Source organism: Streptomyces sp. NPDC041124 (assembly GCF_055592385.1).
The window spans coordinates 170,526-224,225 of the sequence record NZ_JBVIYR010000011.1; the positions used below are offsets into that span (position 1 = coordinate 170,526).

Genomic DNA, 53,700 nt, shown 5'->3' on the forward strand with positions numbered 1-53,700 from the left:
TGAAATCGGCACTGCCGCGGAGTGGATGGAAGATCGTCGAGTACGGGGCCGACAACAGCAGGAACGAGAACACCACTCTGATTGCTGACCACGGCGAGAAAAAGACCGGTGTGAAGATCACACAGAGGGTCAAGAACGATCCGCCGAAGCTGAGCATCGAAGTCGTGTCCGGATGCTACAAGGTTCCGGAAGGTCAGACGGTCGAACGGTTCTGACGGATTGGCGGCTGCCGCATCCGACCGGCAGCACAGGATCAGAAGGCCGAAGGCCCGGAGCCTGAACGGGGCCGGGCCCAGCGGGGAGGCGTAACGGACCACCCTTGCCGCGCACGTGATGCACACCACATGCGCCACAGGCCGACGCAAGGAAGCCCCCGCCGATGTCTCGGCGGGGGCTTCCAACTGTGCAGTGGACCTGAGGGGATTTGAACCCCTGGCCCCCTCGATGCGAACGAGGTGCGCTACCGGACTGCGCCACAGGCCCTTGCAACGAGTGAAACTTTAGCATCCCGATCGGGCTGCCCGGAAATCCGTTGGCCGGGCGCTACTCGTTGGCGGCCTTCGGGCGGTCGCCGTCCTCGTACTGGTCGAAGAGGGGGGTGCGCCCGCGTTCGCGGGAGCGGCGGGCGGAGGCGGCGCGGCGGGCGTCGCTGCGGTCGTCGGCGTCGGGGTCGGGGTCGGCCTCTTCCGGCTGTGACGCCGGGACGGACGCCGGGGCCGTCTCCTCGGCCGGTACCGCGCTGGAGCGGGCCGAGCTCCAGGTGTCCGGTGCGCCGAGGTCCACGTCGCCGGCGGCGCGCGGCGCGACCGGCGCTGTGACGTAGGTGGGGAGCGGTACGGGAACGGGGTCCCAGCTGTCGCCGCCCTGGCCGGGACGCCGCTGCCGTTCGCGCTGCTGGTCGACCCACTCGGCGTGGTCGGTCTGCTCGACGAGCGCGCGCCGGTCCGCGGCCAGCGCGGTGAGGCCCGGGTCGGTGTCGGCTCCCGCTTCCGGCCCCTCCGGTTCGTCGGGGTCGGTGTCGGCGGCGAACGGGCGGCGGCGCGGCTGGCGCTCGCGCAGCCGCTGCGCCGCGACCTCGGCCTGGCGGCGGTCCATCTGGTAGGCGAAGCGGCGGCGTTCCTGGGAGCGGAGGTAGACGATGTAGGAGCTCAGCAGGACGGCCGGCACGCCGGGTGCCCAGAGGAAGGCGAGTCCGCCGACGGCCGCGACGACCGCGCCGAGTGTGAAGGCCACGAAGAGGAGCGTGGTGGTGCGCCGGCGGCGGGCGAGTGCCTTGGTGCGCCGGGCGCGGGCCGCCGCGGCCTGCGCCGCACGCTCGCGCCGGATGTCCGCTGTGCGGCGGGCGGCCGGGACGCCTCCCGGCACGGGGGCGGGGTCGGCCGCGGGCCGTTCCGCGTGCTCGCGCGGGGGGCGTGCCGGGCGGTCGGCGGTCGCCGGTTCCGGCTGCTCCTCGGGGAGCGACGGTACGGGTGCCTGGGTCTGCGGACGGGTCTGGGACACGGCGAAGGCCCGGACGTCCACCGAGTCGGTGATCGCATCCGGGTCGTGGACGCCCTGCTCCCCCTCGTCGGAGGTGCGCGCCCGCAGGTCCTTGGCGTACCGGCGCTCCATGCCCGCCCGTCCTGACAGCAATCGGATGGCGGTGCTGAAGCGTTCCGTCGGACGGGCCTCGTTCAGCTCGTCCTGCCTACGGAGCCACATCGGCACCAAGTAGGCGGCCCAGGCCCCGACAATGACTGCGTAGATGAGGCCGCTGCTGCTCACGCCTCACACGGTAGAGGGGTTTGGAGGGGGCCATCCGCCAATTGGGCCGGTGTGTCGCACGATCTGGCTGATATTTCGAACTTTTCTTGTGACCGGCTCGATCAGACGGCGACCAGATGGCCGCTCGAACCAGGAAATTCCGTACCCCTGGCCGGTCACCCGGCGATCAAATTCGAACGTTTATTCAATTACCCGGTCCGTGCGGGATTCCCCGGTGGCGCCGGTCGTGTCCGGGCAGCTCGTGGCCGGAGCGCTCCTGGGAGCGGGTCCGGCGCCATCGGGCGAGAAGACCGTCGGGGACTTCCTCAGCCGTGAGCGCGTAGACGAGATGGTCGCGCCAGGCCCCGTCAATGTGGAGATAGCGCGGGCGCAGACCCTCCGCGCGGAATCCGAGTTTCTCCACGACCCTGCGGCTCGGCCCGTTCTCCGGGCGAATGCAGACCTCGATACGGTGCAGTCCGACCGTGCGGAAACAGTGGTCCACGACCATCGCCACGGCCGTCGGCACCACCCCGCGTCCGGCCACCGACTCGTCCACCCAGTAGCCGACGTGGCCCGAGCACATCGAGCCCCAGGTGATCCCGGCGACCGTCAGCTGCCCGACGAGACGCCCCTGGTACTCGATGACGAACGGGAGCATCCGGCCGGCGTTCGCCTCCGCGCGCAGGTAACGCACCATCTGACGGTAGGTGGGACGGTGGGTGATCGGGCCGCCGGGGGCGGGCGGCGGGATGGTCGCCTCCCAGGGCCGCAGCCAGTCGCGGTTGCGCCGGTTGACCTCGCGCCAGGCCTTCTGGTCGCGCAGCTTTATCGGCCGGAGGACGATGTCGCCGTCCACCAGCTCGGCCGGCCAGTGTGGGCTGTTCAGCTCGCACCCCCGCCACTGGCGTCCGGCCGGGGGTGGTCCCCGCCGCGCAGCTGGTCCACGGCGTGCCGCAGCAGCGGTTCCAGGACGGCGAGCCCGTCCTTCACCCCGCCGCTGGACCCGGGCAGGTTGACGATCAGGGTGCCGCCCGCGACTCCGGCGAGGCCCCGGGAGAGGGCGGCCGTGGGCACCTTGTCCCGGCCGTGCGCGCGGATGGCCTCCGCGATGCCGGGGACCTCGTGGTCGATCACCCGGCGGGTCGCCTCGGGGGTGCGGTCGGTGGGCGAGACGCCGGTGCCGCCGGTGGTGACGATGACGTCGTACCCCGCCTCGGCGCCCGCGCGCAGGGCGGCCTCCACGGGATCGCCGTCCGGCACGACCTGGGGGCCGTCGACGGTGAAGCCGAAGCGGCGCAGGCCCTCCGCGATCAGCGGGCCGCCCTTGTCCTCGTAGACCCCGGCGGCGGCCCGGTTGGAGGCCGTGACCACCAGCGCGCTGTAGGGAGCGGGCAGCGCGCCGCCCGCCGTCGCGTCGAGTGTCATGCCCGGCTCCAGTCGCCCGACTTGCCGCCCGTCTTCTCCTCCACCCGCACGTCCGTGATGACCGCCTCCTTGTCGACCGCCTTGACCATGTCGATCACGGTGAGGGCGGCGACCGAGACCGCGGTGAGCGCCTCCATCTCCACGCCCGTGCGGTCCGTCGTCTTGACGGTCGCCGCGATCTCCACGGCGTCGTCCGCGACCGACAGGTCCAGTTTCACACCGGACACCGACAAGGGGTGGCACAGCGGGATCAGGTCGGGGGTGCGTTTGGCTCCCATGATGCCCGCGATGCGGGCGGTGGCGAGCGCGTCGCCCTTGGGGACGCCCTCGCCGCGCAGCAGTTCGATCACGCGCGGGGCGACGAGGACCCGGCCGGTGGCCCGCGCGGTGCGGGCGGTGACGTCCTTGGCGGACACGTCCACCATGCGGGCGTCGCCCGCCGCGTCGATGTGGGTCAGACGGGACTGCTCTGAGGGTCCCGAGGTGTCGGCGGATGCGGAGGATCCGGGGGTCGCCCCCCGGGATGGCACGGTCATGATCGTGTGGCGCTCCCGGTCCTGGCCCGGCGGTGCGGCGCTCGGGCCTGCTGTGCGCGACACGGTACCGCCAACCGTCCGTGCTCAGCCGAGCAGGACCACGTCGGCCTCGGCGCCGGGGGCGAGGGACTCGACGTCCTCGGGGACGACGATCAGGGCGTTGGCCTGCGCGAGGGCGGCGACGAGGTGGGAGCCGGCGCCGCCCACGGGCGTGACCGTGCCGTCGGCGTACCGGCCGCGCAGGAACTGGCGGCGGCCCCTGGGCGAGGTGAGTGCCCGCTCCGCGGTGAGCTTCGCGCGGGTCCTGGGCCGGTGGATGTCGGTGAGGCCCATCAGGGTGCGGATGGCGGGGCGGACGAACAGCTCGAAGGAGACGTACGCGGAGACCGGGTTGCCGGGCAGGGCGAGCAGGGGGGTGTGGTCGGGGCCGATGGAGCCGAAGCCCTGCGGTTTGCCCGGCTGCATGGCGAGCCGGCGGAAGTCGACTCCGCTGCCGGGCTCGTCCTCGTCCGCCGCGTACGACAGCGCCTCCTTGACGACGTCGTACGCGCCGACGCTCACGCCGCCGGTGGTGACCATCAGGTCGGCGCGGACCAGCTGGTCCTCGATGGTGTCGCGCAGGCCGGCGGCGTCGTCGGCGACGGCGCCCACGCGGTAGGCGATCGCGCCGGCGTCCCGCGCGGCGGCGGTGAGGGCGAAGCTGTTGGAGTCGTAGATCTGGCCGGCGCGCAGTCGCTCGTCGGGCTGGACGAGTTCGCTGCCGGTGGAGAGCACCACCACGCGCGGGCGCGGGCGGACCCGGACCGTGCCGCGGCCGATGGCGGCCAGGAGGGAGATCTGCGGGGGGCCGAGGACGGTGCCGGCGTTCAGGGCGCGGTCGCCGGCTCTGACGTCGCTGCCCTTGGCGCGCACGTGCGCGCGTGCCGGGGCGGGGCGGTGGACGCTCACCTGGCCGACGGCGCCTTCGGGCGCCAGGCTGCGGGCGCGCATGCCGGTCACCGGGCCCTCGCCGAGGCCGCCGTCGGTCCACTCGACGGGGACGACCGTCTCCGCGCCGGGCGGGAGGGGGGCGCCGGTCATGATGCGGGCGGCCTGGCCGGGACCGACGTGGAGGAGGTCGGCCTGGCCGGCGGCGACGTCCCCGATCACCTCGAGGGCCGCGGGGTACTGCTCGCTCGCGCCCGCAATGTCCGCGACCCGCACCGCGTACCCGTCCATGGAGCTGTTGTCGAACGGGGGCAGGGACACCGGCACCGTGATGTCCTCGACCAGGACGCAGCCCTGGGCGTCGAGGAGCTGCAGCTCGATCGGTTCGAGGGGCCGGACGGTCGCGAGGATGTCGTCCAGGTGCTCGTCCACCGACCAGAGGTGGTCCGGTCCTGCGGTGCGGGGCGCGGCGGTGCTCAACGTTGCTGCATCTCCTCGGTGACGTAACGGTGGAGCCAGGTCCGGAAGTCCGGTCCCAGGTCCTCACGTTCGCACGCGAGCCGGACAATGGCACGGAGGTAGTCGCCGCGGTCGCCGGTGTCATAGCGGCGGCCCTTGAAGACGACGCCGTGCACCGGACCGCCGATCTTCTCGTCCTGCGCGAGCTGCTGGAGGGCGTCGGTGAGCTGGATCTCCCCGCCGCGGCCGGGCTCGGTCTTGCGCAGTATGCCGAAGACGGCCGGGTCGAGGACGTAGCGGCCGATGATGGCGTAGTTGGAGGGCGCGTCCTCGGGGGCGGGCTTCTCGACCAGGCCGCTGACCTTGACGACGTCGGAGTCCGTGGTGGCCTCGACGGCGGCGGAGCCGTAGAGGTGGATCTGCTCGGGGGCCACCTCCATGAGCGCGATGACGCTGCCGCCGTACTGCTGCTGGACGTCGATCATGCGCTGGAGCAGGAGGTCGCGCGGGTCGATCAGGTCGTCGCCGAGGAGGACGGCGAAGGGCTCGTTGCCGACGTGCGGGGCGGCGCACAGGACGGCGTGGCCGAGGCCCTTGGGGTCGCCCTGGCGGACGTAGTGCATGGTGGCCAGGTCACTGGACTCCTGGACCTTGGCAAGGCGGTCGGCGTCGCCCTTCTTCTGAAGGGCGGATTCCAGTTCGTAGTTGCGGTCGAAGTGGTCCTCCAGGGGGCGCTTGTTGCGGCCCGTGACCATGAGGACGTCGTCGAGACCGGCGGAGACGGCCTCTTCGACCACGTACTGGATCGCCGGCTTGTCGACGACCGGCAGCATCTCCTTGGGAGTGGCCTTGGTGGCCGGAAGGAACCGCGTGCCGAGACCCGCCGCGGGGATGACAGCCTTGCTGATCCGAGGGTGTGACTGTGACATGGCGGACACCATATCCGGTGTGTTGGCAGGGAATCTGCGACTCCGGTTAATTACCGCTCATATGAGCATATTAGAACGGTACGGGTACAGACTTGAGACACAACGATCGCGGGGACGAGTCTGACAAGCGGACGCTGCGGCGCGAAATCCTCCGGGCCAGGGACGGGTTGACGGCGGATGACGTGCGGGAGAACGCGGCCGGGCTGGCCCGGCAGGCACTCGCGCTGCCCGAACTGGCCCGGGCGCGCACGGTCGCGGCGTACGTCTCCGTGGGGAGCGAACCCGGCACGCTCGCGCTGCTGGACGCGCTGCGCGCCCGGGGCGTACGCGTACTGCTGCCCGTGCTGCTGCCGGACAACGACCTCGACTGGGGGACGTACACGGGCGAGGGCTCACTCGCGCGGGTGCGGCGCGGCGGACGCATGACCCTGCTGGAGCCGGCCGGGGAACGCCTCGGGCCGGACGCCGTGGCGGAGGCGGACGCCGTCCTGCTGCCCGGACTGGCCGTCGACACCCGCGGGATGCGGCTGGGACGCGGCGGCGGCTCGTACGACCGTGTCCTCGCGCGGCTGCACCGTGCGGGCGCGCGTCCGGCGCTGGTGGTGCTGCTGTACGGATCCGAGGTCGTCGGGCGGGTCCCGGTGGAGCCGCACGACCGGCCCGTGCACGCGGTGGTGACGCCGTCCGGGGTGCGGAGGTTCGGCCGGCCGCCCGGGGTGCGACGCTTCGAGCCGTCCGACGAGCGACCCGCCGACGGAAGGTCCTGAGACGCGCATCGGCCTCCACGCGCGCGTGGAGGCCGATGCCGGCGGCGGGACCGCCCGGGTCAGGGCTTGAGCAGCAGCGTGTCCTGCGTGCTCTTGTCGACCGCCTCCTTGGAGAACGGCCACTCCAGCAGCTCGCCGTTCGCCCACATGTCCGTCTGGTCGACGTAGTGCGAGCTGTAGGCGTGTCCGGAGGCGCCGGTGAGGTTGATGTACCGCGACTTGTCGAGGTCACCGAGGTTGACCACCATCCGCATGGACGGCACCCACACGACCTCGTAGCCGCCGGCCGCGTTCCAGCCGGTCGCGTTGACCGTGGCCTCTCCGCCGCCGAGCGCCCACGGGCCGCGGTTGAGGGCGTACCGCAGGAAGCCGGGCCCCTCGGTGCCGAGCGTCTGGTTCTTCAGGAACAGGCGGTGCAGCCGGCCCCAGCTCCAGGAGTCGATGTCCTTGCCGAGCTTGGCGGTCAGCTCCCAGCGGGCGTCGATCAGGGCCCGCTTGAACAGGTCGTCACGGTTGTCGGCGGCGGGCCGGGTGCCCCTCTTGGGGGTCGTCCACCACTCGCTGTCCTCGTCCTCCATCAGCGTGCGGACCACCTCGAACCAGCGGTCGCCGCCGTCCGGCTGCGCCTGGTCGGGGGCGCGCTGCCCGCACTCGCGGACCTTGCTCACCTCGTCGGCGGGCCCGGTGGGGTTGACCGGGTCGACCCACAGGCACTGGCCCTCGACGCGCAGCTCCTTGGGCAGCTTGTGACCGAAGGCGAGCTTGAGGATGTTGCGCCACACGGCGTTGAAGTACGCGGCGGCCGCCGAGTCGGCGTCCTGGGTGTAGTCCCAGCCCTCCAGCAGCTTCTGCGCCTCGCGCACGTCCGGGTCACCGGTGTCGATCTTGAGCAGCTCGGGCACCAGCAGCTTGGCGATGGAGCTGGAGTTGTCCAGCTGCATCTGCCGCATGTCGTCGGTGGAGAGCTTGCCGCCGCCCTTGATCTTCGCCTGGATCAGGTCGGTGATCTGCCGGCTGCGGGCGCCGTAACCCCAGTCCGTGGTCAGCGTGTACGGGTAGTCCTCGCCGACGACGGCCTGGTTGGCGGTGACGATGTAGCCGCGGTCGGGGTCGAACTCGTAGGGCAGCTCGTCCTGCTCGACCCAGCCGGTCCACTCGTAGTCGGGGTCCCAGCCGGGAGCGGGGACGGCACCGTCGTGCTTCTCCGCGCGGGTGGGGATCTTCCCGGGCAGCGTGTAGCCGATGTGGCCCTCGGTGTCCGCGTAGACGAGGTTCTGCGAGGGCACCTCGAACAGCGTGGCCGCCTCGCGGAAGTCGTCCCAGTCCTTCGCGCGGTTGATGGCGAAGACGGAGTCCATGGTGCGGCCCGCATCCAGCGCGGTCCAGCGCAGTGCGACGCCGTAGCCGTCGCCCCGGTCGGGGGCCTCGCTGTTCACGGCGGCCTTCTTGCCGGTCTTCACCAGCTCGTCGGAACGGTCCGAGAGCAGCGGGCCGTTGTCGGTCGTACGGACCACGATCTTGCGCGAGGCGCCGCCGGCGACCTTGATGGTCTCCTCGCGGGTCTCGAACGGCACCACCTTGTCGCCGTACTGGTAGCCGTCGCCGGTGATCTTCTCCAGGTAGAGGTCGGTGACGTCCACGCCGGAGTTGGTCAGGCCCCAGGCGATGTCCTGGTTGTGGCCGATTATCACGCCGGGCATGCCCGCGAAGGTGTAGCCGGTGACGTCGTACTGGCACTTCTCCGAGACGCTGCGGCAGTGCAGGCCCATCTGGTACCAGACGGACGGCAGCGAGGCCGACAGGTGCGGGTCGTTGGCGAGCAGCGGCTCACCGGTGATGGTGTGGTCACCGGCGACGACCCAGGAGTTGGAGCCGATGCCGTCACCGTTGACGCCGACGGCGGTGGGGAGGTCCTGGAGGACCTGCTGGAGGCCCGCCAGCTGGCTCTCGACGGCCGAGCCCTCGGTGCCGGTGCCGGTCCCGGTCCCGTCGCCGTCGCCGGTTCCGGTCCCGTCGCCGTTCCCCGCGCCCGTCCCGGTCCCGTCGCCGTCGCCGGAGCCGCTCGCCTCGTAGGCCTCGGTGAGCTCGTCGTACTGGCCCTCCTGGACCACCGGCTTGTTCCGGTCGTACGGGTACGCCGGGTACAGGTCGGCGATCTGCTTCGGGCCGAGACGGCTGGTCATCAGCGCCCGGTCGATCTCGTCCTGCATGTTGCCGCGCAGGTCCCAGGCCATCGCCTTCAGCCAGGCCACGGAGTCGACCGGGGTCCACTCCCCGGGCGCGTAGTCGTTCTCGAAGCCCAGCGCCGCGTACTCCAGCGAGATCTCCTTGCCCTCCTTGCCCTCCAGGTAGGCGTTGACGCCCTTGGCGTACGCCTGGAGGTACTTCTTCGTCGCGGGGGAGAGCTTCTTGTCGTACTCCTCCTGGGCGACGCGCTCCCAGCCGAGGGTCCGCAGGAACGCGTCGTTGTCGACCTGCCCCTTGCCGAACATCTCCGACAGGCGCCCGGCGGTCATGTGCCGGCGCACGTCCATCTCGTAGAACCGGTCCTGCGCCTGGACGTAGCCCTGCGCCATGAACAGGTCCTCGTCGGAGGAGGCGTAGATCTGCGGGATGCCGTGGCCGTCGCGTTTGACGTCGACGGTCCCCGAGAGTCCCTGGAGCGTGATCGAGCCCTTGGTCTGCGGGAAGGAGGCACGCACGGTGCTGACCGACCAGTATCCCCCGTAGGCGACACCGCCGATCAGGGCCAGCACCAGGACGAGCACGAACAGACGCGCTTTGCGCCCTCTTTTCCTGCCGGACTTGCCGGGTTGCTGACCCGTGGAGACGGTGGTGTCGGTGGGCATCGCTGTCCTTGCTGTCCTAACGCGAGCGGCAGGTCGGGGCTGTGCTTTTAACTGAGCGCTGGAGCAACGATAGGCGCAGGGCCCCGCGCGTCTTGACGCGGAGTCGGGAACCAGCCCGGACGGACGTTCGATCATGCCGTGAACAGCGTCAAGAAAGCGTCAAGAGTTAGGTAAGGTAACGAAGTAGTTTGCCGCCGTGGCGGTGGATCACACGCGATGTACGTGAGCTCACGCGCGGACGCGCCTGAGTGAGGGAAGGGAACGGCCGCTGACTGTCCACCACCTCAACCAGCTGCTGCTCGTCTGCTCGGTCGTGCTGCTCGTGGCCGTCGTCGCGGTCCGGATCTCCTCGCGCAGCGGGCTGCCCAGCCTGCTCGTCTACCTGGGCATAGGCGTCGCCATCGGCCAGGACGGCATCGGCCACGTCGCCTACGACAACGCCGAGCTGACACAGGTCATCGGGTACGCGGCCCTCGTCGTGATCCTGGCCGAGGGCGGCCTCGGCACCAAGTGGAGCGAGGCGAAACCGGCCCTGCCCGCCGCCACCGCGCTCTCCCTGGCCGGCGTCGCCGTGAGCGTCGGGGTCACGGCGTCGGCGGCGCACTACCTGGTGGGGCTGGAGTGGCGGCAGGCGCTCATCATCGGCGCGGTGGTCTCCTCGACCGACGCGGCGGCCGTCTTCTCGGTGCTGCGCAGAATCCCGCTGCCCTCCCGGGTGACGGGCACCCTGGAGGCGGAGTCCGGCTTCAACGACGCCCCCGTCGTCATCCTGGTCGTCGCCTTCTCGGCGGCCGGACCGGTCGAGCACTGGTACGTGCTGATCGGCGAGATCGCGCTGGAGCTGGCCATCGGCGCCGCCATCGGACTCGCGGTGGGCTGGCTCGGCGCCCTGGGGCTGCGGCACGTGGCACTGCCCGCCTCCGGCCTCTACCCGATCGCCGTCATGGCCATCGCCGTCGCCGCCTACGCGGTGGGCGCCACCGCACACGGCAGCGGCTTCCTCGCCGTCTACCTCGCCTCGATGGTGCTGGGCAACGCCGGACTGCCGCACTGGCCCGCCACCCGCGGGTTCGCCGAAGGACTCGGCTGGATCGCCCAGATCGGCATGTTCGTCCTGCTCGGCCTGCTGGTCACCCCGCACGAACTCGGCGACGACATCGTGCCCGCGCTGCTCATCGGGCTCGCGCTCACCCTGGTGGCCCGCCCGCTGAGCGTCGTGGTGTGCCTGCTGCCGTTCCGGGTGCCCTGGCAGGAACAGACGCTGATGTCATGGGCGGGGCTGCGCGGCGCCGTGCCCATCATCCTGGCGACGATCCCGATGGTGCAGGACATCGACGGGAGCGAGCGGATCTTCAACATCGTCTTCGTCCTGGTCGTCGTCTACACCCTGGTCCAGGGCCCGACGCTGCCCTGGCTGGCCCGGAAGCTGCGGCTGGGCGAGGACTCCGGCGCCGCCGACCTCGGCATCGAGTCGGCGCCCCTGGAACGGCTGCGCGGGCACCTGCTGTCGGTCGCCATCCCCGCGGAATCGCGGATGCACGGAGTGGAGGTCGGCGAACTGCGGCTGCCGGCGGGCGCCGCCGTCACCCTCGTCGTGCGCGAGGAGACGTCCTTCGTCCCGGCGCCCTCGACGGTGCTGCGACGCGGGGACGAACTGCTCGTCGTCGCCACGGACCCGGTGCGCGACGCCGCCGAACGGCGCCTGCGCGCGGTGGGCCGGGGCGGCAAGCTCGCCGGCTGGCTGGGCACGGACGGTTCGCGGGCGGAACGCTGACCGGGCGGCTCCCTCCGCCGCCGGGGACACCCGTTCCCCCGCGCAGGGTGTCCGTCCCCCAGGCAGCGTGCCCGTTCCCCCAGGCAGCGTGCCCGTTCCCCCAGGCAGCGTGCCCGTTCCCCCAGGCAGCGTGCCCCTTTTCACAGCCGGACGGGCCCGCGGCCCCCTGTACTATGCAAGCGACCCCAGATCGAACCAACTCTGCCTGACGCAGAGCTGGCGCGACCGTATGGCGGCCGGAACGCCCTGAGCTGTGGCGCCGGTATCTACCGCAGTCAGCGCAAGAGGACAGCTCTCGGCGCTCCCGCACGCCCCGCGCGCGGGGCGCTACCAGGTGGCAGAAAGGCACGGGCCGTGGCATCCACGGTCACCACGTCTCCGGACCCGGCCGCCTCCCGCCCGGGATACGGCCGGCTGCTGCGTACGCGCGGCGCGTGGACGTTCCTGCTCCCCGGCTTCGCGGCACGCCAGCCGTTCGCCATGCTCACCCTCTCCATCGTGCTGCTGGTGCAGCACACCACCGGCTCCTACGGGGCGGCCGGTGCCGTCGCCGCCGTCACCGGTGTCGCCATGGCCCTCTTCGCGCCCTACAGCGGCCGCCTCGCCGACCGCTACGGGCAGCGGGCCGTCCTGGTGCCCGGTGTCCTCGTGCACACCGTGTCCGGCGTCGCCCTCACCACGCTGGCCCTGACCGGCGCACCCCTGTGGGCCCTGTTCGCCGCCGCCGTGCCCACGGGCGCCTCGGTGCCGCAGGTCGGGCCCATGGTGCGCGCCCGCTGGGGGGTCAAGCTCAAGGGTTCCCCCCTGATGGCCACCGCGGCGGCCTTCGAGTCCGTCACCGACGAGTTCACCTTCGTCGTCGGCCCGCTGCTGGCCACGGCCCTGTGCACGGCCGTCGACCCGGCCGCCGGCCTGGTCACCGAGGCCGCGCTCACCCTGGTCGGCGGTCTGCTGTTCGCCGCGCAGAAGGGCACCCAGCCCCAGGTCGCCGCACGCACGGGGCACACCCGTGTGGAGCACGCCTCCGCGCTGCGCGTCCCCGGGGTGCGGGTGCTGATCGTGACCTTCCTCGGCATCGGGTCCGTCTTCGGCGGCATGCAGGTCTCCCTGGCCGCGTACACCGAGTCGATCGGCAACCCCGGGCTGAACGGCGTCCTGTACGGCGTCTTCGCGGCGGGCAACATGATCGCCGGCATCGCCTGCGGCGCCATCGCCTGGAAGATGGCCCTGCAGCGCCGTCTGCTCCTCGCCTACGCGGCACTGGCGCTCACCGCCTCGGCCCTGTGGACCGCCCACTCGTCGCTGCTGCTGGCCGGGCTGGGCCTGCTGGTCGGCATGTGCATCGCACCCGCCCTGATCACCGGCTACACCCTGGTGGAGGACCTGGTCCCGGCCGGGGCCCGCACCGAGGCGTTCACCTGGCTGACCGGAGCGGTCGCGCTCGGTCAGGCGGCGGCCGTCACGGTCGCCGGCCAGCTGGAGGACCGCCTGTGGGACGGAGCCGGATTCCTGGTCCCGATGGGCGGTACGGTGCTGGCCCTGGCGACGCTGCTGGCGCTGCGGTCGCGGCTGGCGGCGGCCCCGCGCGGGCGTACCGTCGCGCGTGGCGTGGGTCACCGCGAGCCCGTCGCAGTGGACTGAACCCACGGAATACGTCACTATGGACCGTCGTTAGCACTCATCGAGTGAGAGTGCCAGGAGGAAGACAGTGCCGACCTACCAGTACCAGTGCACCGAGTGCGGCGAAGGCCTCGAGGCGGTGCAGAAGTTCACCGACGACGCGCTGACCGAGTGCCCCAACTGCCAGGGCCGCCTCAAGAAGGTGTTCTCGGCCGTCGGCATCGTCTTCAAGGGCTCCGGTTTCTACCGCAACGACAGCCGCGGCTCCTCGTCGAGCAGCTCGCCGGCGTCGAAGTCCTCCGGTGCGAGCGCGTCGTCGTCCTCCTCGGACTCGGGTTCGGGTTCGAGCGCGTCGTCCGGCTCGTCGAGCTCCTCCGGTTCCGCCGGCTCCACGAGCACGACCGCCGCGTAAGCCCGACAGGCGTGCAGTCACGATCGGCGCGTCAGCACGACCGCCGCGTGGACATGACCGCCGTGTAGGGGTGTATTCCCGCGGGACCCTGTCGTCGCCCGACGACGGGGTCTTCGGCGTTTTCCGGTCCCGCTAGGGTGCGGGCATGGCGAACATGGCGAAGGCCGAGATCGGCGTGATCGGCGGCTCCGGCTTCTACTCCTTCCTCAACGACGTGACCGAGGTCCGGGTGGACACCCCGTACGGGGCCCCCAGTGACACCCTGTTCCTCGGCGAGGTGGCGGGCAGGCGGGTCGCCTTCCTGCCGCGGCACGGGCGCGGCCACCACCTGCCGCCGCACCGCATCAACTACCGCGCCAACCTGTGGGCGCTGAGGTCGGTCGGCGCCCGTCAGGTCCTCGGGCCGTGCGCGGTGGGCGGGCTGCGGCCCGAGTACGGGCCGGGCACGCTGCTGGTGCCGGACCAGTTCGTGGACCGGACGAAGTCCCGGGTGAACACCTTCTTCGACGGGCTGCCGCTGCCGGACGGCACCGTGCCGAATGTCGTCCACGTGTCCCTGGCCGACCCCTACTGCCCCGTCGGGCGGGCGGCAGCGCTGAAGGCGGCGCGGGGCCGGGACTGGGAGCCGGTGGACGGCGGCACGCTGGCCGTGGTGGAGGGGCCGCGTTTCTCCACCCGCGCCGAGTCGCTGTGGCATCGGGCGCAGGGCTGGTCGGTGGTGGGCATGACCGGTCACCCCGAGGCGGCGCTCGCCCGTGAGCTGGAGCTCTGCTACACGTCCCTCACGCTCGTCACCGACCTGGACGCCGGAGCCGAGACCGGTGAGGGCGTCTCCCACGACGAGGTGTTGCGGGTGTTCGCCGCCAACGTGGACCGGCTGCGGGGCGTCCTCTTCGACGCGGTGGCCGCGCTGCCGGCGACGGGGGAACGGGACTGCCTGTGTGCGTCGGCGCTGGGCGGGATGGACCCGGGGTTCGCGCTGCCGTAACGGTTCGGCGGGGGCGGGCGGTGGAGTGCGGGGCGGCCTGTTCGGAGCCGCTGGTCTCGCGCGTGCCGTGGGCGGGGGACTCCCCTGCGGAGGTCGGTAACCCGCATGCGGAGGGCCGGGGGAACCCGCGTGCGGAGAGCGGGGGAACCCGCGTGCGGAGGTCGGAGGATCGCGTTCGGGTGGCGGGGTTGTCCACAGGGCCGTGGTGCGTCCACAGTGCCCGGCGGGCAGAGGCCGCGGGCCTCATCGTGGGAGCCGCAAGCCGGTCCCTCGTCGCAGGTGGTGGTAGCCGTGTCCCGTCGTCCTCCCTCATCGTTCCGCCTCCCCTCTCTCTCCCCCGCCCCCGCCCGTTCTCCCTCCCCCGATGTCCCTCGCCCGCCCGGCGCCGATGTCCCTCCCCCGTGCGAGGTGCCGCACTTCGCACCGGTGCGGGTGCGCGGCGGTCTGCCGCTCCCGGGCCGGCTCGTACGACACCGCAGGCGGGCCGTGGCGGTGGGCCTCGCGGTCACGGCGGCGGCGCTCGTCGCGGCGGGCCCGCGGGAGGCGGACCGGTCACGCGGGCACCCCGCGGGGCCGTCCGGCGTGCGGGCCGCCCCGACATCCCCCGGGGACCGGCCGTCCGTCCGGCCGGGGCACGCGGGCACGACGGTGTCGGCGCCGGTTCGCATCGCCGACGCGGCCACGGTACGACTGCTGCGGCCGGGCGACCGGGTGGACGTGATCGCCGCCGAGGAGACGGCGGCCGGCAGCGACGTCCGGGTGGTGGCCCGCGGGGCACGGGTCACGGAGGTGCCGGAACCGGCGGACGGAGCGGGTGACGCGGGCGACGGCGGGGCGCTCGTCGTGCTGTCGGTGCCGCGTTCCACGGCGGCCGGCCTGGCCGGTGCGAGCGCCACGGCACGACTGGCGGTGACGCTGTGGTGACTCCCGCCCTCCCGGGCCCGGCGCCCCGGCCGGTCGGTCCGGTCCGGTCCCTCGTATGCCGCGATTGGACAGGTCGGCACGGGTGTGGCGTAGGTTGCGGAGCGCTTTCTTCCGCACGCTACGCACGAGAAATGAGGCCCCGAAGTGAGCGACCAGGAGAAGACGAGCGTCCTGCAAGGCTTCAAGGCCTTCCTGATGCGGGGCAACGTCGTCGATCTGGCCGTGGCGGTGGTCATCGGTGCCGCCTTCACCAACATCGTCAACGCGGTCGTGAAGGGCGTCATCAACCCGCTCGTCGGTGCCTTCGGCACCAAGAACCTGGACAGCTACAGCTCGTGTCTGAAGGGTCCCTGCGAGGGCACCGGGGACGCCGCGACCGGCGTCAGGATCCTCTGGGGCTCCGTACTCGGCTCGACGCTGCAGTTCGTGATCACCGCCGCGGTCGTCTACTTCCTGATGGTGCTGCCCATGGCCAAGTACCTGGCCCGGGTGGAGGCCCGCAGGAAGGCGAAGGAGGGCGCGCACGAGGTCATCGAGATCACCGAGCTGGAGGTGCTCAAGGAGATCCGCGACACCCTCGTCGCCCAGCGCGGGGCGGGGCAGTACGACCGCGATGGGGGGCAGTACGGCACCGGGCAGAGCGGCACGGGGCCGGGCGGACGGTAGAGCGCTCCGGCGGCAGGCGGATCAGAGGTGGTGGGGCGGCTTCTCGTCGAGGAAGCGCTTCAGATCGGCGGCGCTGTCGCCGGACGGGCGCTCGCCCCACCCGCGGTCGGTGTCGTCCGATGACCGCTGGTCCATCGGGTCGTCGAAGACCAGCGCGGGCTTCGGCTCACGCGGCCGGGGATCGGGGGCGGTACTCATACGTCCAGGGTACGGCCGCGCCCGGCCGGGCAGGACTGAGCCCATGACAGCTGATGCTCTGACGGATGTGGCCGGTCTGCGCGTGGGGCACGCCACGCGGGCCGGTGACGGATGGCTCACCGGCACCACGGTCGTGCTCGCGCCCGAGGGCGGGGCCGTGGCCGCGGTGGACGTGCGCGGCGGCGGACCCGGCACCAAGGAGACCGACGCGCTCGATCCGCGCAACCTGGTGCAGAGGGCCGAGGCGGTCGTGCTGACCGGGGGCAGCGCCTACGGGCTGGACGCGGCGTCCGGGGTGATGGCCTGGCTGGAGGAGCGGGGGCGCGGGGTGCGCGTCGGGCCGGATCCCGCGCACGTGGTGCCGGTGGTGCCGGCCGCCTGCGTCTTCGACCTGGGCCGGGGCGGCGCGTTCCGGGCCCGGCCGGACGCGGCCACCGGCCGGGCGGCGGTCGAGGCCGCGGCCGCCACCGAGCCCGGCGCGCCGGTGCCGCAGGGCTCCGTGGGCGCCGGGACGGGCGCGGTCGTGGGGCTGGTGAAGGGCGGCATCGGCACGGCGAGCACGGTGCTGGAGTCGGGGATCACGGTGGCCGCGCTGGTGGTGGCCAACGCGGCGGGGTCGGCGATGGACCCGGAAACGGGGGTGCTGTACGGGGAGTTGTTCCAGGGCCGGGTGCGCTACCCGGCGGCGGAGGTGCACGAGGCCGCGCTGCGGCGGCTGGCGGAGTCGGCGGCACGCAACGCCCCTCCCCCGCTGAACACCACGCTGGCGGTGGTGGCCACCGACGCCGGCCTGTCCAAGGCGCAGGCGCAGAAGCTCGCCGGCACGGCTCACGACGGCATCGCGCGGGCCGTACGGCCGGTGCACCTGCTCAGCGACGGCGACACCGTCTTCACCCTGGCCACGGGCGGGCGCCCGCTCGACGCGGCCGATCCCCTCGCCCTGAACGACGTGCTCGCGGCGGGCGCGGACATGGTGACCCGGGCGATCGTCCGAGCGGTGCGTGCCGCCGAGCCGGTGGACGGTCCGGGCGGGGCGTGGCCGTCGTACGGGCAGTTGTACGGCCGGCCATGAGTGCGGCGGTACCGGCGCGCGGGCGGACTGCCGGCGGGGGCGGTGAAGTGCCCGCCGGCCGGGAAGAGTTGTTGTTCCGCTGCACGTCGGGGGAATTCCTCGCACCGCCCGGCCGTTTTCCCGTCAGACGTTTTCCTGTTCCCCGGACACGATGTCCGACCGAGGGGCTACGGTATGCACCCACAAGGTGACATGCAGCAACGCCGGGAGGAACCTTGAGCGTTCCGTACGACACGGCAGCGTACGAACCACCCGACCCGCCCGAGCCTCCGGAGGAGCACCTCGCGCGACTCCTCGGCCGCGCGCTGAACTCCTTCGAGTTGCCGGACGAGACGGTCCGCCGGCTGGACTGCGCGCTGGCGCACGACGGTTCGCTGCACTCCGCGCATCACAGCGCCGGGCTGCACCGGGAGACGTACCGGCACACCTGGCTGCTCGCCGACGGTTCGGCGGTCACGCTCTGGGAGCTGGTCCACAACACCGCGCGCGGCAGCGAGCCGCAGCACGAGATATACGTGGACGAGGAGGAACTGCGCACGGCCACGGCCCGGCTTCCGCTGCCGCCGGACGCCCCGGACTTCGAGCTGCCGGTGACGGTGCTGCCCGCCCCGGCTCCGGTCCTGCGGCAGACCTACGTCTCCGACGGGTCCGCGGACCACGCGCGCCGCTTACTGCGCAGGGCGGAGAACCCGGACCGGCCGGGCAGGGAGACGGCGGCGCTGCTCAGCACGGCCTGTGCGCACCGGATCACGCAGGCCTTCGGCCGCCCGTCCCGTGCCGGGCGGCAGGCGTTGCCCTTCTCGCTCTACGAGCACGCGTTCCTGCTCGGCGACGGCGTGGAGCTGTCCCTGTGGGAGGTCGAGCACACGCTCACGCCGGACGGACGGCACATGTGTGAGGTGTACACCAGCGAGGACGCGGCGCGGGACGCGATGGAACGCCGGGCTTCACGGGTCTCCTGACGGCCCGACAGGCGGGGGGCGGCACGATCCCTGACGGCCTGACAGGCGCCGTCCGTCCGGCTGGCGTTTGCCCGGCCGGCCGTCCGGCTGTCCGCGACTCAGCCGTACTCGCCGAACCGGCGCACCAGCCCTGCGAAGGCGTCGCGTTCCGCGTCGGTGAGCCGTACCGATTCCGCCACCGGCCCGTTCCGCCGCTGGCGTGGGATCGTCGGGGTGCCGTGCGGCGCGTGGGGGCGGGCCAGGGGCTCCTCGACGTGCTCCCGCTCGCGCCTGCGTTCGCGCCGGCGCCGCAGGGCGTCGGCCAGACCCGCCGCGCAGGCCACGACCACCAGGGTGAGTGCGGTGGCGCCTGTCGTCCTCGGACTCGTCTCGTGCTCAGACATGCGGCCCAGTACACACCACGGTCCGGGACTTTGAGTCCCGGACCGTGAGGATCGTGATCTATATCGCAGTAGGCATGAAACGCCCACACCTACCCAAACGGGCGCACCGTCGTGGTCCTACGCGGCCACCGGCTGCTTGCTCTCCGGCGACGGTGCCGAGGCGCCTCCGTCCGCCCCCGGGCCGGCCGCAGCCGCCTTGCGCAGCCCTTTGAGGACGATCACCGTGGCCGCCGTGACGCAGACGCCCGCGGCGATGGCGACCAGGTAGAGGAACGGGTTGCCGATCAGGGGCACGACGAAGATCCCGCCGTGCGGGGCGCGCAGGGTCGCGCCGAAGGCCATCGACAGGGCGCCGGTGACCGCGCCGCCCACCATGGAGGCGGGGATCACGCGCAGCGGGTCGGCCGCGGCGAACGGGATGGCGCCCTCGCTGATGAAGGAGGCGCCCAGCACCCAGGCGGCCTTGCCGTTCTCGCGTTCGGTCGTGTTGAACAGCTTGCCGCGGACCGTGGTGGCCAGGGCCATCGCCAGCGGCGGCACCATGCCGGCGGCCATCACCGCGGCCATGATCTTCATGGCGGAGTCGCTGGGGCTCGCGACGGCGATCCCGGCGGTGGCGAAGGTGTAGGCGACCTTGTTGACGGGACCGCCGAGGTCGAAGCACATCATCAGGCCGAGCAGTGCGCCGAGCAGGACGGCGTTGGCGCCGGAGAGGCCGTTCAGCCAGTCCGTCATGCCCTTCTGCGCCTCGGCGATGGGCTTGCCGATGACGACGAACATCAGGAATCCGACGACCGCCGCGGAGATCAGCGGAATCACCACCACCGGCATGATGCCGCGCAGTGCCGCCGGGATCCGCACCTTCTGGATCGCGATCACCACCCCGCCGGCGATCAGACCGGCCGCGAGACCGCCGAGGAACCCGGCGTTGATGGTGAGTGAGATGGCGCCGCCGACGAAGCCGGGCACCAGGCCGGGCCGGTCGGCCATGCCGTAGGCGATGTAGCCGGCCAGGACCGGGACGAGGAAGCCGAAGGCGACGCCGCCGATCTGGAAGAGCAGCGCCCCCCAGCTGGCGGCCTGGGTCCACACGAAGTGGTCCATCACCGAGGGCGCCTCGTTGATCTCGTAGCCGCCGATCGCGAAGCCGAGGGCGATGAGCAGACCGCCGGCCGCGACGAACGGCACCATGTAACTGACGCCGGACATCAGCCACTTGCGGAGCCTGGTGCCGTAGCCCTCGCCGGGTTCGCCGCCGCGCTCGACGGGCGTGCCGGCGGACGCGGCCGCGGTGACCTCGCCGCGCTCCGCCTTGCCCCTCACCTCGGTGATCAGGTCGGCGGGGCGGTTGACGGCGGCCTTGACGCCGGTGTCGACGGTGGGCTTGCCGGCGAAGCGGTCCTTCTCCCGTACGGGGACGTCGTGGGCGAAGATCACCGCGTCCGCCGCCGCGATCACGGCGGGGTCGAGCCGGGTGAAGCCGGCAGAGCCCTGGGTCTCGACGGTGATCTCGACGCCCGCGTCCCGGCCGGCGTTCTCCAGCGACTCCGCGGCCATGTACGTGTGGGCGATGCCGGTGGGGCAGGAGGTGACGGCGACGATCCGGAAGGGGCGCTCCGGCTCGGGTGCGGGGGTGCCCGTGGCGGCGCCGGCGGAGGCCGCCGCCGGTGCCGCCACGGAGTCCTCGGAGCGGTCGGAACCGGTCGGGGGGGAGTCCTCGGAGCCGGTTTCCTCGCCCCGGATCAGCGCCGCCGCCGACGGGGCGTCGCCCACCGAGCGGAGGGCGTCGGTGAACTCGGTGTTCATCAACTGCCGGGCCAGCGACGACAGGATCGTCAGATGAGCGTCGTCCGCGCCGGCCGGGGCGGCGATGAGGAAGATCAGGTCGGCGGGTCCGTCCGCCGCGCCGAAGTCGATCCCGGCCGTGCTGCGCCCGAAGGCCAGCGTCGGTTCGGTGACGTGTGGGCTGCGGCAGTGCGGGATGCCGATGCCGCCGTCGAGGCCGGTCGGCATCTGGGCCTCGCGGGCGGCGACGTCGGCGAGGAAGCCCTCCAGGTCGGTGACCCGGCCCCGGGCCACCATGCGTTCGGCGAGGGCGCGTGCCGCCGCTTCCTTGGTGTCGGCGGACAGGTCGAGGTCGACCAGGTCCGCGGTGATCATCTCGCTCATCGCGGGCTCCTTCGCACGCGTATCGCCCGTGCAGCGGGGTGGGCGGGGGAGGGGACGGGGGTGAGGAAGGGAGTAACGGGGCGGGGGCGGGCGGCGCGGGCGTTCACGACGCCGGCTCCCTCAGGAGACGGTCGACGGGGACCTCGGCCGTGACGGTGACCGCGGCCGGGACGAGGTCGCCCGGTGTCGGCATCAGGCTGCCGGGCAACTGGACGGCGGCCGCTCCGTGGGCGACGGCGGAGGCGAGCGCACCGGGTCCGCGTCCGCCGGCGACGAGGAATCCGGCGAGGGAGGAGTCGCCCGCGCCGACGTTGCTGCGGACGGCGTCGACGGGGGCGGAGCCGAACCAGGCGCCGTCGTCGTCGACGAGGAGCTGTCCGTCGGCGCCGAGGCTGGCGAGGACGGCCCGGGCGCCCGCCGCGCGCAGTTCCTCGGCCGCTTTCACCGCGTCGCCCACAGTGGTCAGCGCCCGCCCCACGGCCTCGGCGAGTTCCGCGGCGTTCGGCTTCACCACGTCGGGCCGTTCGCGCAGGGCGGCGAGCAGCGCCGGTCCGGAGGTGTCCAGGGCGATCCGTACGCCGGCGGCGTGCACCCGGGCGACCAGGTCGGCGTACCAGGAGGGGGCGAGTCCGCGCGGCAGGCTGCCGCAGCAGGCGATCCAGTCGGCGTCCGCGGCCTGCCGGAGGACGGTGTCCAGGAGCAGTTCCTGTTCGGCCGCCGTCAGCTGGGGACCGGGTGCGTTGATCTTCGTCAGGACGCCGTCGGCCTCGGCGAGCGCGATGTTGGAGCGGGTGGCGCCGGTGACCGGGACCGGGGCGGCCTCGATGCCCTGCGCGTGCAGCAGTTCGGCGACCAGGGCGCCCGGTGCGCCGCCGAGGGGCAGCACGGCCACCGTGCGGCGGCCGGCCGCGGCGACGGCGCGCGAGACGTTGACGCCCTTGCCGCCGGGGTCGACGCGTTCGCCGGTGGCCCGGACGACCTCGCCGCGCTCCAGCGAGGGGACCTCGTAGGTGCGGTCCAGGGACGGGTTGGGGGTGACGGTGAGGATCATGCGCGTGCCACTTCCGTGCCCCCGCGTTCGATGGCGGCGGCGTCCTGCGGGCTCAGCCCGGTGTCGGTGATGAGCAGGTCCACGTCGCTCAGGTCACCGAAGCGGGCGAAGTGCTCCTGGCCGTGCTTGGAGGAGTCGGCGAGCAGCACCACGCGGCGGGCGGCGGCCACGGCCGCGCGTTTCACGGCGGCCTCGGCGAGGTCGGGGGTGGTCAGCCCGTGCTCGGTGGAGAACCCGTTGGCGGCGACGAACAGGACGTCCGCCCGGATCTCGGCGTACGCGCGCAGCGCCCACGCGTCCACGGCGGCGCGCGTACGGTGCCGGACGCGGCCTCCGACGAGGTGCAGCTGGATGCCGGGGTGGTCGGCGAGGCGGGCGGCGACGGGCAGGCTGTGGGTGACGACGGTGAGGGAGGCGCCCGCCGGCAGGAAGCCGGCCAGCCGGGCGACCGTCGAACCGGCGTCGACGATCACGGTGCCGTCGGCCGGGAGTTCCGCGAGGGCGGCGCGGGCGATGCGGTCCTTCTCGTCGGCCGCGGTGGTCTCGCGCTCGGCGAGGTCCGGCTCGAAGTCGAGGCGCCCGGCGGGGATGGCCCCGCCGTGCACCCTGCGCACCAGGCCGGCGCGGTCGAGGGCCTTCAGGTCCCGGCGGATCGTCTCGGCGGTCACCTGGAACTCCTCGGCCAGCGAGACCACGTCCACCCGGCCGCCGTCGCGGGCGAGGCGGAGGATCTCCTGCTGGCGTTCCGGTGCGTACATGTCCGCCGTCCTTACGGTCCGTTCATGCCCGAACGTGTGGTTCGACTCGGACCGTACGTCGAGATGCCGGGAAAGTAAACACGTGCGGGCATGATCGGGCTTCCGTTTGTGTCCGTTCCGTGCGACAGACGCGACAGGGAAGGGCCCGGCACCCGTGAACCACGGTGCCGGGCCCTTCCGTCGGCCGGTGACGCGTCCGCTCAGGACACCAGCTCGGGCTCCTTCTCCTTCTCCGTTTCCACTGCCGCCGGCGTCTCCTGCGCGCCCTCCACGTGCTGGGCCGGGCGCTTCGGCAGCGCGAACATCAGCAGGAAGATCACGCCCAGCACCGCGGCCACCCAGCCCAGCGCGTGCCGGAAACCGTCGACGAAGGCCGGTCCCACCTCGGCCGGGGCGAGACCGTCGTCGATCACCCCGAAGAACACCACCGACACCAGGCCGAGACCCAGCGCGTTGCCCATCTGCTGCACGGTGTTGATCAGCCCCGACGCCGACCCGGCGTGCTCGCGCGGCACCTCGGAGAGCACCGCGTCGGTCAGCGGCGCCACGACCAGCCCCATGCCCGCGCCCATGACCAGCAGCGGCAGCGCCATCTGCCAGGAGGTGATCGCCTGCCCGTACCGCTCCGCCTCCCACAGGTAGATCAGCACACCGGCCGTCATCACCAGCGCGCCCGCCTGGAGCACCTTGCGCCCGAAGCGCGGCACCAGCAGCTGTACGGACATCCCGGCGGCCGCGGACACCGCGACGGAGAACGGCAGCCCGGTCAGTCCGGCCCGCAGCACGCTCCAGCCGAGGCCGATCTGCATGTACAGCGTCCACACCAGGAAGAAGACGCCGAGGCCGATGCCGAACACCGTCTGCACCGCGATGCCGGCCGCGAAGCTCTTGACCCGGAACAGCGACAGTTCGATCAGGGGCGAGCCGTCCCGTGCGCCCTTGACCCGCTCGTACGCCACCAGCGCACCGAAGACCACCAGCGCGCCCGCCATCGACGCGTACCCCCACAGCGGCCAGCCCAGTTCGCGGCCGCGGGTCAGCGGGTACAGCAGCATCAGCAGCCCCAGGGTCACCAGCGCCACGCCCACCAGGTCCAGTTTCAGGGCGCGCGGCGCCTTGGACTCGGTGATGAAGCGGCGGCCGAGGAGCAGGCCCGCGATGCCGACCGGCAGGTTGATCAGGAAGATCGGCCGCCATTGCAGACCGAGCAGGTTCCACTCCGTCAGCAGCGCGCCGAGCAGCGGTCCGGACACCGCGCCCAGGCCGACGACCGCGCCGAACAGCCCGAACACCTTGCCGCGTTCGTGCGCCGGGAAGGTCGCGTGCACGATGGACAGCACCTGCGGCACCATCAGCGCCGCCGTGGCGCCCTGGAGGATGCGGGAGGCGACCAGCATCTCCGGGTTCACGGCGAGCCCGCACAGCGCGGAGGCGACGGTGAAGCCGCCGATGCCGATGAGGAAGATCCGCTTGCGGCCGTGGATGTCACCGAGCCGGCCGCCGGTGACGAGCCCGGCGGCGAAGGCCAGCGCGTAGCCCGCGGTGATCCACTGGATCTGGCTGAACGTGGCGCCCTCATGGCGCTGGATGGACGGGATCGCGATGTTGACGATCGTGACGTCGACGAGGTCCATGAAGGCCGCGGTCATCACGATCGCCAGCGCGAGCCAGCGGCGGCGGTCGCCCGCGCCGGGTGGTACTGCGTGCGGGGTGTCGGTGGAGGTCATGTCCCGCAAGCTATGCGGCAAGTAGGCCGGATCGTGTCCTAGTTCTGCGGCATCCTCGATGTCATGACGACGGACACTCCGGCCCGGCTGCTGACCCTCCTCTCCCTCCTCCAGACGCCCCGCGAGTGGCCCGGCGGTGAGCTGGCCGACCGGCTCGGGGTCTCCCGCCGCACCATCCGGCGGGACATCGACCGGCTGCGCGAGCTCGGCTATCCGGTGCAGGCGACGCTCGGCGCGGAGGGCGGCTACCGGCTCGTCGCGGGCAAGGCGATGCCCCCGCTGGTGCTCGACGACGAGGAGGCGGTGGCCATCGCGGTCGGGCTGCGGGCCGGGGCCGGGCACGCGCTGGAGGGCGTGGACGAGGCGTCCGTGCGGGCGCTGGCGAAACTGGAGCAGGTGCTGCCCGGCAGGCTGCGTCACCGGGTCAGCACGCTGCAGGCCGCGACCACCCCGCTGACCAGCGGCGACGGCGCGACGATCGCGCCGGAGACGCTCACCGTCATGGCCTCCACGGTGGCCGGGCGCGAGCGGCTGCGGTTCGCCTACCGCGCGGCCGACGGCACCGCCTCCCGCCGGGTGGTGGAGCCGTACCGGCTGGTGTCGACCGGGCGGCGCTGGTACCTCGTGGCGTACGACCTCGACCGTGCGGACTGGCGGACCTTCCGCGTCGACCGGGTCAGCGACCCCTTCGCGACCGGGGCGCGGTTCGCCCCGAGGGAGCTGCCGACGGGAAGCGCCGCGGAGTACCTGCGCCGCTCGATGTACCGGGGCCAGGAGTCGTACGAGATGGTCGTCACCTTCGCCGCGCCGGCGGCCACGGTCGCGGCCCGCATCCCGGGCTGGATGGGCGCCCCCGAGCCCCTGGACGAGGCGACCTGCCGGCTCCGGGCCACGGTCAGCGACGCCAAGGACTGGATGGCGGTACGACTGGCCATGCTGGGCCACGACTTCACCGTGCACGAGCCGGCGGAACTCGTGGACGCGGTGCGGGAGCTGGGCGGACGGATGATCCGGGCGGCGTCGGGTGACGGCGGACGCTGAGGCCCGCCCGGCGGAACGCGTCGGAGGCAGTCGGCGGTGTCCGCCCGGCGGAGGCGGGCGGGGTCGGGTGCGCTCCCCCGCGAGGCGGAGGGCGCCGACGCGAGGGTCGAGGCCGAGCGTGGGGGGCGGCAGCCGGCGACGACGCCGCGGACCGGCGCGGCGGGCCTCATGTCTCCGGCACGTTCCACCGGAGACGAGGGGTGGCGTGCGGATCGGGTCGGCTCCGGCGGGCGGTGCCCCGCGCCAGGCGCCGAACGGGGTGCCGCCCCTCGCCCAGCGGACGGGGCGCCGGGGCGCAGCCACGGCGACCGACAGCACCTCGCGGCCCTCGGCGCCGCACGCCCGGCTCGGCCCCCGTGCCGGATCCCGGGCGGTCACGCCCCCTGGCCCGGGCGCGCCCCGTGGGGGGTCGGCGGTTCCCAGGGGAAGTCCCGCAGCGCCGCCAGGTTGGTGAGCGCCAGTTCGGCCGGTCCGCGCGGTCCCTCCGCGGGAGCGTCGCCGGCCGCCCAGCACTCCGTCGCCGTGCGGACGGCCGCGCCGGCGACCGCCGCGGTGAAGCGGAGACGGCCGTGTTCGGCAACGTTGTCGGCGTCGTAGGGGACGTGAGTGGCCGTCAGCCGTTCCGCCAGTGCCTGCGCCAGGTTCCGCTCCGCCGCCCGGCAGGCCTCCGCCCACACCCGGTGCAGGGCCGGGTCGGCCTGCGCCAGCCGGATCAGGGTGCGCACCCAGTCCCAGGACGCCGCCGACACCCCGCGGCCGGGCGTCAGCGTGTGGCGCACGGCGTCCTCCAGGACCCGCGGCAGCGGCAGTCCGGCGGGGGCGGCACGCACGGCCTCGACCCAGCGCTGGGCGCCGGTCGCGTAGAGCGGACCGATGGCGTCCTCCTTGCCGGCGAAATACCGGTAGAAGGTGCGCGGGGCGACACCGGCCGCCTGGGCGATGTCCTCGGCGCGGGTGGCGCGCAGCCCCTGCCGGACGAAGAGTCCCGCCGCCGCGCGGGCGATCTCCATACGGGTCTCGGCCTTGCGCCGTTCGGTCAGCGAGGCGGACCGGGCCGCGGGCGGGAGGGGCGGGGTCGGGGTCGTGCTGCTCACGCACGGCAGGCTATGCCCATGTGGCACAATCTGCCATCTGGTGGGCCACCCCGGGGTTCAGGTTCGGGGTGGCCCGCTGTGCACGCCCGGACAGGAAAAGAGCCGGGCCCGGCGCCCGGGGGGAGGGGCGCCGAACCCGGCCTTGGGAAGTCCCGGCGCCGGGGGGGGTGGTGCGTCGGGACGTGGCTCGTGCGGTCCAGGGGAGAGTCCGCGAGGCCCGAACTCCTGGGCTCTGCCTTCTTGTTCCCTGGGCCTCGCGGGTTGAAGCGGCGGGGAACAGCCATGTTTGCGCTGTCTTCCGCCACCCGGCGTACGCGGCCGGGGTGTTCACGCTACCGCGACGGATCGCGTGGCCACCCCGGCGGGGTGAGGCGGACGCTCACGCGGCCGCGTCGAAGCCGGTGTCGCGGGCCAGCTTCTTCAGCTCCAGCAGCGCGTGCTTCTCGATCTGGCGGATGCGCTCGCGGGTCAGACCGTGCTCCTTGCCGACCTCGGTCAGCGTGCGCTCGCGGCCGTCCTCGATGCCGTACCGCATCTTGATGATGGAGGCCGTGCGCTGGTCGAGGCGGCCGATCAGGTCGTCCAGCTCCTCGCTGCGCAGCAGCGTCAGCACCGACTGCTCCGGCGACACCGCGGAGGTGTCCTCCAGGAGGTCTCCGAACTGGGTCTCGCCCTCGTCGTCCACCGACATGTTCAGCGAGACCGGGTCGCGGGCCCAGTCGAGCACGTCGATGACCCGCTCCGGGGTGGAGCCGAGCTCGGCGGCGACCTCCGCGGGCTCCGGGTCCCTGCCGTGCTCACGGTTGAACTCGCGCTGCACGCGCCGGATCCGGCCCAGCTCCTCCACCAGGTGGACGGGCAGACGGATGGTGCGCGACTGGTCGGCTATGGACCGCGTGATGGCCTGACGGATCCACCACGTGGCGTACGTCGAGAACTTGAAGCCCTTGCGGTAGTCGAACTTCTCGACCGCGCGCACCAGGCCGGCGTTGCCCTCCTGGATCAGGTCGAGCAGCGGCAGGCCGCTGCGCGGGTACCGGCGGGCCACGGCGACGACGAGGCGCAGGTTGGACCGGATGAAGACGTCCTTCGCCCGCTCGCTCGCGTCGTACAGGGCCTCCAGCTCCTCCTGGGAGGCCCCCGCCTTGTTCTCCTCGAGGCCGTCGAGGATCTGCTTCGCGAACACACCCGCTTCGATGATCTGGGACAGCTCGACCTCCTTGGCGGCGTCGAGCAGCGGCGTGCGCGCGATCTCGTCGAGGTACATGCCGACCAGGTCGCGATCGGCGATCTCGCCGCTGTGGGCGCGAACACTGGTTGCCGCGTCGGTCGTCTCGCCGGCGGCGGACTTACGACGGGCGACGGCACGGGTTGCCATGCGTGCTCCCTTGCGATGGTGAGGTCAGCGGGTGGTCCTGCGGACGCTCGGCACTTCTACAGGTCTTCGGGTCTCTTCGGACTCTGCTCGGGTGCCCGCATCCGTAGGAAACAACGACTGGAATCCGGACAGAATTCCCAACCCGTCCTCCCGATTTTCTGATCATGCAGTACCCTGTCGGCCCACACGGGGAGGCACGATGCCGGCGGAACACGCGGAGATCCAGGTCAGACCGGGCGAGGAGGGCGATCTGACAGCCCTCACCGACCTGTACAACCACTACGTTCGTGAGACGGCCGTCACATTCGACACCGCGCCGCTTCCCCCGGACGGGCGACGCCCCTGGTTGCTCTCCCACCCTGTAGACGGCCCGTACCGCCTGATGGTTGCCACGGACGCCGGGGCGGGCGGAATCCTGGGGTACGCCACCTCCAGCCCCTTCCGCCCCAAACCCGCCTACGCCACGTCCGTGGAGACGACGGTCTACGTCGCCCCGGGCGCCGGGCGGCGCGGCATCGGCACCCTGCTCTACACGGCGCTCTTCGAGGCCCTGAAGGGCGAGGACCTGCACCGCGCCTACGCCGGGATCGCCCAGCCGAACGACGCCTCCACGCGTCTGCACGAGCGCTTCGGCTTCCGTCACGTCGGCACCTACCGGGAGGTGGGCCGCAAGTTCGGCCGCTGGTGGGACGTGGCCTGGTACGAGAAGGAGCTGTAGCCCGGTGCGGTGCGGCTCAGCCGGACGGCGAAGGGCCGCACCCGCGGTCCCGGCGGCTCAGCCGAACTGCACCGACCGCTTGGCCAGTCCCATCCAGAACCCGTCGATCACGGACTTCTGTTCCCCGAGCTCACCGGCGGCGTCCGCGGCGCCCATGGTCACGAAGAGGGGGGCGAAGTGCTCCGTGCGCGGGTGGGCGAGCCGGCCCGCCGGGGACTTGCGGGTGAAGTCCAGCAGCGCGTCCACGTTCCGCGCGTCCAGCGCCTCCTGACCCCAGGCGTCGAACTCCGTCGACCAGGAGGGGATGCCGCCCTGGCGCAGTGCGGCCAGGTTGTGGGTGAAGAAGCCGGAGCCGATGATCAGCACGCCCTCGTCGCGCAGCGGCGCGAGCCGGCGGCCGATGTCCATCAGCTTCACCGGGTCCAGCGTCGGCATGGAGACCTGGAGGACCGGGATGTCGGCCCCGGGGTACATCTCGACCAGCGGCACGTAGGCGCCGTGGTCCAGTCCGCGGTCGGGGACGTCCTGCACGGGCATGCCCGGGGCGCGCAGCAGCTTGCGCACGGACTCGGCGAGGGCCGGGGCTCCGGGGGCGCCGTACTTCACCTGGTAGTAGTGCTGGGGGAAGCCCCAGAAGTCGTAGACGAGGGGGACCGTCTCGGTGGCGCCGAGGGCGAGCGGTGCCTCCTCCCAGTGGGCGGAGACGACGAGGATCGCCTCGGGGCGGGGCAGACCCGCGGACCAGGCGGCCAGCTCGCCGGGCCAGACGGGGTCGTCGGCCAGGGGCGGGGCGCCGTGGCTGAGGTACAGCGCGGGCATGCGTTCCTGAGTGGCGGCGGTCATGACGGCGACTCCCTTCGGCGGGTGACTGGTGACTCGTGTACTTGAATCCTCAACTTCCATCACCGACGGTACGGGAGTTTTGTTTAACATTCAAGAAGGTCCGCCGTACAGTGGACTACATGAACACGGCACCCACATCCGCAGACCCCGGAGAACCCCACTGGCTCACCGACGAGGAACAGCGCGTCTGGCGCGCGTACATCGACGCCACCACGCTCCTGGAGGACCATCTCGACCGTCAGCTCCAGCGGGACGCCGGGATGCCGCACGTGTACTACGGCCTGCTGGTCAAGCTCGCCGAGGCCCCGGACCGGCGCCTGCGGATGACGGAACTGGCGATGTCCGCGAAGATCACCCGTTCCCGCCTCTCGCACGCCGTCGCCCGGCTGGAGAAGAGCGGCTGGGTGCGCCGCGAGGACTGCCCCTCCGACAAGCGGGGCCAGTTCGCCGTGCTGACCGACAAGGGCCTGGAGATGCTAACCCGGCACGCGCCCGGCCATGTGAACGCCGTACGACAGGCCGTGTTCGACCGGCTCACCCCGCAACAGCAGGAGTCCCTCGGCGAGATCATGCGGATCGTCGCCGAGGGACTCCAGCCGAGCGAAGCGGGTGCGGACCTGCCCTGGCTCCGCTGACGAGGCGGAGCCAGGGGCAGGTCCCGGGAGCCGTACGGAGGAGGCGTCCCCTCCTCTTCCGTACGGGTGGTTCGGGGTGTCGGGTGATGCGGGGTGCCGGGCGGTTCGGGGTGCTCCTTCCGTGAGCACCCCGCGGGCCGGCCGTCAGTGCATGGCCACCGGCACCGCCAACTCGTCCGCCACCGCGTCCTCGGAGGACCCGGCGACCGCCGCACCGCCCGGCCGACCCGCGTTGATGAGGGTCAGGGCGACGGCCGCGGCCGCCACCAGGATCCCGACCGCGAACCAGATCGCGCTGGTGTAGCCCTGCACCTGCCCCTGGAGCTGGACCAGCTGCTGCTGGGACCGGCCGGCGGCGCCGCCGATGTGGTCGGCGACATAGGCCGTGGTGGCCGAGGCGGCGATCGTGTTCAGCAGGGCCGTACCGATCGCGCCGCCCACCTGCTGCGAGGTGTTGACCATCGCGGAGGCGACACCGGAGTCACGCGGCTCCACCCCCAGGGTGGCCAGCGACATGGCCGGCATGAACGCCGTACCCATGCCGAGACCGAGCAGCAGCATGCCGGGCAGCAGGACACCCGCGTAGGAGGTGTCGATCTCCAGCTGGGTCAGGAACAGCATGCCGACCGCGGCGACCAGGAAGCCGGGGCCCATCAGCAGCCGGGGCGCGACCCGGGTCATCAGGCGCGTGCCGATCTGCGTCGACCCCACGATCATGCCCGTGACCATCGGCAGGAAGGCGAACCCGGTCCTGACCGGCGAGTACCCCTTCACGACCTGCAGGTAGTAGGTGAGGAAGAGGAACAGGCCGAACATCGCGATGATCGCCATGCCCAGCGACAGGTACACCCCACCCCGGTTGCGCTCGGTGATCACGCGCAGCGGCAGCAGCGGCGCCTCGACCCTGGCCTCGACGGCCACGAAGGCGGCGAGCAGCACGGCGGAGGCGACGAACATGCCGACCGTCACCGAGTCACCCCACCCCTCGGACTCCGCGCGGGTGAAGCCGTAGACCAGCGCGACCAGACCCAGGGTGGAGAGCACCACACCGGGGATGTCGAGCGGCGAACGGTTGCGCCCGCCCGCGGGCTCACGGACGACGAGGTACGCGCCGGCCGCGGCGACCACGGCGAAGGGGATGTTCACGAAGAACGTCCAGCGCCAGTCCAGGTATTCGGTGAGGAACCCGCCGAGGATCAGACCCACGGCACCACCGCCACCGGCGATCGCGCCGTAGATGCCGAAGGCCTTGGCGCGCTCCTTGCCGTCGGTGAACATCACCGCGAGCAGGGACAACGCGGCGGGCGCCAGCAGCGCGCCGAACACGCCCTGCAGCGCGCGGGCGCCGTACATCATGGCCTCGTTGGTGGCCGCGCCACCGAGTGCCGAGGCCAGCGCGAAGCCGCCCAGACCGAGCACGAAGGCCCGCTTGCGCCCCCACAGGTCGGCGATCCGGCCGCCGAACAGCAGGAGCCCGCCGAAGGCCAGGGCATAGGCGGTGACCACCCACTGGCGGTTGCCGTCGGAGATGCCCAGGTCCTGCTGGGCGGAGGGCAGGGCGATGTTCACGATGGTCGCGTCCAGTACGACCATCAGCTGGGCCAGCGCGATGAAGGTGAGCGCCTTCCAGCGGTTGGCGTCCGGGCCGCTCGGAGCCGCTTTCACGGCCGTCGAGGCTGTTTCAGACATGGGGGTACCCACTTCGGTACTCGTGACGGAAATTGAGAATGTCCGGCGAAAAATCGGGTGTCTTCGAGGAACGGCTCGCCCCCGGGACGGCCGCTCCGGGCGAGGCCCGCGGTGGTCGGCGCGGGCGGCGCGGAGGAAGGGTCAGGGCTCGCTCAGCGGCGCAGGTCCTCCACGGTGACGGCCGAACCCGGCAGAAGGGCCGAGGCCGGAGCCCGCATCCCGTCCAGGAACAGCTGCAGATGGCGGTGGACGAAGCGGTCGGCGCTCGTACAGCCGGCACCGGCCGGGGGCCGGCTCAGCTGGGCGACGCCCACCAACAGATCACCGTGCTCCACGTCGGCACGGAGCTGACCGGCCGCCTTGGCGCGGTCCATCAGCTGCGCGACGAGCCCCTCCACACGGCGGCGTGCGTCCTCCAGGTCGGGGTGGTGCTGGTCGAAGGTGCTGGAGATCATCGGGCACAGTGCGCTGATCCGCTCGTCGGCGGCCGTGTGCGCGAAACGCTCCAGCGCCCCGAAGGCGTCCCCGGTCTCGCTCAGCGCCTGCTGGGCCGCCCGCACCGTACGGTCCATCACGGAGCAGACGACCTCGCGCACCAGCGCGTCGCGGTCGGGGAAGTTGCGGTACACCGTGGCATTGCCGACGCCCGCCCGGCGGGCGACCTCGTCGAGCGGCACGTCCGGCCCGAACTCGACGAACATCTCCCGGGCGGCGGTGACGATCCGCTCCCGGTTGCGCAGGGCGTCGGCGCGGGGCCGGGGCGCCTTGCGCGTGGCGGGGGTCGCGGTCTGCACGGTGCACTCCTCGGTGGTGTGACGTCCGGTGTTCCACTGCTGCAGTACTGCGCCGCTCCGATCCGGGGAGTCGATCCCCGCTTCAGGCGGACACACTGCCAAACGGGGAAAGGGTCCCCGCTTATTTCCCGACGCCGAGAAGTTCTGATGTGACCCGCACCACATCCACCGACTCCGGGTGCCGCACGATCGGCCCTCCCAGCGAGCGCCCCCACACCCCTCGACGGAGGGTGATGCAGAGGGTGCAGTCGGTGACCGGCGGCTGCCGTGTGGAGCGGAGGTCCCCGCATGCAGCCGCAGCCGCGCCGACGCCGGATATCCCCGCGCCGCCTGGCCGCCCTCACATCGGTGTCCGCCCTGACCCTCGCCCTGTGCACCTCGGCCGGCAACGGCCACCTCTCCCCCGGCGCCCTCACCCCGGGCGCCGGACCCAGCGCCCTCTCCCGCACCTCCGCACACGGCCCCTGCATGATCGGCGGCAACCGCGCGGTCCAGATGTCCGAGGGCATCCCCACGGCCTCCGGCTACACCCGCTCCACCGGCACGGTCCGCGCCCTCACCCTGATGGTCGACTTCTCCGACGCGCCCGGCGAGGGCGACGCCCTCGACCGCTACCGGGAGTTCTTCCCCCAGACCCGCGAGTGGTTCACCACCAGCTCCTACGGCCGCCTCGACTACCGCCCCGAGATCCCGGTCCCCGACTGGCTCCGCATGCCCAAGTCCTTCCGCGCGTACGGCATAGAGCGCGGCGCCCCCTTCGACCCCGGCTACCGCGAACTGGTCCGCGACATAGTGGCCGAGGCGGACCCCGAGGTGGACTTCCAGGCGTACGACCTGCTGAACGTCCTGGTCACCCCCAACGCGGGCCCGGCCGCCCTCGACACGGTCCTGTCCGTCACCTTCGCCGGCAACAAGGAGGCCCCGACCGCCGACGGCGTCCCCGTCTCCAACGCGTCCTTCGTCTACTCCCGCCAGGACGACGGCTCCGGCTCCTACGACCGCACCGGCTACCGCGTCCTGCCGCACGAGAACGGCCACGTCTTCGGCCTGCCCGACCTCTACACCGCCGAGGGCGGCGGCGCGGTCGGCCACTGGGACATCATGAGCGAGGACTGGGGCGCCAACAACGACTTCCTCGCCTGGCACAAGTGGAAACTGGGCTGGCTGGACGCCTCCCAGGTCGGCTGCGCGGCCGGCCGCGGCACCCGTGAATACGTCCTCACCCCGCTCGCACGGGCAGGCGGCCCGAAACTGGTCTTCCTCCCCCTCGACTCCCACTCCGGCTACGCCCTCGAACTGCGCACCCGAGCCGGCAACGACGAGGCCGTCTGCCGCCCCGGCGTCCTGGTCTACCGCGTCGACGCGAACGTCGACACCGGCATGGGCCCGATCACCGTCTACGACTCCCGCCGCGACAGCGGCGGCTGCACCCGCACCCCCAACGTCCACGCCGAACTCTCGGACGCCACCTTCACCCCCGGCGAGAGCTTCGAGGACCGGGAAGCGGGGATCCGCGTCACGGTCCTCGCGGCGGACGAGAAGTCGTACCGGGTACGGGTGACCCGCACCTCGGCCACCCCCTGAACCCGCCCTCCCCCAATCAGGTCGCTACGGACAACTCCCGCCGCTAGGTTGCTGCTTGACCGCCGCACGCCCAGCTCTGGAGGAAACGTCCCGTGACCGAGATATCCGCGGCATCGTTCGAGGCGCGCAAGCGCATCAGGACCGATCAGCCGCACACGGCCCGGATCTGGAACTACTGGCTCGGCGGCAAGGACAACTACGAGGTCGACCAGGCGGCCGGCGACCAGATCCGCACCCTGCACCCCGGCATCGGCGACTACGCCCTCGCCGACCGGCAGTTCCTCGGCCGCGCCGTGCGGTACCTCGCCGGCGAGTGCGGCACACGCCAGTTCCTCGACATCGGCACCGGCCTGCCCACCGCCGACAACACCCACGAGGTCGCCCAGCGCATCGCCCCCGAGTCCCGCGTCGTCTACGTCGACAACGACCCCATCGTGCTGGCCCACGCCGAGGCCCTCCTCACCAGCACGCCGGAGGGCCGCACGACCTACCTCGACGAAGACCTGCGCAACATCGACACCATCCTCCAACAAGCCGCCCAGACCCTCGACTTCACCAAGCCCGTGGCGCTCATCCTGCTCGGCGTCGTCATCTTCGTCGAGGACGACGACGAGGCGTACGGCACCGTGCGGCGCCTCATGGACGCGCTGCCCTCCGGCAGCCACCTCGTCCTCTCCCACACCATCACCCGCCCCGACATGCCGGACGTCGACGCTGCGGTGGCCTTCTGGAACGAGAACGGCACACCGAAGCTCACCCAGCGCACCCCCCAAGCCGTCACCCGGTTCTTCGACGGCCTGGAACTCCTCCAGCCGGGCGTCGTCTCCTGCAACCGCTGGCGCCCGGACGACACCGACACCGAGCCACCCGCCGAGGTCGCCATGTTCGGCGGCGTCGCCCGCAAGGCCTGACCTCCACCCACTCCCAGCACCCGCCCGAGCGCCGATCCGGTACCCTGTGGATCGAGCGCCCCGGCGGGCGCTGCGGCACACATCCCGGGCACCACCCCGGCCCACGCCGCAGCGGCCGGCCAGGACCCTCACCTTCGCCTTCGTAGCTCAGGGGATAGAGCACCGCTCTCCTAAAGCGGGTGTCGCAGGTTCGAATCCTGCCGGGGGCACACGACACAGGGCCGGTTCGAAGGGCTTGATCCCTCGAACCGGCCCTGCTGCGTGATCACACCCGTGCCACGCGCGGACATGAAGTCCGGTGTGCTCCCACCGCACCAGTGCCCTGCCGTCAGCCTTCGTGGGGCGCCCTCGGGCGGGTGACCGGCACGACGGTGAGGAGGTCGTCAAGCCCTTTGAAATCGTCGGGGTTGGTGGTGAAGAGGGGAAGGTTCTCAGCGACGGCGATGGCAGCGATCATCAGGTCGGCCACCCGGCGGCGTGGCTTGCGGCCGGCGCTGATCACTGCGGCGCAGATACGGCCGTAGATGCGGGCCGCTTCGGCATCGAAGGGGATGGGGTCGAACTCGTTCTCGGCGCGTTGCAGGACGTCGAGCCTGCGGGCGCGTTCGGCATGTTCGTCGTAACTGCTCTGCTCGTCGTTGCGACGGACCTCGTGCGGACCGGCGGACAACTCGGCCAGGGTGATGGCGGTGATCGCCATTTCGTCCGGCAGCTCCTCGGGGGCCACCCAGCGGCGCAGAATCATGATGTTGGTGTCGAGGAGTCCCTGCTGATGCGTCGAGCGGTCAGCGGTCATAGGGATCGTCCGGGTAGGTGTCGGCCGTGACGTCCTGATCGGCGCGGAACCTGTCGAGGTCGATGCCGGGGGCGGTCCTGGACATCGCGGCGAACTCCTCGCGGGAGACGAACCGACGGCGTCGACGCAGCGGCACGAGCTGGCCGATCGGATGTCCGTCGCGGGTGACGGTGAACGACTGGCCGCCCTGTATGGCATCCATGATCTCTCGGGACCGGCTGCGCAGATCCCGCTGGGTGATTTCGGGCTGAACGCTCATACCAACCACCGTAGCACCTGGTGCTACCAAGTGACACATGCTGGCCGAAGGCTTGCGCCGACAAACCCTCCGGCCGTAGCGGCCGGGTACGGCCTTCGCTGGTCGATCTGACTGGAGCTGCCCGGATGAGAAGGCATCTGACATCCACGGCTGACATCAACGACGTCGGACGGGGACACACGCCCGCGACTCCCGCTGGCCGTCGCGCCGGTTGACGACAGCAGTCGGACCGCGATCGGATCGAACTCCTAAAGCGGGTGTCGCAGGTTCGAATCCTGCCGGGGGCACAGCCAGAAGGGCCAGCTCAGGAGGGTTTTCCTCCCAGGCCGGCCCTTCGTGGTGTCCGAGGTTGTGGACACCTCGCGCATTCCTGTGCTTCGGAACGGTCTCTCCGAGAAGAGCAGGCCACGCCACACAGAACATGACATACTCGCAGTATGGCAACCCGGAAGATCACCATCACCGTGCCGGAAGAGCTGGTGGAATCGATCAAGGAGCGCGTCGACGCGCGCGGAGTGTCCGGTTACATCGCGGCCGCAGCCGCTCATCAGGACGCGATGGACCGACTGCGCGAGTTGGCCGACCGCCTAGAGGAAGAGCACGGCGCCGTGACCGACGACGAGCAGCAGGCAGCGCTGGATCGCATCGCCGCCATCGACGGCTGGCATGACGAGCAGCGGTCGGCTTCGGGCGAGGCCGCGTGAGCCACACCGTCCGAGCGAAGTTGCCCCGGCCACGGCAGCGCGTCTTCGTGTTCGACTCCGAGGCTCTCTCCAAGGCGGTTCAGGGCGACCGGGAGATGGCCGCACTGATCAAGACGGCTCCGCGGCTCGACATCCCGGTCGTGACCTCGTCGCTCACGACCTTGGAGGCATGGGACCCGCGCGAGGCGTCGAGACAGGCTCTGTGGAACTGGACCCTGCCCCGAATCCGCGTCGTGCACACGGACGACCAGGTGATCGCCATGGCACGCGACATGCTGAGGGCAGCCGGTCTGCACGGACACAAGTACGCCATCGACGCCGTCTTGGCGGCTGTGGCCGGTCGGGAAGCCGCACAGGGCGCCGAGGCAACCGTATTCACCTCCGACACCGATGACATGAACCAACTCCTCGCGGGCCACTCCGTGCGAGTCGAGAAGGTCTGACGGGAAGTACCTCGAACGCACGACTACGCCGCCGCACTGCCCTGATTGCCACTGGCCGGCATGCGTAGGGTGTGGTCGCCGAAGTCCGCGACCAGATCCAACCCCCCACCGAGCGCCTCCACGATCAAGGGGAAGCTTCACCCTCACCGTGTTCGTTTTGGGAGATACGGGCAACACTGACCCCCACCCGCGTTGCTACATCCCGCTGGACCAGCCCTGAACCAAGGTTCGAATTCTGCCGGGGGCACAGCAAAACACCAGGTCAGGTACGGCACCGACGCCGCGGCCACCTACAGCTGCTGCTCCCACGGATTGACCACAAGAGCCCCGGTTCGGGCCATGTGCTTGATGTTGCGTGTGGCCACCGTCCAACCGTTGGCCAGGGCGGTTGCAGCGATCAGGGCGTCCGGTGGGTCGATGCTGGTGCCGGCGGCTTTGAGCGTCTTGTGGATGGTGAGGTAGGCGGCCGCTTCCGGTTCGCCGATCGGTGCGATGCGGTCACGAAATTCGTGCCGTACCGCAGCGAGGGCTTGTGCGTAGCGAGCTTGCCTTACGGGATCCGGGGCGGCGGCAACGCCGACCTCGATCTCGGCCACGGTGATCACGCTCAGGAAGCGGTTGGGCCGGGCCGTGGACCGAAACCAGGCCAGGACGCGCGGGTCGGGCTTCGTCCGGGTCGTGAGCTCGGCGACGACATTGGTGTCGAACAGGTGGATCACTCGGCGTCCGTCTGCGCATCGTAGGAGCGGGCGCCGAACTCCAGACCCTCGAAGGGCCGGGAGAGCAGAAATTCCTCGAAGCCGTCGTTGCTCAGCGTCACCCAGCGGTGCAGCATCTCGGGCAGCGCCTCGATCTCCGTGTCGGCGAGCTCCGCGTCGAAGTGCCGACGCTGGTCCTCAGGCAAGGACTCCCGGATGTCACGGATGGTCCGCAGTGGGTGCGACGACGGGGGCGGCGGGTGAGGCACACCGCTCGAAGCTGTGGTCATCGGCATCCCCTCCGCGTGCATCGGCCTGCGTACTGCTGGTCCCAGGCTACGGGTTTCCGCCTGCCCGCTCACAGCTTTGGGACGAGGGCGGGGCATCCGTCAGCCTGGCCGCCGAGCGACAGCTGCGATTCTTACGGCGTGCGCCTGGTCGTCCTCGTCAACAGATACCTCCCCCAGCCCAGTGGCCGGCCGGAACGGATTCAGCACACATGAGGCTGGGAATGGCTGAGAACACGCGAGAACCGTGGAGGAGCGATTTCGCGGCTCAGCTGCACTGGAGGCTTCGTTTACGCAGGTCACGGCCACCCAAGGAAAATTCCTGAAGCGGGTGTCGCAGGTTCGAATCCTGCCGGGGGCACCAGCGCAAAGGCCGGCTGGTACGGGGCGATGAGTTTGCGGACCCAGCCCCGGGCCCGAGAGACGGGCTCCGGCGTCGGCTCCAGAAGCTTCGACCCGAGTCTCGGTGACCCCTCACAGGGATGCCGGTCGATCACGAAGACAGGGAATCGTGTCAGAACTCTGGCCTACGTTTGGCTTGTGAACCACAGCCGTTTCGACACCGGGGCGCCCCACGAGCCTGACTTGCCGCCCTACCAGGCAGTCCTGGCGGAAACTGATTGGGAATCGCTCCAGACGGCTTTCGGGAACGGTGAGGACCTCCCCAGGGTTCTGACACGGCTGTTGGAGCCCGATCCCAAAATTCAGGTCACCGCTTTGTCGGAGCTGGGTGAGCTGGTCGGCCACCAGAACACCATCTACGAAGCCACCGCCCCCGTCGCCATGTATGTCGCCGGCATCCTCACCCACCCGGCGGCCATGAACCTCCGGCCCTATCGCAACGTCCCCGTCCGCGCGACGCTGTTGAACTGGTTGGTTTCCACGGCCTACGACGCTTCCGACGAGGTTGTTGGCCGCACGGAGCGGTACTTCCCTGGCTTCCTCACCCACGACACCACCGTGGCGGCCTTCCGGGACCTGCGCCCGATGCTTTATCGGGCCGTCGCGCCCTTCCTCCAGGACAGCCACGAAGACGTGCGCGAAGCCGCCGTCATCGCCGCGCTCATCCTCGCCGAACACCCCGCGCTTGCCGAGCACCGCGATCACCTCGCCGTGCATGCGTGCCTCATCCTGGACACCAGCAGCGACGACCCCAGCCGGCGGGTTGCCCGCAAAGCACTCGAAGCATGGGGCCACAACGTCCCCGACCCTGAACCTTTCCGGGAGGAGCCCTGGGACTGGGGGCCACACAGCGATGGTCGCGGCGATCTCGAACCTCCCTTCTGACCAATACGCGCACGTGCCCCAGCCGTGCCCGATCGAGCGGGAAGCCACGGGGAACCGCGGTCAGCGGCAGAGAACCGAGCACGAGATCGGCCCCTGACCAAGTAACCAGGTCAGGGGCCGCCCTGCTGACGTCAGCGACGTCGGACGGGACACACCACCACCAGAGCCTCGGCCGGTCACATGGCCGCCTTTTCCTCCCCTATGTCCGAAATAGCCGATCGGGCATACCCTGGTGAGTGGGCCGGTGCACTCTCACGTGCAACGACCCGGAAGGGCGGCCCCGGTGTGTATACGCCGGGGCCGTTGCTGTTGACCGGGCTTCTCATCGGGCCGGGCGCCGAGGGGAGCGCCACACGGAGCGGGCCACCAGGTAGAGCAGATCGGCGATGAGGAGCAGCACGCCGACGGACAGCAGATAGAGCGTGCCGTCGACGGCCGCGCCGATGGCGATCAGAGCGATGCCGGCGATGAGCAGGGCCAGGAAGAGGATCATGACGGGACGCCTCCACGGGAAGGAACCGCGCGGGATCCCCGTGGCCTCTCGAGTACGGCGGGACGCGCTGTGACCGTGCATCGGTGTCGTGTCGGCTGAGGAGTGGTACGTGACGGCACCGACACACAGGCTGCTGCCACTTCCTTGGGGGCCATCGGGATTCATCGGGCCGTCGTCGGCCTCATCCTGCGGGCCTGGTGGCGGCGTCCTACGGCGGCGTGGGCCCATGGGGCAAGGGCCGGACGCCGATCGGCGTCACCGGTCACTGCCGCCAGTCTGTCCGAGCCCGTCGCCGGTCGTCGCGGATCCGCTCCTGCCGGTCCCGGCGGCGGACGAAGTCGCCCGGTTCGACATCACCTTCCGTGAGCCGCCCGACCACGAGTCCGACGACGCCCAGTCCCAGCACCAGCAGGAACGCCCAGAAGTCACCGAAATACGCGGCGAATCCCAGTGCCATTCCGGCCGTCAAGCCCACCACGGCCCTGCTCATCACGCGCTCCTTCACTCATCCGGGCCCGCTCCACCCCGGCTACTGGACCCGCTGCCGCTTCTCCTGTTCGTCCTCGTCCTCCTCGTCGGGCAGCTTCACGTCGCTGACCGCGATGTTGACTTCGACGACTTCCCGACCCGCCATCTGCTCCACCGCGGAGATCACGTTCTCCCGCACCGCACCGGCCACGTCCGTGATGGAGACGCCGTAGTCGACGACGATCTCCAGATCGACGGCCGCCTGTGACTCTCCGACCTCGACACCGACTCCGCGGGTGACGGACTTGCCACTACCGGCGCCGGGCATCCGCTCCCGCATGGATCCCATGGAGCGCGCGAAGCCGCTGCCCAGGGCATGGACGCCGGGCACCTCCCGTGCCGCCATACCGGCGATCTTCTCCACCACCACATCGGCGATGGTCGTCCGGCCGCGAGAAGCGGGAGCACCACCGTGCTGTGCGCCGGTGTTCTCAGTCATCGGAACATCCCTCCGTCGGAGGCACACCACTCACTGTTCCGATTGTATTCGCTTTGGCACGTCTTGCCCGATTTGAGCATCGTGAGGCGAGAGGCTCGGACCAGCGGCCGGAGCACACCCCTGCCCGGAACCCCCTGGACGCACCGGGCACCGTGCGGCAGGAAAGGAGAACCGCGGCCGGGGAAGAGAGGGTGAGAAGCCGGTGAAAACGGAGACGGGGACGCAGACAGTACGGCACCAGCTCGGCCTGGGCCGGCTGCTCCCGCTGGGCGGGCCCGACGAACGGGACATGGTCACCGAGGAAGCGGCCCAACCCCCGGGCGCGCCGTGGCTGGGATTTCCGGTGTCCGGCTGGAGTCTCTGCGCATGACTGAAACCGCTGACCAGTTGAGCCTCGTCCTCGGCGCGGGCCCTACCGCGGCCACCGCCCGGCCCGAACGCACAGGCGCCCGCCTGGGTCGTGACTAGTTTCGGCGCCTCAGCGCTCTCCGGATCACCAGGAAGGCCCCAACGGCGATCAGCGCCATCCCCATGAGGATGACGATGGCCCCGATGACGACCAGGAGCGTCCCCAGCAAAATCAGGATTGTCCCGATGGCGAGCAGAAAGATCACGAGGACGGTCACAGTCGCCTCCAGCCCCTCCCCTCCCAGACACCGATTCCCCTCGCCTCATATCGCAAACTTTCCGGATAAGTCCACCAGTCTCATGCGGCCCTGTCCAGGAGCCATGGGCCAGCCCTCGGTTCTGCCGTGCAAGCCCGCGGTCCGCTCCAGAAGCCCAGTCCAGCCACGGTGCGAGACCTGGGCAGCCCGCCGCCAGGTGTTTCGCCGACGCCGGGCCAGTGAGGTGTCCGGACGGATCGCCGGTGCGGGTATCGGGATCCGGATCGGGATCGGGCTGGACTACGGGTGGTGGCAGCACAGCACACCCGCCGCCACGCCGACCCCACCATGAGGTCCGCGTACCCGGGGCCGGCGATGTGCGGGCCAACCGGGCGGCAGGCTGGTGTCAGCCGTGGTGTCCGTCTCGGTTCGCTTCGCCGGTCGTCCCGTCCGCCCGCCGGCTGCGCTTGCGCTTCCCGCGGCCGACCCCGGGCAGGGCGTCGCTGTACTGGAAGGCCGCGATGCGTGCGTCGTGTTGGGTACCGAGCCGACGGATCACGACGAATCCGACGGCGATCATGGCGAGAATCGCCGCCACCGTGATGACGATCTCCATGATCCTCACCTCACCTTCCTCGGCCGTCGGACGAGGACTCCGCCGGGTCGGGGAGCCGGAGCCGTGGCGGTGGCGCCGGGGCCCCGCCGTCGGTTTCCCACGCCTCTTCCCGGCTTCGGGCCTCCGTGACGGCGCCGGTCGCCTCCTCGTCGGCCACCAGCCGCCCGGCCGTGCGCAGGTCGCCCGCGGTCGCCGCGGCGGACATCAGCCGCTCGGCGGCGGCCCCGCCGGTCTCCGGCGGAACGACCAGGAGCTCCCAGCGGCCGACGGTGTGGGCGAGGAGAACCAGGGTGTGCGGGTGCTGTTCGTCGGTGAACCAGCACACGTGCACCATGTGCCCGCTGACAGGGACCCTGCGGGGGATGACGGGCCAGCGGACCGGATTCACCGTGACTCGGGTGGCGTGCCCCCGGGGGCCGATCAGAGCCTCCACCAGGGCCGGCAGTTCACGGAAGAGGTTGCGGGAGCGGGGCCACCAGGCGCCGCTCAACCGACCCGGTACCGTGAGCGCGGAGGTCAGGGACAGTCGGGCCGACGGCGAAGACGCGCGCTCACGCCGTGTCGTATGGTCGATGGTCGCGTTCATGGAGCGGACCTGTCACCGGGCCCGTCTGCGACGGCCCGGTGTCGTCGATCGCCGGGAACGACACCCACGTGTGAGCCGGTGTACGAAGTACTCCCGGTGTCTTCACCCTACTCCGCTCCCGGGCCCGCCCACGTGCGCCGGCATGTCCGACAGCGGCACCCCGCCCCGCGAGCCGTGGGGGCGAGCGTGCCCGTCACTGCGCCGCAGCACGGTGAACTCCGAGGCCCACACCGGCTTCGGGAACGGGGCCGGGCATTGTGCTTCCCGAGTGGTCGTCCGCCGTGGCCGTGGCCATGAGCCGCTCGGCTTCCGCCTCCGTGGCTGCGGGTGGCACGACGAGCAGGTCCCAGCGGCCTTGTCCTGGGGCGAGCAGGCAGACGGCGTTCTCGGCTCGTGGTGAGTCCGTCCGGCGCAGGTGCACCATCTGGTCCGCGACGAGCATCCCGTCGCCGGGCAGCGACCACATCGTCCCGTTCACGAGGACGCTGGTGATGGGTCCCCAGCGGTCCGGCAGTCCGGCGAGCAGTCCGGGTAGTTCGGCAGTCAGGTCGTAGGACCTCGGCCACCAGGCCCCGTCGATACGCCGGGCCGAGCCGCCTTGGCGGGGCTCCGCTCCCAGCCGCAGACGGGCGGACGACGGGTGGAGGGAAAGGGAAGGGGTGGTGGTCATGAGGGCTCCTGGGCTGGTCGGGTCGGGGAACCACCACGGTCGGGGGTGTGACGGGCGGTGGCCGGTCCGCCGGGCGCCGACCGGAGCCCGGCGGGCACAGGCGTTGCGCCGTCTCGCCCGGATGCGTCCGGTCGACGGGCGGTCTGCCGGCGTCCAGCCGGGAGCGAAGTGGGCCGGCACCCCGAGCGGGGTCGAGCGTGGGGTGCAGCCGCGTCCCTCTCCCGAGGTCAGCGCCGGACAGCTGCGCTGCTCATCCCCGGCGAACAGCAGCCGGAGAGCGTCCGCGACGAGCCGGGCCGCATCGGCGTCCATGGAGACGATGCGCACCTCCACCGTGCCCTCGGCGGGAGCGTCGTCCGGAACGTCCCTGGTCAGGGAGGAGGATCGCGGCTGCAGGGATTTGGTGGCCATAGGGCGGAACCTGCCCCGGGCCGCGGCTACGGCCCGTGTCGCGCGGCCCTGGTGCGGAGCCGCGCGCCGAGGACGAGACCAGTCCTGTCACCGGAGTACGAAGTACCCTCGACCACCTCCACCGTACTCCCGGTATCCTCGCCCGCCGCCGCTTCCGGCTGCGGGCGACGTACGGTGGAAGTACCGAGGGCATCACGCACTCCGGCCGCCGAGCCGGGTCGTCCTCGGCGAGAGACGAACCCCGCTGCCCCAGCGGTCGGCGCGGAGACGGGTCGGCATCATGTCCGCCACGGTCGAAGCAGCGCCACCACGCGAGAGCCCGGCGCGGTCGGGCCGAGGTGGCCGGCCGGCCGGTGTCCGGTCGTCGACGTCCCCGGTGGAGCCATGGCACGAGCGACCTCTTCGTCGTCCCACACCGCCGCGGCCGGTGCGGTTGGATCACGGCGGGTGAGCGGATGACGTCCGGACCGCGCTCGGACCGCTCCGAGAGCTTCGGGGAAGCGCTGTTGGGAGCGGTCCTCGACCGCGCGCACGAGCTTCCTCCCCATCTCATCGGGCCCCTGGTCGCCGACGTGGTGGAGCGATTGGGGGGTCGCCGTGCGCAGGTGCTGCTGCAGGACTACGGCCAGCTGATGCTCGTACCCCTGCCCGGCGAGGGCCTCGCGGAAGGGGAGCCGCAGACGATCGACGGCTCGGACGCGGGCCGCTGCTTCCTCGACGCGGTCCGTGTCGAGGTGCCCGCCGACGACGGCGTAAGGGTCCACCTGCCGCTGCTGGACGGTGGTGACCAGGTGGGGGTCATCGTGGTGACGCTGGACGGCGTCGACGACCACGACCGTCGCCTGCTGCACAGGATCTCCGGCCTGGTGGCCGACCTGCTGGTGACCAAGCACGGTTACTCCGACCTGTTCTTCGCCACTCGGCGTGATGAGCCGATGAGCGTCGCCGCGGAGATCCAGTGGTCCCTGCTGCCACCGCTGGCGATGATCATGCCCCGGGTCGCCGTGGCCGGGATCCTGGAACCCGCCTATGACGTGGCGGGGGACAGCTTCGACTACGCGCTCAACGGGGACGTGCTCCACGTGGTCATGATCGACGCGATGGGGCACGGCCTGGACGCGGCCACGATGGCCACCGTGGCCATCGGCGCCTACCGCCATGCCCGCCGCGCCGGCATCGGGTTGTCGGAGATCTACGACTTCATGGACCACGCGGTGGCGGAGCAGTTCGGTCTCGAGCACTTCGTCACCGCGCAGATGATGCAGCTGGACACGACGACGGGACGGGTCCAGTGGGTCAACGCGGGGCACCCGTCGCCTCTCCTCGTCCGCGGCCACCGCGTCGCGGGGCGCCTGGCCGCCCCGACGACCCTGCCTGTCGGCCTGGGCGGTGCGGAGCCACAGATCAGCGAACTGGGACTGGAGCGCGGGGACCGCGTCCTGTGCTTCAGCGATGGACTGGTCGAGGAGCACAAGACCGGTAGGGAGGAGTTCGGTGAGGAACAGCTGATCACCTGTGTGAACCAGCTGGAGCGAACCGGCCGTGGGGTGCGGGCGGTGACGCGCTCGCTGTCCCACGCGCTCAAGCGGGCGCGGGGCGGACACACCACGGATGACGCGACGCTGCTCATGGTGGAGTGGCGCGGCTGACCCCGTCGTTGCCGTCCTCCACCGTTCGCCGCACCTCGGCCGAGGCGCGGTGGCGTCAGTCCGGCAGGATCCGCCCGCTTCCGGTGTCGAGGAGGATCTGTTCCGCCGTGGTGATGTTGTCGGCCCGCACCGCCTGGGCCATCGCGGCCTGAGCGGCCTCGGGTGTCGTGTTCGGCGGGACCACCATCAGAGAGAACAGGTCATGGTCACCCCGGGTGATCATGACGGTGTCGTCCCCCACCGGGAACGAGTCGATGTGCACGACCCGGTCGTCGACGACGATCCGCGTCGGCAGCCCTTGCCAGGCCGCGGTGTCCAGCCCGACACGTGACACGGGGCCGAGGTGCTCGGTGAGGGCGCTCAGCAGCGCGGGCAGCTCGGCACCGATGTCGCGCGACCGCGGCCACCACGCACCGTCCAGGACGCCTTCACGCGACTGCGTCGTCTCCAGCCGGAGCAGCGCGCACCCCGGCCGCACGACCGCGTGCACGCCACTCGGCAGGTGCCGGGAAGGGGGTGAGTCGGTGCCGGTCATGGGGGACCACCCGTCTTCGGGAGCCGGTGCGTACACGGGGATTCGTCTCGCCTCTCCCACGCTACTCCGCGTGGCCCCCGGGGCTGGACCCTCCGGGGTCGGCCCGGCGGGGGTGCCTGCTTCGACGGCAGGAAGCCTCGGCTGAGTGGGTCGTGCGGCGAAAAGGGGTCGAGACGGTCCGGCGTCTTCACCGATCATGCGTCCATGCCTCTGACAGTCACCCTCGCCCGAGTGGACGCGGACCTGGCGGCCGGTCGCGTGCCCATGGCGCGTCAGCGTCTGCGCGGACTGGTCTCGTCCTACCCCGCCGACCTGACCCTCCGCCGTCGTCTGGCGGAGGTGTACCGGCTGTACGGCGAGCCCGCGGAGGCCGGGCGCTGGATGTACCTCGAGGAGGACCGGGACGGGGACGAGACCGCCGCCTTCGAGGCCCGGTACCGGACGCCTCTGGAGCGCATGAGGGCACTCGCGTGGCGTGGGGCGGAGTCCCTCGCTCCGTCCGGGTTCGCCGTGGAGCAGCTGGCAGCGGTGCGGACCGCCTGCGCCGAGGCTCTGGGGCGTCCGGTGGACTGGAACGGGATACCGTCCGCCGGGGACGGCGAACCGGACGCCGGTGCGGGGACGTTCAGCGGTTTCCTGGCGGGTGCCGGTTGCCTGCTCGTGCTCCTCGCCATGGCGGGGATCTGGCTGTACGGGCTGATCGGTCTGATCGGCTGAGCCGTTCGCCGACGGACGTCCGGCGGTGGGCTAGTCGGCGGGCAGGGCCTCGCGCATCGCCTTCGCGGTGGCAGCCGGGTCGTAGCCCTCCGGGACGCCGTCGACCAGGATGATGTCGCCCGCGATGTGCCGCGAACGCAGCGGGGCGATCTCCTGGTACGCGGGCGAGTCCCACCACGCCCGGGCCTCGGCGATGCCGGGGAAACCGATCATCACGACGTGCCCGGGCCAGGTGCCCTCCTTCACCTCGTGCTGCGTGACGTGCACCAGGAAGCGTCCGCCGTACGGTTCGAAGGTGGCGGGGAGGCGCTCGATGTACTCGGCGATCTCCGGGTGCGGAGGGGCCTCTTGCAGGTGAGCTATCACGTAGGCGGGCATGTCGTCCTTCCGGTCGGCCTGGGTCCGTACACGGGGAGCATGGCAGGCGGACCGCGCCGGGGTCGATGACCTGGCAGGTAAGTGTCCGGAGTCCGGGTCCGACGGCTCCCGCGGCAGGTCGGCGGCGGGATCGGCCGGGTGCGGGCCGGTGAGTGACGGGTCAGCCGAGCGGGTTGGTGGTGTCGCGGAGGGTGGCGAGGGCCGGGGCGTACATGCGTGCCTTGATGGTGCCGAGCGTGTCGCCGGCCTTGTTCACCAGGGCCTGGGCGATCTCGACGGCGGTGGAGCGTACGGCCTCCTCCGGGACCGCGCGGTCGACGATGCCGGCGGTGGCGGCGTCGGTGCCGCCGTAGCGGCGGGCGGTCGTCATGGACTCGTGCGCGGTCTGCGGGGCCAGCCGGGACTGGATGAGTGCGGACATGCCGGGAGTGAAGGGGATGTCGATGTCCGCTTCGGGCAGGCACCAGTAGCCGCGGTCGGCGCGCATCACGCGGAAGTCGTGGGCGAGGGAGAGCATCGCGCCGGCGGCGAACGTGTGGCCCTGGAGGGCGGCCACCGTGATGAGCGGCAGGGACAGCAGCCGCGCGAAGAGCTCGTGCACGGAGACGACGTAGTCGTGGTAGTGGTCGGCGTTGGCGAACAGCCACTCCAGGTCGAGACCGTTCGAGTAGAACTTGCCGGTGGCGGCGGTGACCAGGGCGCGGGGGCCCTCCGCCTTCTCCACCTCGTCGAGTGCGGCGCCGACCGCGGTGATCCAGTCCGGGTGGAAGCGGTTCTCGCCGTCACCCAGGTCCAGGACGAAGACGTTTTCTTGACGGTCGAGCGACGGCATGGGGGCTCCTTCGACGAACGGTCTACTCGCCAGTAACTTACGGGCGGGGGAAGGACTGCGCAAGGCAGGCGGCGGCCTCCGTGACGTCGGGCGCCTCAGCCTGAAGCGGACGCTGAAGTACCTGACCGGCGCGGCCGTCACGGCCATCGTCGCCGGAACGGCCACCATCTCGTACGCCGCACCCGCGAACCCGCCGCACGACACGACCAGCAAGGCGCAGGCGGCACAGATCCAGGCCGTCACCCCGGCCGGCGAGGACCGACCCGCCACGGCGATCGAGTCGAGGGCGAGGAAGACCGCTCCGACGCCCCGGATCGCCGCCCCCGGTGAGCGGGTGACGGCAGCCCCGGGCTTCCGGCTCCGGCTCACCGCCGAGGGCAAGCGCTGGACGACCCCCTCCCTGCCCGAAGTGGAGCAGTTCCGCGGCGCGGTGGACGGAACACCGGGCATCTCCTTGCGGCACGGACCCTCTTCGAGGTCCACGCGGGCTGGTGGGTGGGGAGCGCCTCTCCACCCGTACCGACTTCGGTCGGCCCTGCCTCGGATGACACCCGCGGGGAACTTCCCGGCGCGAGGGCCCGGCCGCCGTCTACGCTACGGGCTGCCGATCTTCAGGAGGAACGAGCCGTGTCCGAACGGTTGTTGACCACGCTTGCGACTGCGGTGGCGCAGTTGATCACCGCCATCGACCTGACCAGTGACGACGAGGTCGACCCCGACCTCGCCACCACATGGTTCGAGGATCTCGCCGACACGCTGGACCGGCTTCCGGCGGCCGACCGTCTGCGTCTGGCCGGCCTCTTCACGGCGGCCGCGGAGCAGGAGGCACGGCCGGACGTCCGTGCCTCCATGGCGCGACTGCCGGAGGACCTGGGCCTCGAGGACGTCAGCGGCGACCTCTGAGACGCCGGGGGCGTCACCGCTCCGGTGCGGGGACGCGGCCTCGTCCAGGTACTGCTCGGCGGGGCGCGGGGCGGCTGCCAGGAGGACGCGGCGGATGGCCTCCCCGCCGGACGCCCCAGCGGCGCCTCTCGCCGACCCCGGGATTCCCCACGACCGTCCGGTCGGGCGCGGCTGTACGGCGCCCGGGGTTTTATCTGTACCCGCGAGGTCAGAATTGCGCGCGAGGTGTGCACAGATTCATTACGCCGAAGAGGAGAGCAGAATGGGGCGAATTACGCGGAGCGTCCCAGCGTGCTACTGTCGATCGCAGTTGCAGTTGTGGTTCCCGAAACTCCAAGCGCTCTCGTACGGCATACACGCCGGAGGAAGCGCTTGTGCATTACCGGTTTTTCCGGCGGGGTGATCATCGCGGCGACACGGTGTCCGCACAGGGTGGATGCCGACGCACTGCCCCGAAGGAGATATGACATGGCTACTGGAACCGTGAAGTGGTTCAACTCGGAAAAGGGTTTCGGCTTCATCGAGCAGGACGGTGGCGGCCCTGACGTGTTCGCCCACTACTCGAACATCGCCGCCCAGGGTTTCCGCGAGCTCCTCGAGGGCCAGAAGGTGTCCTTCGACATCGCGCAGGGCCAGAAGGGCCCGACGGCGGAGAACATCGTTCCCGCCTGATCTGACGCGCACCACGTAGCTGGGGCCCGCACCCTTCGGGGTGCGGGCCCCAGCTGCTGCCGTTTTTCGCTCTGCCGAGTCGGGATTCCCCCCGGGCCGATTGCGCAGTGCGCATTGCGCATTCCTTCCGGCCCTCATCACCCTTTCCTCGCGTCTCGATACGGCATTCCCGCCCCGATCGGCTCCCTTGAGGACCGTGCGGGCGTCGGCAGGTCAGGAAAGCGATCCATGCAGCGGGAGGCGCTTCCTGTCCTTGGTTCGGACGTGTTCCAGGTCGGCGGACGCCATGGCGGCGGCCGTCACCGCCGACGGGTCAGCGGCGGGGCACGGGGCCCTCAGTGGTCGGAGTAACTGAAGTCCCCCACGGTCCACGCGCTGACGTCCTCGATCGCGACGCGGTACATCCCGCCCGTCTCCGGGATGCCCACGGTGCCCTGGAGGATCCGGGCGACGTGGAAGTGCAGGTGCGTGGGCGGGCCGTCGCTCGCCGCGGGGGCGTCGAACACGGTCGAGAAACCGCTCAGCTGGGCCGAGTCCGTCAGCACCTCGGCCACCCGCTGCCGCCACACGGCTTCGGGGGCCAGGCGACCGGTGATGACGGCACCACCGGTGACCACGGTCAGGGACATCCGGCTGCTCTGTCCGGACTCGACAAGGGTGGCGATCTGGATGATCAGCTCGTCGGGCTTCACCATGAGGACGGATTCTATGCGCCGCTCCGTCCGGGTGACATGCGCGGTGCCCTGTCCGGGCCGGACCGGGGTGCCCGGCCCGGTCCGCCGACCGGCTGGCTGGCCGGCAGGGTGGGGCCGAGGGCCGGTGAGGCCGGCGTCCACGGTGAGGGCCCGGGTCAGGCGTCCGCCTTCCGGCGCAGTTCGTCGTTGATGCGCTGGGCCTCTTCCAGTTGGTCTTCCAGGATGATGATGCGGCAGGCCGCCTCGATGGCGGTGCCCTGGTCGACCATCTCCCGCGCCCTGGCGGCGATCCGCAGCTGGTAGCGGGAGTAGCGGCGGTGGCCGCCCTCGGACCGCAGGGGCGTGATCAGCCGGGCTTCACCGAGTGCCCGCAGGAAGGCGGGCGTGGTACCGAGCATCTCCGCTGCTCGTCCCATGGTGTAAGCGGGGTAGTCGTCGTCGTCGAGTCGGTCGAGCGGTGTGTCTGCGGTCATCTGCACCTCTGTCGGATCATGCGTCGAGGGGCCTTGGTGCCGTACGGCACCAAGGCCCCGAGGGATTTGTAACACCATCTGCCGGCTTACTGCACGACCGGCCTTCTGTTTCCGCACCGGCCCCAGGCGTGGGGCGGAGTGTGCGGGGATCGCGGATGCGTGACCGTGGGACCACCTTCCGTTCCGGGGCCTGCGGTACCCGAGCGGACCGTTCCCGCCCGGGCGATCCTGATGGCGTCCTCCTCCTTCTCTCTTCCTTCGTGAGCACCGATGAGGTGCCGCGGGTGGTTCCCGCGACCCGTCGGCGGCCACCAGAGGCCGCCGACGGCCGCGATGTCATTCCTCCATGCGGGCAGTTCATGTCTGCCTCGCCTTGAAGACTTCTTGGCTACGCCAGAGACAGTACCGCCCTCCCTCGCGAATGTCTACAGCGACCACAGTAGATTTACGTCCGCACGGGTGAGCGATTCCCCCTCGGGGCCAGACGGTCCGAGGGCGACGGGCGTCACGGCGGCCGGGGGCGGGGCGTGCCACGTGCCGGGTGCCGCCGCGGCCTGCCTGGGCAACGTCGGCCCGGCGTTCGGCGAACTCGGCCCATTCGGTTCGTACGCGCCGCTCGGGGCGGTGTCGAAGGTGGTCCCCACCGCGCAGATGTTCCTCGGCCGCATCGGGATCGTCCCCCTGGCGGTGCTGCTCCGGCGCGGCTACTGGCGGGCGTGGGGCGGGTGCGCGGCCCACGCGATAATCGGGGCATGACCTCATCCCCGGCCGGCGCGGACGCCGTGCACGAGCGGCTGGCGGGCGATCTGCTCGCCGCCGGGACGCCGTACGGGCTCGTCCTGGCCGGCGGGGCCGCCGTACGGGCGCACGGGCTGGTGGACGCCCGGATCAGCCGCGGGGTGGATCTGGCCACCGAGCATCCCGCGGCCATGGCGGAGGTCGCCGGCGCGGTGCGGGCCGGGATGGAGGCGCGCGGGTGGAGGGTCACGGGGCCGGACCCCGATCCGCTGACCGCGCGGCTGGTGGTCGGCGATCCCGCGACCGGGACGGAGTACCGGGTGGACCTCCGCAAGGAGGTGCTGTGGCGGCCGGTGGTGGAGACGGCGGCCGGGCGTGCGCTCTCCCTGGAGGACCTGGTCGGTACGACCGTACGCGCGCTGGCGGACCGCGGGCTCCCCCGCGACCTCGTCGACGTGCACGCGGTCGCGGACCGCTGGAGCCACCCGGAGCTGGAGGAACTGGGCCGCCGCCACGCCCCCGACACCTTCGACCTCACCGAACTGCAGTCCCGGCTGACCGGCACGGATTGGGTCGACGAGGGCGAGTTCCGCGCCCACGGCCTGGACGCCGCGTCGGTCGAGTCCCTGCGCCGCTGGGCCCAGGCCTGGGCGGACGACATCGCGGAGCGGCTGCTGGAGGGCGGGGCGCCGGAGGAGTAGGGCCCGAAGCCGTGCCGGCCGGGCCGGCGGGGGCGGGGGTCAGGCCGGCGAAGAGGCGCCGCGTGCGGCGGGGGCGGGTCGCGTGGCCGCCAGGAGGAGGGTCACGGCGGCCGACGCCGCCGCCAGGGTGGTCATCGCGGTCGTGGGCGAGGTGAGCTGGGCGAGGCCGCCCGCCAGGGCCGCGCTCACGCCCTGCATCGTGAGCATGCCGGAGGAGTGCAGGCCGAGGGCGTGGCCGGAGAGCTCCGGCGGGGTGAGGGCCGTCAGCCGCTCCTGCTGGACCAGGCTCGCCCCGAAGCCGGCGGAGGCGACGGTGACCAGGACGGCGGTCACGGCGAGGGGCGGGTGCAGGACGAGGGGGAGGTAGGGCGTGGCGAGGAGCAGCAGGAGCGGGGTGGTCAGGCGCCGGCGCCGGTCCGGTGGGATCAGGCGGCCGACCGTCACGTCGCCGGCCAGCATGCCCGCGGCCGCGCAGGCGAAGAGGACGCCGGCGGAGTCGGGGGCGTGGGAGACGTAGAGGGATTCGCAGCCGACGATCAGGCCGTTGGGGATCCACAGGCCGAGGTAGGTGTGGCGGCGGGCCGGGGACGCCCAGAGCCGGGCGTTGGCGCGCCGGGTGGCCCGCACGGAGGGGCGGCCGGCGGCGCGCGGGGGGCGGCGGGTCAGACCGAGGCGGGCGGCGAGCGCCGCCGTGCCGAACAGGGCCGCCGCGAGGAGCAGCGCCGGGCGCGGGGAGAGGACGGCCAGCAGGAGGCCGCCCGTCGCGTAGCCGGTGATCTGCGTGAGGCCGTGCATCATGTTGAAGACGGAACGGCCCAGGAGGTAGCCGTCCTTGGGGAGGATCTCGTGCAGCAGGCCCCATCCGACTCCCCCGCCCACCGACGCCACCAGCCCCTGGAGGGCGAGGACGGCGAAGACCGCGGGCACGGGGAGGCCGGGCAGGGCCAGCAGGGCCGTGGCCGCCGCGAAGGCCAGCGCCGTGCCCGCGGTGGCGGCCCGGGGCGGCAGGCGGTCGGCGGCCGACATCAGGAGCGTCGCGCCGAGGACGTGCGCGAGGGACGGGCCGAACATGCTCAGGGCGGTCAGCAGGGGTGAGCCGGTCTGCCGGTGGACGAGGGTGGCCAGGGCCAGGCCGCTCGTCGTGCGGGCCAGGGTCTGGGCGGTGGCGGCGAGGAGGAGCGGAGTGAACTCCGGTGTGCGGAAGAGGTCCCGGTAGCTGCGCATGCGCGGAGTCTGCGGAGGGCGCCGGTGCGGCCGTTAATGTTTCGCGCCGGTGCGAAACGTCGGCGGTGGGGGGAAGTGATCGGTCGTGGGGTGGTGGCAGATCAGTGCGGACACGCTCGCCGGGAGCCGGTTCGTGCTGTCGCCGATCGCGGAGACCTTCGCAGCGCTGCGGCTGCTGCACTCGGCGCGGGCCGCGCATCCGGGCGAGCGGGCGTGGCTCGGGGCCCATCTGCCCGCCTACCGTGCCCGGTTGGCCGCCGACCCGGTGACCGCGCTGCTGGTGCCGTCGGCGCTCGGCACGGTGTGGATCGCGGACCTCCTGACCGTCACCC

The 53,700-nt window shown here is 71.7% G+C and carries 61 protein-coding genes and 2 tRNA genes (2 of these 63 running past the window's edge); 27 read left to right on the top strand and 36 right to left on the bottom strand.

The genetic code is table 11. The features are described 5' to 3' along the window. Window positions 1-215 carry the final stretch of a hypothetical protein gene (locus ACZ6A9_RS27415; protein WP_468990369.1) on the top strand. It extends 247 nt beyond the left edge of the window, so 215 of the gene's 462 nt are visible here — the last part of the coding sequence; the start codon falls outside the window, past its left edge; the stop codon is at window positions 213-215. Window positions 216-409: 194 nt separating this feature from the next. On the opposite strand, the gene ACZ6A9_RS27420 is transcribed toward ACZ6A9_RS27415, so the two are convergent. The 7 genes from ACZ6A9_RS27420 to galU form a co-directional block, all read right to left on the bottom strand. Continuing rightward, window positions 410-483 (bottom strand) — tRNA-Ala (locus ACZ6A9_RS27420). A 60-nt stretch (window positions 484-543) separates the two neighbouring features. Continuing rightward, window positions 544-1,764 (bottom strand): divisome protein SepX/GlpR, encoded by a 1,221-nt coding sequence (gene sepX / locus ACZ6A9_RS27425; RefSeq protein ID WP_468990371.1) that lies wholly within the window; start codon window positions 1,762-1,764, stop codon window positions 544-546. Between the two features lie 184 nt (window positions 1,765-1,948). Next, complete coding sequence (locus tag ACZ6A9_RS27430; protein WP_468990374.1) at window positions 1,949-2,602, bottom strand: GNAT family N-acetyltransferase; 654 nt, start codon at window positions 2,600-2,602, stop codon at window positions 1,949-1,951. A 26-nt stretch (window positions 2,603-2,628) separates the two neighbouring features. Then, window positions 2,629-3,171, bottom strand: a complete 543-nt coding sequence (locus tag ACZ6A9_RS27435) for a MogA/MoaB family molybdenum cofactor biosynthesis protein (RefSeq protein WP_468990376.1) — start codon at window positions 3,169-3,171, stop codon at window positions 2,629-2,631. Next, window positions 3,168-3,707: a cyclic pyranopterin monophosphate synthase MoaC gene (gene moaC, locus ACZ6A9_RS27440; protein WP_468990379.1), complete on the bottom strand. Its 540-nt coding sequence runs from the start codon at window positions 3,705-3,707 to the stop codon at window positions 3,168-3,170. Before moaC ends, ACZ6A9_RS27435 begins: the two co-directional genes overlap by 4 nt. An 84-nt stretch (window positions 3,708-3,791) precedes the next feature. Next, window positions 3,792-5,114, bottom strand: a complete 1,323-nt coding sequence (gene glp, locus ACZ6A9_RS27445; protein ID WP_468990381.1) for a molybdotransferase-like divisome protein Glp — start codon at window positions 5,112-5,114, stop codon at window positions 3,792-3,794. Further along, window positions 5,111-6,022, bottom strand: coding sequence for a UTP--glucose-1-phosphate uridylyltransferase GalU (gene galU / locus ACZ6A9_RS27450; protein WP_468990384.1), 912 nt, complete (start codon window positions 6,020-6,022; stop codon window positions 5,111-5,113). Before galU ends, glp begins: the two co-directional genes overlap by 4 nt. A gap of 92 nt (window positions 6,023-6,114) precedes the next feature. Between galU and ACZ6A9_RS27455 the strand changes: the two genes are divergently transcribed. Continuing rightward, window positions 6,115-6,789: a 5-formyltetrahydrofolate cyclo-ligase gene (locus ACZ6A9_RS27455; RefSeq protein WP_468990386.1), complete on the top strand. Its 675-nt coding sequence runs from the start codon at window positions 6,115-6,117 to the stop codon at window positions 6,787-6,789. A 59-nt stretch (window positions 6,790-6,848) separates the two neighbouring features. Here the strand turns inward: ACZ6A9_RS27455 and ACZ6A9_RS27460 are convergent, their stop codons facing one another. After that, window positions 6,849-9,638 carry a penicillin acylase family protein gene (locus tag ACZ6A9_RS27460; RefSeq protein WP_468990388.1) on the bottom strand — a complete coding sequence of 930 codons (2,790 nt, stop codon included), beginning with the start codon at window positions 9,636-9,638 and terminating at the stop codon, window positions 6,849-6,851. Window positions 9,639-9,882: 244 nt separating this feature from the next. On the opposite strand from ACZ6A9_RS27460, the gene ACZ6A9_RS27465 reads away from it, so the two are divergent. The 6 genes from ACZ6A9_RS27465 (at window position 9,883) to mscL (ending at window position 16,022) form a co-directional block, all read left to right on the top strand. Beyond that, window positions 9,883-11,412, top strand: a complete 1,530-nt coding sequence (locus ACZ6A9_RS27465; protein ID WP_468990789.1) for a potassium/proton antiporter — start codon at window positions 9,883-9,885, stop codon at window positions 11,410-11,412. A gap of 354 nt (window positions 11,413-11,766) precedes the next feature. Beyond that, window positions 11,767-13,053 carry an MFS transporter gene (locus ACZ6A9_RS27470; RefSeq protein WP_468990391.1) on the top strand — a complete coding sequence of 429 codons (1,287 nt, stop codon included), beginning with the start codon at window positions 11,767-11,769 and terminating at the stop codon, window positions 13,051-13,053. 67 nt (window positions 13,054-13,120) lie between these two features. Next, window positions 13,121-13,444 carry an FmdB family zinc ribbon protein gene (locus ACZ6A9_RS27475; protein ID WP_468990395.1) on the top strand — a complete coding sequence of 108 codons (324 nt, stop codon included), beginning with the start codon at window positions 13,121-13,123 and terminating at the stop codon, window positions 13,442-13,444. 145 nt (window positions 13,445-13,589) lie between these two features. Continuing rightward, window positions 13,590-14,432, top strand: coding sequence for an S-methyl-5'-thioadenosine phosphorylase (locus ACZ6A9_RS27480; protein WP_468990397.1), 843 nt, complete (start codon window positions 13,590-13,592; stop codon window positions 14,430-14,432). Window positions 14,433-14,840: 408 nt separating this feature from the next. After that, entirely contained in the window at window positions 14,841-15,356 is a 516-nt protein-coding gene (locus ACZ6A9_RS27485) for a hypothetical protein (RefSeq protein WP_468990400.1), read from the top strand. 144 nt (window positions 15,357-15,500) lie between these two features. After that, window positions 15,501-16,022, top strand: a complete 522-nt coding sequence (mscL, locus tag ACZ6A9_RS27490) for a large conductance mechanosensitive channel protein MscL (RefSeq protein ID WP_468990405.1) — start codon at window positions 15,501-15,503, stop codon at window positions 16,020-16,022. A gap of 21 nt (window positions 16,023-16,043) precedes the next feature. Here the strand turns inward: mscL and ACZ6A9_RS27495 are convergent, their stop codons facing one another. Continuing rightward, on the bottom strand, window positions 16,044-16,220 hold the full coding sequence (locus ACZ6A9_RS27495) for a hypothetical protein (RefSeq protein ID WP_468990408.1): 177 nt from the start codon (window positions 16,218-16,220) through the stop codon (window positions 16,044-16,046). A 43-nt stretch (window positions 16,221-16,263) separates the two neighbouring features. Here ACZ6A9_RS27495 and ACZ6A9_RS27500 point away from each other — a divergent pair, with 43 nt between their 5' ends. Next, window positions 16,264-17,292, top strand: a complete 1,029-nt coding sequence (locus ACZ6A9_RS27500; RefSeq protein ID WP_468990411.1) for a P1 family peptidase — start codon at window positions 16,264-16,266, stop codon at window positions 17,290-17,292. 215 nt (window positions 17,293-17,507) lie between these two features. After that, complete coding sequence (locus ACZ6A9_RS27505) at window positions 17,508-18,254, top strand: DUF6227 family protein (RefSeq protein WP_468990413.1); 747 nt, start codon at window positions 17,508-17,510, stop codon at window positions 18,252-18,254. Window positions 18,255-18,352: 98 nt separating this feature from the next. Here the strand turns inward: ACZ6A9_RS27505 and ACZ6A9_RS27510 are convergent, their stop codons facing one another. The 5 genes from ACZ6A9_RS27510 to ACZ6A9_RS27530 form a co-directional block, all read right to left on the bottom strand. Further along, window positions 18,353-18,637, bottom strand: a complete 285-nt coding sequence (locus ACZ6A9_RS27510) for a hypothetical protein (RefSeq protein WP_468990416.1) — start codon at window positions 18,635-18,637, stop codon at window positions 18,353-18,355. 117 nt (window positions 18,638-18,754) lie between these two features. Continuing rightward, window positions 18,755-20,806, bottom strand: coding sequence for a PTS fructose transporter subunit IIABC (locus ACZ6A9_RS27515; protein ID WP_468990419.1), 2,052 nt, complete (start codon window positions 20,804-20,806; stop codon window positions 18,755-18,757). Window positions 20,807-20,909: 103 nt separating this feature from the next. Continuing rightward, window positions 20,910-21,857, bottom strand: a complete 948-nt coding sequence (gene pfkB / locus ACZ6A9_RS27520) for a 1-phosphofructokinase (RefSeq protein WP_468990422.1) — start codon at window positions 21,855-21,857, stop codon at window positions 20,910-20,912. Then, the gene (locus ACZ6A9_RS27525) at window positions 21,854-22,615 is read right to left on the bottom strand and encodes a DeoR/GlpR family DNA-binding transcription regulator (RefSeq protein WP_468990425.1); all 762 of its coding nucleotides are present in this window, start codon (window positions 22,613-22,615) and stop codon (window positions 21,854-21,856) included. Before ACZ6A9_RS27525 ends, pfkB begins: the two co-directional genes overlap by 4 nt. A gap of 200 nt (window positions 22,616-22,815) precedes the next feature. Further along, window positions 22,816-24,342: an MFS transporter gene (locus ACZ6A9_RS27530; RefSeq protein WP_468990429.1), complete on the bottom strand. Its 1,527-nt coding sequence runs from the start codon at window positions 24,340-24,342 to the stop codon at window positions 22,816-22,818. A gap of 63 nt (window positions 24,343-24,405) precedes the next feature. Between ACZ6A9_RS27530 and ACZ6A9_RS27535 the strand changes: the two genes are divergently transcribed. Then, entirely contained in the window at window positions 24,406-25,383 is a 978-nt protein-coding gene (locus ACZ6A9_RS27535) for a helix-turn-helix transcriptional regulator (RefSeq protein ID WP_468990432.1), read from the top strand. 374 nt (window positions 25,384-25,757) lie between these two features. Here the strand turns inward: ACZ6A9_RS27535 and ACZ6A9_RS27540 are convergent, their stop codons facing one another. Both ACZ6A9_RS27540 and ACZ6A9_RS27545 read right to left on the bottom strand, forming a co-directional pair. After that, on the bottom strand, window positions 25,758-26,477 hold the full coding sequence (locus tag ACZ6A9_RS27540; RefSeq protein WP_468990435.1) for a TetR/AcrR family transcriptional regulator: 720 nt from the start codon (window positions 26,475-26,477) through the stop codon (window positions 25,758-25,760). A gap of 379 nt (window positions 26,478-26,856) precedes the next feature. Further along, window positions 26,857-27,855, bottom strand: a complete 999-nt coding sequence (locus ACZ6A9_RS27545) for a sigma-70 family RNA polymerase sigma factor (protein ID WP_228969932.1) — start codon at window positions 27,853-27,855, stop codon at window positions 26,857-26,859. Between the two features lie 199 nt (window positions 27,856-28,054). On the opposite strand from ACZ6A9_RS27545, the gene ACZ6A9_RS27550 reads away from it, so the two are divergent. Continuing rightward, window positions 28,055-28,573: a GNAT family N-acetyltransferase gene (locus ACZ6A9_RS27550; RefSeq protein WP_468990438.1), complete on the top strand. Its 519-nt coding sequence runs from the start codon at window positions 28,055-28,057 to the stop codon at window positions 28,571-28,573. 57 nt (window positions 28,574-28,630) lie between these two features. Here ACZ6A9_RS27550 and ACZ6A9_RS27555 read toward each other — a convergent pair whose 3' ends face one another. Beyond that, window positions 28,631-29,392, bottom strand: a complete 762-nt coding sequence (locus ACZ6A9_RS27555) for a DODA-type extradiol aromatic ring-opening family dioxygenase (protein ID WP_228969982.1) — start codon at window positions 29,390-29,392, stop codon at window positions 28,631-28,633. A gap of 143 nt (window positions 29,393-29,535) precedes the next feature. Here ACZ6A9_RS27555 and ACZ6A9_RS27560 point away from each other — a divergent pair, with 143 nt between their 5' ends. Further along, window positions 29,536-30,051 (top strand): MarR family winged helix-turn-helix transcriptional regulator, encoded by a 516-nt coding sequence (locus tag ACZ6A9_RS27560; protein ID WP_468990441.1) that lies wholly within the window; start codon window positions 29,536-29,538, stop codon window positions 30,049-30,051. A 144-nt stretch (window positions 30,052-30,195) separates the two neighbouring features. Here the strand turns inward: ACZ6A9_RS27560 and ACZ6A9_RS27565 are convergent, their stop codons facing one another. Both ACZ6A9_RS27565 and ACZ6A9_RS27570 read right to left on the bottom strand, forming a co-directional pair. Next, window positions 30,196-31,740: an MFS transporter gene (locus tag ACZ6A9_RS27565; RefSeq protein ID WP_468990445.1), complete on the bottom strand. Its 1,545-nt coding sequence runs from the start codon at window positions 31,738-31,740 to the stop codon at window positions 30,196-30,198. Between the two features lie 152 nt (window positions 31,741-31,892). After that, complete coding sequence (locus tag ACZ6A9_RS27570) at window positions 31,893-32,534, bottom strand: TetR/AcrR family transcriptional regulator (RefSeq protein WP_468990448.1); 642 nt, start codon at window positions 32,532-32,534, stop codon at window positions 31,893-31,895. Window positions 32,535-32,822: 288 nt separating this feature from the next. On the opposite strand from ACZ6A9_RS27570, the gene ACZ6A9_RS27575 reads away from it, so the two are divergent. From ACZ6A9_RS27575 to ACZ6A9_RS27585, 3 genes are all read left to right on the top strand, one after another. Next, window positions 32,823-34,118 (top strand): M6 family metalloprotease domain-containing protein, encoded by a 1,296-nt coding sequence (locus ACZ6A9_RS27575; protein ID WP_468990450.1) that lies wholly within the window; start codon window positions 32,823-32,825, stop codon window positions 34,116-34,118. A gap of 92 nt (window positions 34,119-34,210) precedes the next feature. Next, window positions 34,211-35,029 carry an SAM-dependent methyltransferase gene (locus ACZ6A9_RS27580; protein WP_468990453.1) on the top strand — a complete coding sequence of 273 codons (819 nt, stop codon included), beginning with the start codon at window positions 34,211-34,213 and terminating at the stop codon, window positions 35,027-35,029. Window positions 35,030-35,165: 136 nt separating this feature from the next. Further along, window positions 35,166-35,238 (top strand) — tRNA-Arg (locus ACZ6A9_RS27585). Window positions 35,239-35,357: 119 nt separating this feature from the next. Here the strand turns inward: ACZ6A9_RS27585 and ACZ6A9_RS27590 are convergent. Next, window positions 35,358-35,825 (bottom strand): PIN domain-containing protein, encoded by a 468-nt coding sequence (locus ACZ6A9_RS27590; protein WP_468990457.1) that lies wholly within the window; start codon window positions 35,823-35,825, stop codon window positions 35,358-35,360. Beyond that, complete coding sequence (locus ACZ6A9_RS27595) at window positions 35,815-36,084, bottom strand: type II toxin-antitoxin system Phd/YefM family antitoxin (protein ID WP_468990459.1); 270 nt, start codon at window positions 36,082-36,084, stop codon at window positions 35,815-35,817. Before ACZ6A9_RS27595 ends, ACZ6A9_RS27590 begins: the two co-directional genes overlap by 11 nt. Before the next feature lie 437 nt (window positions 36,085-36,521). Here ACZ6A9_RS27595 and ACZ6A9_RS27600 point away from each other — a divergent pair, with 437 nt between their 5' ends. Both ACZ6A9_RS27600 and ACZ6A9_RS27605 read left to right on the top strand, forming a co-directional pair. Continuing rightward, entirely contained in the window at window positions 36,522-36,788 is a 267-nt protein-coding gene (locus ACZ6A9_RS27600; protein WP_381360068.1) for a hypothetical protein, read from the top strand. Further along, window positions 36,785-37,231 carry a hypothetical protein gene (locus ACZ6A9_RS27605; protein WP_468990462.1) on the top strand — a complete coding sequence of 149 codons (447 nt, stop codon included), beginning with the start codon at window positions 36,785-36,787 and terminating at the stop codon, window positions 37,229-37,231. Before ACZ6A9_RS27600 ends, ACZ6A9_RS27605 begins: the two co-directional genes overlap by 4 nt. A gap of 290 nt (window positions 37,232-37,521) precedes the next feature. On the opposite strand, the gene ACZ6A9_RS27610 is transcribed toward ACZ6A9_RS27605, so the two are convergent. Then, a complete protein-coding gene (locus tag ACZ6A9_RS27610) occupies window positions 37,522-37,950 on the bottom strand; it encodes a PIN domain-containing protein (RefSeq protein WP_468990464.1) in 429 nt (142 codons plus the stop codon). Further along, window positions 37,947-38,135, bottom strand: a complete 189-nt coding sequence (locus ACZ6A9_RS27615; RefSeq protein ID WP_468990467.1) for a hypothetical protein — start codon at window positions 38,133-38,135, stop codon at window positions 37,947-37,949. Before ACZ6A9_RS27615 ends, ACZ6A9_RS27610 begins: the two co-directional genes overlap by 4 nt. A 621-nt stretch (window positions 38,136-38,756) precedes the next feature. Here ACZ6A9_RS27615 and ACZ6A9_RS27620 point away from each other — a divergent pair. Next, window positions 38,757-39,503, top strand: coding sequence for a hypothetical protein (locus ACZ6A9_RS27620; protein ID WP_468990469.1), 747 nt, complete (start codon window positions 38,757-38,759; stop codon window positions 39,501-39,503). Between the two features lie 322 nt (window positions 39,504-39,825). Here the strand turns inward: ACZ6A9_RS27620 and ACZ6A9_RS27625 are convergent, their stop codons facing one another. The 3 genes from ACZ6A9_RS27625 to ACZ6A9_RS27635 all read right to left on the bottom strand — a co-directional run bounded on the left by ACZ6A9_RS27625 (window position 39,826) and on the right by ACZ6A9_RS27635 (window position 40,963). Then, window positions 39,826-39,996, bottom strand: a complete 171-nt coding sequence (locus ACZ6A9_RS27625; RefSeq protein WP_468990472.1) for a hypothetical protein — start codon at window positions 39,994-39,996, stop codon at window positions 39,826-39,828. Between the two features lie 262 nt (window positions 39,997-40,258). Beyond that, window positions 40,259-40,486 (bottom strand): hypothetical protein, encoded by a 228-nt coding sequence (locus ACZ6A9_RS27630; protein WP_468990475.1) that lies wholly within the window; start codon window positions 40,484-40,486, stop codon window positions 40,259-40,261. Between the two features lie 39 nt (window positions 40,487-40,525). Further along, the gene (locus tag ACZ6A9_RS27635) at window positions 40,526-40,963 is read right to left on the bottom strand and encodes an Asp23/Gls24 family envelope stress response protein (protein ID WP_468990478.1); all 438 of its coding nucleotides are present in this window, start codon (window positions 40,961-40,963) and stop codon (window positions 40,526-40,528) included. A 202-nt stretch (window positions 40,964-41,165) separates the two neighbouring features. On the opposite strand from ACZ6A9_RS27635, the gene ACZ6A9_RS27640 reads away from it, so the two are divergent. Beyond that, entirely contained in the window at window positions 41,166-41,333 is a 168-nt protein-coding gene (locus tag ACZ6A9_RS27640) for a hypothetical protein (RefSeq protein WP_468990480.1), read from the top strand. Window positions 41,334-41,427: 94 nt separating this feature from the next. On the opposite strand, the gene ACZ6A9_RS27645 is transcribed toward ACZ6A9_RS27640, so the two are convergent. From ACZ6A9_RS27645 to ACZ6A9_RS27660, 4 genes are all read right to left on the bottom strand, one after another. Next, window positions 41,428-41,589 (bottom strand): hypothetical protein, encoded by a 162-nt coding sequence (locus ACZ6A9_RS27645; RefSeq protein ID WP_468990483.1) that lies wholly within the window; start codon window positions 41,587-41,589, stop codon window positions 41,428-41,430. A gap of 385 nt (window positions 41,590-41,974) precedes the next feature. Beyond that, a complete protein-coding gene (locus ACZ6A9_RS27650) occupies window positions 41,975-42,184 on the bottom strand; it encodes a hypothetical protein (RefSeq protein ID WP_468990486.1) in 210 nt (69 codons plus the stop codon). Window positions 42,185-42,194: 10 nt separating this feature from the next. After that, complete coding sequence (locus tag ACZ6A9_RS27655; protein WP_468990489.1) at window positions 42,195-42,674, bottom strand: DUF5994 family protein; 480 nt, start codon at window positions 42,672-42,674, stop codon at window positions 42,195-42,197. Window positions 42,675-42,963: 289 nt separating this feature from the next. Next, on the bottom strand, window positions 42,964-43,851 hold the full coding sequence (locus ACZ6A9_RS27660; RefSeq protein ID WP_468990491.1) for a DUF5994 family protein: 888 nt from the start codon (window positions 43,849-43,851) through the stop codon (window positions 42,964-42,966). Between the two features lie 455 nt (window positions 43,852-44,306). Between ACZ6A9_RS27660 and ACZ6A9_RS27665 the strand changes: the two genes are divergently transcribed. Further along, window positions 44,307-45,500: a PP2C family protein-serine/threonine phosphatase gene (locus ACZ6A9_RS27665; RefSeq protein WP_468990494.1), complete on the top strand. Its 1,194-nt coding sequence runs from the start codon at window positions 44,307-44,309 to the stop codon at window positions 45,498-45,500. A gap of 55 nt (window positions 45,501-45,555) precedes the next feature. Here ACZ6A9_RS27665 and ACZ6A9_RS27670 read toward each other — a convergent pair whose 3' ends face one another. Next, window positions 45,556-46,035, bottom strand: coding sequence for a DUF5994 family protein (locus tag ACZ6A9_RS27670; protein ID WP_468990499.1), 480 nt, complete (start codon window positions 46,033-46,035; stop codon window positions 45,556-45,558). Between the two features lie 204 nt (window positions 46,036-46,239). Between ACZ6A9_RS27670 and ACZ6A9_RS27675 the strand changes: the two genes are divergently transcribed. Beyond that, window positions 46,240-46,752 carry a DUF6584 family protein gene (locus ACZ6A9_RS27675; protein WP_468990502.1) on the top strand — a complete coding sequence of 171 codons (513 nt, stop codon included), beginning with the start codon at window positions 46,240-46,242 and terminating at the stop codon, window positions 46,750-46,752. 30 nt (window positions 46,753-46,782) lie between these two features. Here ACZ6A9_RS27675 and ACZ6A9_RS27680 read toward each other — a convergent pair whose 3' ends face one another. Both ACZ6A9_RS27680 and ACZ6A9_RS27685 read right to left on the bottom strand, forming a co-directional pair. After that, entirely contained in the window at window positions 46,783-47,130 is a 348-nt protein-coding gene (locus ACZ6A9_RS27680; protein ID WP_468990505.1) for a DUF1330 domain-containing protein, read from the bottom strand. A gap of 160 nt (window positions 47,131-47,290) precedes the next feature. Next, window positions 47,291-47,962, bottom strand: a complete 672-nt coding sequence (locus ACZ6A9_RS27685; RefSeq protein ID WP_468990507.1) for an enoyl-CoA hydratase-related protein — start codon at window positions 47,960-47,962, stop codon at window positions 47,291-47,293. A 663-nt stretch (window positions 47,963-48,625) separates the two neighbouring features. Here ACZ6A9_RS27685 and ACZ6A9_RS27690 point away from each other — a divergent pair. Then, entirely contained in the window at window positions 48,626-48,865 is a 240-nt protein-coding gene (locus ACZ6A9_RS27690; protein WP_468990510.1) for a hypothetical protein, read from the top strand. A gap of 468 nt (window positions 48,866-49,333) precedes the next feature. Next, window positions 49,334-49,537 (top strand): cold-shock protein, encoded by a 204-nt coding sequence (locus ACZ6A9_RS27695; protein ID WP_006143946.1) that lies wholly within the window; start codon window positions 49,334-49,336, stop codon window positions 49,535-49,537. Window positions 49,538-49,872: 335 nt separating this feature from the next. On the opposite strand, the gene ACZ6A9_RS27700 is transcribed toward ACZ6A9_RS27695, so the two are convergent. Together ACZ6A9_RS27700 and ACZ6A9_RS27705 are read right to left on the bottom strand one after the other, a co-directional pair. Then, on the bottom strand, window positions 49,873-50,232 hold the full coding sequence (locus ACZ6A9_RS27700) for a hypothetical protein (protein WP_468990512.1): 360 nt from the start codon (window positions 50,230-50,232) through the stop codon (window positions 49,873-49,875). A 155-nt stretch (window positions 50,233-50,387) separates the two neighbouring features. Continuing rightward, on the bottom strand, window positions 50,388-50,705 hold the full coding sequence (locus ACZ6A9_RS27705) for a MerR family transcriptional regulator (RefSeq protein ID WP_190100828.1): 318 nt from the start codon (window positions 50,703-50,705) through the stop codon (window positions 50,388-50,390). 534 nt (window positions 50,706-51,239) lie between these two features. Between ACZ6A9_RS27705 and ACZ6A9_RS27710 the strand changes: the two genes are divergently transcribed. Then, on the top strand, window positions 51,240-51,461 hold the full coding sequence (locus ACZ6A9_RS27710; RefSeq protein WP_468990516.1) for a hypothetical protein: 222 nt from the start codon (window positions 51,240-51,242) through the stop codon (window positions 51,459-51,461). Further along, complete coding sequence (locus ACZ6A9_RS27715) at window positions 51,458-52,144, top strand: nucleotidyl transferase AbiEii/AbiGii toxin family protein (protein WP_468990518.1); 687 nt, start codon at window positions 51,458-51,460, stop codon at window positions 52,142-52,144. The genes ACZ6A9_RS27710 and ACZ6A9_RS27715 overlap by 4 nt, the downstream gene beginning before the upstream one ends. A gap of 39 nt (window positions 52,145-52,183) precedes the next feature. Here the strand turns inward: ACZ6A9_RS27715 and ACZ6A9_RS27720 are convergent, their stop codons facing one another. Further along, complete coding sequence (locus ACZ6A9_RS27720) at window positions 52,184-53,368, bottom strand: MFS transporter (RefSeq protein ID WP_468990521.1); 1,185 nt, start codon at window positions 53,366-53,368, stop codon at window positions 52,184-52,186. An 85-nt stretch (window positions 53,369-53,453) separates the two neighbouring features. Here ACZ6A9_RS27720 and ACZ6A9_RS27725 point away from each other — a divergent pair, with 85 nt between their 5' ends. Beyond that, on the top strand, window positions 53,454-53,700 hold the 5' end (the start) of the coding sequence (locus tag ACZ6A9_RS27725) for a helix-turn-helix domain-containing protein (protein ID WP_468990524.1). The gene runs 767 nt beyond the window's last position; 247 of the gene's 1,014 nt are visible here — the first part of the coding sequence; the start codon lies at window positions 53,454-53,456; the stop codon falls past the right edge of the window.

Bases quoted from the DNA above. Each gene is read 5' to 3' on its own strand.
- ACZ6A9_RS27435 (WP_468990376.1), bottom strand. From the start codon at position 3,171: ATGACACTCGACGCGACGGCGGGCGGCGCGCTGCCCGCTCCCTACAGC.
- moaC (WP_468990379.1), bottom strand. From the start codon at position 3,707: ATGACCGTGCCATCCCGGGGGGCGACCCCCGGATCCTCCGCATCCGCC.
- galU (WP_468990384.1), bottom strand. From the start codon at position 6,022: ATGTCACAGTCACACCCTCGGATCAGCAAGGCTGTCATCCCCGCGGCG.
- ACZ6A9_RS27460 (WP_468990388.1), bottom strand. From the start codon at position 9,638: ATGCCCACCGACACCACCGTCTCCACGGGTCAGCAACCCGGCAAGTCC.
- ACZ6A9_RS27480 (WP_468990397.1), top strand. From the start codon at position 13,590: ATGGCGAACATGGCGAAGGCCGAGATCGGCGTGATCGGCGGCTCCGGC.
- ACZ6A9_RS27495 (WP_468990408.1), bottom strand. From the start codon at position 16,220: ATGAGTACCGCCCCCGATCCCCGGCCGCGTGAGCCGAAGCCCGCGCTG.
- ACZ6A9_RS27500 (WP_468990411.1), top strand. From the start codon at position 16,264: ATGACAGCTGATGCTCTGACGGATGTGGCCGGTCTGCGCGTGGGGCAC.
- ACZ6A9_RS27510 (WP_468990416.1), bottom strand. From the start codon at position 18,637: ATGTCTGAGCACGAGACGAGTCCGAGGACGACAGGCGCCACCGCACTC.
- ACZ6A9_RS27515 (WP_468990419.1), bottom strand. From the start codon at position 20,806: ATGAGCGAGATGATCACCGCGGACCTGGTCGACCTCGACCTGTCCGCC.
- pfkB (WP_468990422.1), bottom strand. From the start codon at position 21,857: ATGATCCTCACCGTCACCCCCAACCCGTCCCTGGACCGCACCTACGAG.
- ACZ6A9_RS27525 (WP_468990425.1), bottom strand. From the start codon at position 22,615: ATGTACGCACCGGAACGCCAGCAGGAGATCCTCCGCCTCGCCCGCGAC.
- ACZ6A9_RS27530 (WP_468990429.1), bottom strand. From the start codon at position 24,342: ATGACCTCCACCGACACCCCGCACGCAGTACCACCCGGCGCGGGCGAC.
- ACZ6A9_RS27535 (WP_468990432.1), top strand. From the start codon at position 24,406: ATGACGACGGACACTCCGGCCCGGCTGCTGACCCTCCTCTCCCTCCTC.
- ACZ6A9_RS27545 (WP_228969932.1), bottom strand. From the start codon at position 27,855: ATGGCAACCCGTGCCGTCGCCCGTCGTAAGTCCGCCGCCGGCGAGACG.
- ACZ6A9_RS27550 (WP_468990438.1), top strand. From the start codon at position 28,055: ATGCCGGCGGAACACGCGGAGATCCAGGTCAGACCGGGCGAGGAGGGC.
- ACZ6A9_RS27555 (WP_228969982.1), bottom strand. From the start codon at position 29,392: ATGCCCGCGCTGTACCTCAGCCACGGCGCCCCGCCCCTGGCCGACGAC.
- ACZ6A9_RS27560 (WP_468990441.1), top strand. From the start codon at position 29,536: ATGAACACGGCACCCACATCCGCAGACCCCGGAGAACCCCACTGGCTC.
- ACZ6A9_RS27565 (WP_468990445.1), bottom strand. From the start codon at position 31,740: ATGTCTGAAACAGCCTCGACGGCCGTGAAAGCGGCTCCGAGCGGCCCG.
- ACZ6A9_RS27575 (WP_468990450.1), top strand. From the start codon at position 32,823: ATGCAGCCGCAGCCGCGCCGACGCCGGATATCCCCGCGCCGCCTGGCC.
- ACZ6A9_RS27590 (WP_468990457.1), bottom strand. From the start codon at position 35,825: ATGACCGCTGACCGCTCGACGCATCAGCAGGGACTCCTCGACACCAAC.
- ACZ6A9_RS27595 (WP_468990459.1), bottom strand. From the start codon at position 36,084: ATGAGCGTTCAGCCCGAAATCACCCAGCGGGATCTGCGCAGCCGGTCC.
- ACZ6A9_RS27600 (WP_381360068.1), top strand. From the start codon at position 36,522: ATGGCAACCCGGAAGATCACCATCACCGTGCCGGAAGAGCTGGTGGAA.
- ACZ6A9_RS27625 (WP_468990472.1), bottom strand. From the start codon at position 39,996: ATGATCCTCTTCCTGGCCCTGCTCATCGCCGGCATCGCTCTGATCGCC.
- ACZ6A9_RS27630 (WP_468990475.1), bottom strand. From the start codon at position 40,486: ATGAGCAGGGCCGTGGTGGGCTTGACGGCCGGAATGGCACTGGGATTC.
- ACZ6A9_RS27635 (WP_468990478.1), bottom strand. From the start codon at position 40,963: ATGACTGAGAACACCGGCGCACAGCACGGTGGTGCTCCCGCTTCTCGC.
- ACZ6A9_RS27650 (WP_468990486.1), bottom strand. From the start codon at position 42,184: ATGGAGATCGTCATCACGGTGGCGGCGATTCTCGCCATGATCGCCGTC.
- ACZ6A9_RS27660 (WP_468990491.1), bottom strand. From the start codon at position 43,851: ATGGCCACCAAATCCCTGCAGCCGCGATCCTCCTCCCTGACCAGGGAC.
- ACZ6A9_RS27665 (WP_468990494.1), top strand. From the start codon at position 44,307: ATGACGTCCGGACCGCGCTCGGACCGCTCCGAGAGCTTCGGGGAAGCG.
- ACZ6A9_RS27670 (WP_468990499.1), bottom strand. From the start codon at position 46,035: ATGACCGGCACCGACTCACCCCCTTCCCGGCACCTGCCGAGTGGCGTG.
- ACZ6A9_RS27675 (WP_468990502.1), top strand. From the start codon at position 46,240: ATGCCTCTGACAGTCACCCTCGCCCGAGTGGACGCGGACCTGGCGGCC.
- ACZ6A9_RS27680 (WP_468990505.1), bottom strand. From the start codon at position 47,130: ATGCCCGCCTACGTGATAGCTCACCTGCAAGAGGCCCCTCCGCACCCG.
- ACZ6A9_RS27685 (WP_468990507.1), bottom strand. From the start codon at position 47,962: ATGCCGTCGCTCGACCGTCAAGAAAACGTCTTCGTCCTGGACCTGGGT.
- ACZ6A9_RS27695 (WP_006143946.1), top strand. From the start codon at position 49,334: ATGGCTACTGGAACCGTGAAGTGGTTCAACTCGGAAAAGGGTTTCGGC.
- ACZ6A9_RS27700 (WP_468990512.1), bottom strand. From the start codon at position 50,232: ATGGTGAAGCCCGACGAGCTGATCATCCAGATCGCCACCCTTGTCGAG.
- ACZ6A9_RS27705 (WP_190100828.1), bottom strand. From the start codon at position 50,705: ATGACCGCAGACACACCGCTCGACCGACTCGACGACGACGACTACCCC.
- ACZ6A9_RS27715 (WP_468990518.1), top strand. From the start codon at position 51,458: ATGACCTCATCCCCGGCCGGCGCGGACGCCGTGCACGAGCGGCTGGCG.
- ACZ6A9_RS27720 (WP_468990521.1), bottom strand. From the start codon at position 53,368: ATGCGCAGCTACCGGGACCTCTTCCGCACACCGGAGTTCACTCCGCTC.